The organism is Aeromonas sp. 603079 (assembly GCF_049172135.1).
GTDB classification, from domain to species: Bacteria; Pseudomonadota; Gammaproteobacteria; order Enterobacterales; family Aeromonadaceae; genus Aeromonas; species Aeromonas veronii.
Genome location: NZ_JAAKPX010000016.1, coordinates 57672 through 115209 on the forward strand (window position 1 = coordinate 57672; position 57538 = coordinate 115209).

56 protein-coding genes and 1 pseudogene (2 of these 57 only partly in view) are annotated in these 57538 nt (G+C 57.4%); 40 read left to right on the top strand and 17 right to left on the bottom strand.

What is annotated here, in order from left to right:
- Positions 1-276: the 5' portion of a multidrug effflux MFS transporter gene (locus tag G5287_RS13315; protein ID WP_421231418.1), read on the bottom strand. The gene continues 852 nt to the left of window position 1, outside the view; 276 of the gene's 1128 nt are visible here — the first part of the coding sequence; its start codon is at positions 274-276; its stop codon lies beyond the left edge, outside the window.
- Positions 277-368: 92 nt separating this feature from the next.
- Between G5287_RS13315 and G5287_RS13320 the strand changes: the two genes are divergently transcribed.
- A complete protein-coding gene (locus tag G5287_RS13320; protein WP_421231419.1) occupies positions 369-1193 on the top strand; it encodes an AraC family transcriptional regulator in 825 nt (274 codons plus the stop codon).
- Here G5287_RS13320 and G5287_RS13325 read toward each other — a convergent pair.
- Positions 1123-1356, bottom strand: a complete 234-nt coding sequence (locus tag G5287_RS13325; protein ID WP_421231420.1) for a hypothetical protein — start codon at positions 1354-1356, stop codon at positions 1123-1125. The genes G5287_RS13320 and G5287_RS13325 overlap by 71 nt on opposite strands.
- A 292-nt stretch (positions 1357-1648) precedes the next feature.
- Here G5287_RS13325 and G5287_RS13330 point away from each other — a divergent pair, with 292 nt between their 5' ends.
- On the top strand, positions 1649-2899 hold the full coding sequence (locus tag G5287_RS13330) for a valine--pyruvate transaminase (RefSeq protein ID WP_421231421.1): 1251 nt from the start codon (positions 1649-1651) through the stop codon (positions 2897-2899).
- Between the two features lie 72 nt (positions 2900-2971).
- On the opposite strand, the gene G5287_RS13335 is transcribed toward G5287_RS13330, so the two are convergent.
- Positions 2972-3412: an Hsp20 family protein gene (locus tag G5287_RS13335; protein ID WP_201931604.1), complete on the bottom strand. Its 441-nt coding sequence runs from the start codon at positions 3410-3412 to the stop codon at positions 2972-2974.
- A 92-nt stretch (positions 3413-3504) separates the two neighbouring features.
- Positions 3505-3918: an Hsp20 family protein gene (locus tag G5287_RS13340; RefSeq protein WP_005339298.1), complete on the bottom strand. Its 414-nt coding sequence runs from the start codon at positions 3916-3918 to the stop codon at positions 3505-3507.
- Between the two features lie 281 nt (positions 3919-4199).
- Here G5287_RS13340 and G5287_RS13345 point away from each other — a divergent pair, with 281 nt between their 5' ends.
- The 4 genes from G5287_RS13345 to G5287_RS13360 all read left to right on the top strand — a co-directional run bounded on the left by G5287_RS13345 (position 4200) and on the right by G5287_RS13360 (position 7235).
- Positions 4200-4970, top strand: a complete 771-nt coding sequence (locus G5287_RS13345) for an MBL fold metallo-hydrolase (RefSeq protein WP_421231422.1) — start codon at positions 4200-4202, stop codon at positions 4968-4970.
- A 91-nt stretch (positions 4971-5061) separates the two neighbouring features.
- Positions 5062-6021 carry a helix-turn-helix domain-containing protein gene (locus G5287_RS13350; RefSeq protein WP_421231423.1) on the top strand — a complete coding sequence of 320 codons (960 nt, stop codon included), beginning with the start codon at positions 5062-5064 and terminating at the stop codon, positions 6019-6021.
- A 65-nt stretch (positions 6022-6086) separates the two neighbouring features.
- Positions 6087-6791: a helix-turn-helix transcriptional regulator gene (locus G5287_RS13355; protein WP_421231424.1), complete on the top strand. Its 705-nt coding sequence runs from the start codon at positions 6087-6089 to the stop codon at positions 6789-6791.
- Positions 6792-6857: 66 nt separating this feature from the next.
- The gene (locus G5287_RS13360) at positions 6858-7235 is read left to right on the top strand and encodes a VOC family protein (RefSeq protein ID WP_421231425.1); all 378 of its coding nucleotides are present in this window, start codon (positions 6858-6860) and stop codon (positions 7233-7235) included.
- Positions 7236-7345: 110 nt separating this feature from the next.
- Here the strand turns inward: G5287_RS13360 and gyrB are convergent, their stop codons facing one another.
- Genes gyrB through dnaA form a run of 4 tightly spaced genes read right to left on the bottom strand, consistent with a single transcriptional unit; the run spans position 7346 to position 13355 of the window.
- Entirely contained in the window at positions 7346-9757 is a 2412-nt protein-coding gene (gene gyrB / locus G5287_RS13365) for a DNA topoisomerase (ATP-hydrolyzing) subunit B (RefSeq protein ID WP_076494165.1), read from the bottom strand.
- Entirely contained in the window at positions 9754-10857 is a 1104-nt protein-coding gene (recF, locus tag G5287_RS13370) for a DNA replication/repair protein RecF (RefSeq protein ID WP_033115255.1), read from the bottom strand. Before recF ends, gyrB begins: the two co-directional genes overlap by 4 nt.
- Before the next feature lie 2 nt (positions 10858-10859).
- Positions 10860-11963 (bottom strand): DNA polymerase III subunit beta, encoded by a 1104-nt coding sequence (dnaN, locus tag G5287_RS13375; protein ID WP_421231426.1) that lies wholly within the window; start codon positions 11961-11963, stop codon positions 10860-10862.
- 15 nt (positions 11964-11978) lie between these two features.
- The gene (dnaA, locus tag G5287_RS13380; protein ID WP_421231427.1) at positions 11979-13355 is read right to left on the bottom strand and encodes a chromosomal replication initiator protein DnaA; all 1377 of its coding nucleotides are present in this window, start codon (positions 13353-13355) and stop codon (positions 11979-11981) included.
- 311 nt (positions 13356-13666) lie between these two features.
- Here dnaA and G5287_RS13385 point away from each other — a divergent pair, with 311 nt between their 5' ends.
- From G5287_RS13385 to G5287_RS13425, 9 genes are all read left to right on the top strand, one after another.
- A complete protein-coding gene (locus tag G5287_RS13385) occupies positions 13667-14425 on the top strand; it encodes an amino acid ABC transporter substrate-binding protein (protein WP_005339308.1) in 759 nt (252 codons plus the stop codon).
- Positions 14426-15094 carry an amino acid ABC transporter permease gene (locus G5287_RS13390; protein ID WP_013724235.1) on the top strand — a complete coding sequence of 223 codons (669 nt, stop codon included), beginning with the start codon at positions 14426-14428 and terminating at the stop codon, positions 15092-15094.
- A 12-nt stretch (positions 15095-15106) separates the two neighbouring features.
- Positions 15107-15841 carry an amino acid ABC transporter ATP-binding protein gene (locus G5287_RS13395; protein ID WP_005339311.1) on the top strand — a complete coding sequence of 245 codons (735 nt, stop codon included), beginning with the start codon at positions 15107-15109 and terminating at the stop codon, positions 15839-15841.
- A 270-nt stretch (positions 15842-16111) separates the two neighbouring features.
- Positions 16112-16246, top strand: a complete 135-nt coding sequence (rpmH, locus tag G5287_RS13400) for a 50S ribosomal protein L34 (protein WP_005307156.1) — start codon at positions 16112-16114, stop codon at positions 16244-16246.
- Positions 16246-16605, top strand: a complete 360-nt coding sequence (gene rnpA, locus G5287_RS13405; protein WP_005342318.1) for a ribonuclease P protein component — start codon at positions 16246-16248, stop codon at positions 16603-16605. The genes rpmH and rnpA overlap by 1 nt, the downstream gene beginning before the upstream one ends.
- Positions 16572-16820 (top strand): membrane protein insertion efficiency factor YidD, encoded by a 249-nt coding sequence (gene yidD, locus G5287_RS13410; RefSeq protein WP_075116235.1) that lies wholly within the window; start codon positions 16572-16574, stop codon positions 16818-16820. The genes rnpA and yidD overlap by 34 nt, the downstream gene beginning before the upstream one ends.
- A 5-nt stretch (positions 16821-16825) precedes the next feature.
- Positions 16826-18472, top strand: coding sequence for a membrane protein insertase YidC (yidC, locus tag G5287_RS13415; protein WP_005342319.1), 1647 nt, complete (start codon positions 16826-16828; stop codon positions 18470-18472).
- A 99-nt stretch (positions 18473-18571) separates the two neighbouring features.
- On the top strand, positions 18572-19933 hold the full coding sequence (mnmE, locus tag G5287_RS13420) for a tRNA uridine-5-carboxymethylaminomethyl(34) synthesis GTPase MnmE (RefSeq protein WP_139459600.1): 1362 nt from the start codon (positions 18572-18574) through the stop codon (positions 19931-19933).
- Between the two features lie 162 nt (positions 19934-20095).
- Positions 20096-20287: a hypothetical protein gene (locus G5287_RS13425; protein WP_227341694.1), complete on the top strand. Its 192-nt coding sequence runs from the start codon at positions 20096-20098 to the stop codon at positions 20285-20287.
- On the opposite strand, the gene G5287_RS13430 is transcribed toward G5287_RS13425, so the two are convergent.
- The 9 genes and pseudogenes from G5287_RS13430 to G5287_RS13470 form a co-directional block, all read right to left on the bottom strand.
- Positions 20240-21220: a hypothetical protein gene (locus G5287_RS13430; RefSeq protein ID WP_216952506.1), complete on the bottom strand. Its 981-nt coding sequence runs from the start codon at positions 21218-21220 to the stop codon at positions 20240-20242. The genes G5287_RS13425 and G5287_RS13430 overlap by 48 nt on opposite strands.
- 16 nt (positions 21221-21236) lie before the next feature.
- Positions 21237-22511 (bottom strand): hypothetical protein, encoded by a 1275-nt coding sequence (locus tag G5287_RS13435; protein WP_227341693.1) that lies wholly within the window; start codon positions 22509-22511, stop codon positions 21237-21239.
- Positions 22512-22551: 40 nt separating this feature from the next.
- Positions 22552-24426, bottom strand: coding sequence for an HAD-IB family phosphatase (locus G5287_RS13440; protein ID WP_227341692.1), 1875 nt, complete (start codon positions 24424-24426; stop codon positions 22552-22554).
- Positions 24427-24615: 189 nt separating this feature from the next.
- Positions 24616-24849 (bottom strand): annotated as a pseudogene (locus G5287_RS13445) (IS3 family transposase); the annotation flags it as partial.
- Between the two features lie 24 nt (positions 24850-24873).
- Positions 24874-26856 carry a Fe(3+)-hydroxamate ABC transporter permease FhuB gene (fhuB, locus tag G5287_RS13450; RefSeq protein ID WP_421231428.1) on the bottom strand — a complete coding sequence of 661 codons (1983 nt, stop codon included), beginning with the start codon at positions 26854-26856 and terminating at the stop codon, positions 24874-24876.
- On the bottom strand, positions 26853-27779 hold the full coding sequence (locus tag G5287_RS13455; protein WP_421231429.1) for an ABC transporter substrate-binding protein: 927 nt from the start codon (positions 27777-27779) through the stop codon (positions 26853-26855). The genes fhuB and G5287_RS13455 overlap by 4 nt, the downstream gene beginning before the upstream one ends.
- Before the next feature lie 18 nt (positions 27780-27797).
- On the bottom strand, positions 27798-28562 hold the full coding sequence (locus G5287_RS13460) for an ATP-binding cassette domain-containing protein (RefSeq protein WP_421231430.1): 765 nt from the start codon (positions 28560-28562) through the stop codon (positions 27798-27800).
- On the bottom strand, positions 28550-30244 hold the full coding sequence (locus G5287_RS13465) for a multidrug ABC transporter permease/ATP-binding protein (RefSeq protein WP_421231431.1): 1695 nt from the start codon (positions 30242-30244) through the stop codon (positions 28550-28552). Before G5287_RS13465 ends, G5287_RS13460 begins: the two co-directional genes overlap by 13 nt.
- A gap of 79 nt (positions 30245-30323) precedes the next feature.
- On the bottom strand, positions 30324-32420 hold the full coding sequence (locus tag G5287_RS13470; RefSeq protein WP_227341687.1) for a TonB-dependent siderophore receptor: 2097 nt from the start codon (positions 32418-32420) through the stop codon (positions 30324-30326).
- 396 nt (positions 32421-32816) lie between these two features.
- Between G5287_RS13470 and mioC the strand changes: the two genes are divergently transcribed.
- The 25 genes from mioC to G5287_RS13595 all read left to right on the top strand — a co-directional run.
- A complete protein-coding gene (gene mioC / locus G5287_RS13475) occupies positions 32817-33266 on the top strand; it encodes an FMN-binding protein MioC (RefSeq protein WP_227341686.1) in 450 nt (149 codons plus the stop codon).
- Positions 33267-33774: 508 nt separating this feature from the next.
- A complete protein-coding gene (gene mnmG, locus G5287_RS13480) occupies positions 33775-35664 on the top strand; it encodes a tRNA uridine-5-carboxymethylaminomethyl(34) synthesis enzyme MnmG (RefSeq protein ID WP_227341685.1) in 1890 nt (629 codons plus the stop codon).
- 8 nt (positions 35665-35672) lie between these two features.
- The gene (gene rsmG / locus G5287_RS13485; protein WP_227341684.1) at positions 35673-36299 is read left to right on the top strand and encodes a 16S rRNA (guanine(527)-N(7))-methyltransferase RsmG; all 627 of its coding nucleotides are present in this window, start codon (positions 35673-35675) and stop codon (positions 36297-36299) included.
- Positions 36300-36325: 26 nt separating this feature from the next.
- Positions 36326-37129, top strand: a complete 804-nt coding sequence (locus G5287_RS13490; RefSeq protein ID WP_216952494.1) for a ParA family protein — start codon at positions 36326-36328, stop codon at positions 37127-37129.
- Positions 37126-38034, top strand: a complete 909-nt coding sequence (locus G5287_RS13495; RefSeq protein ID WP_227341683.1) for a ParB/RepB/Spo0J family partition protein — start codon at positions 37126-37128, stop codon at positions 38032-38034. Before G5287_RS13490 ends, G5287_RS13495 begins: the two co-directional genes overlap by 4 nt.
- A gap of 190 nt (positions 38035-38224) precedes the next feature.
- Complete coding sequence (locus G5287_RS13500; protein WP_216952492.1) at positions 38225-38635, top strand: ATP synthase subunit I; 411 nt, start codon at positions 38225-38227, stop codon at positions 38633-38635.
- Positions 38636-38643: 8 nt separating this feature from the next.
- Entirely contained in the window at positions 38644-39426 is a 783-nt protein-coding gene (gene atpB / locus G5287_RS13505; RefSeq protein ID WP_216952488.1) for a F0F1 ATP synthase subunit A, read from the top strand.
- 58 nt (positions 39427-39484) lie between these two features.
- A complete protein-coding gene (gene atpE / locus G5287_RS13510; RefSeq protein ID WP_005307205.1) occupies positions 39485-39727 on the top strand; it encodes a F0F1 ATP synthase subunit C in 243 nt (80 codons plus the stop codon).
- Between the two features lie 55 nt (positions 39728-39782).
- Entirely contained in the window at positions 39783-40253 is a 471-nt protein-coding gene (gene atpF, locus G5287_RS13515; protein WP_204480536.1) for a F0F1 ATP synthase subunit B, read from the top strand.
- A gap of 13 nt (positions 40254-40266) precedes the next feature.
- Positions 40267-40800: a F0F1 ATP synthase subunit delta gene (gene atpH, locus G5287_RS13520; protein WP_204480539.1), complete on the top strand. Its 534-nt coding sequence runs from the start codon at positions 40267-40269 to the stop codon at positions 40798-40800.
- A gap of 15 nt (positions 40801-40815) precedes the next feature.
- Positions 40816-42357 carry a F0F1 ATP synthase subunit alpha gene (atpA, locus tag G5287_RS13525; RefSeq protein WP_216952485.1) on the top strand — a complete coding sequence of 514 codons (1542 nt, stop codon included), beginning with the start codon at positions 40816-40818 and terminating at the stop codon, positions 42355-42357.
- Between the two features lie 42 nt (positions 42358-42399).
- Positions 42400-43266, top strand: a complete 867-nt coding sequence (gene atpG, locus G5287_RS13530) for a F0F1 ATP synthase subunit gamma (protein ID WP_041210471.1) — start codon at positions 42400-42402, stop codon at positions 43264-43266.
- A 33-nt stretch (positions 43267-43299) separates the two neighbouring features.
- Complete coding sequence (gene atpD, locus G5287_RS13535; RefSeq protein WP_026455856.1) at positions 43300-44688, top strand: F0F1 ATP synthase subunit beta; 1389 nt, start codon at positions 43300-43302, stop codon at positions 44686-44688.
- Between the two features lie 18 nt (positions 44689-44706).
- The gene (locus G5287_RS13540; protein ID WP_005339345.1) at positions 44707-45135 is read left to right on the top strand and encodes a F0F1 ATP synthase subunit epsilon; all 429 of its coding nucleotides are present in this window, start codon (positions 44707-44709) and stop codon (positions 45133-45135) included.
- A 94-nt stretch (positions 45136-45229) separates the two neighbouring features.
- Positions 45230-46597: a bifunctional UDP-N-acetylglucosamine diphosphorylase/glucosamine-1-phosphate N-acetyltransferase GlmU gene (glmU, locus tag G5287_RS13545; protein WP_100652126.1), complete on the top strand. Its 1368-nt coding sequence runs from the start codon at positions 45230-45232 to the stop codon at positions 46595-46597.
- A gap of 20 nt (positions 46598-46617) precedes the next feature.
- Positions 46618-48021 carry an undecaprenyl-phosphate glucose phosphotransferase gene (locus G5287_RS13550; protein ID WP_421172845.1) on the top strand — a complete coding sequence of 468 codons (1404 nt, stop codon included), beginning with the start codon at positions 46618-46620 and terminating at the stop codon, positions 48019-48021.
- Positions 48005-49324 carry an outer membrane beta-barrel protein gene (locus G5287_RS13555; RefSeq protein ID WP_421231432.1) on the top strand — a complete coding sequence of 440 codons (1320 nt, stop codon included), beginning with the start codon at positions 48005-48007 and terminating at the stop codon, positions 49322-49324. The genes G5287_RS13550 and G5287_RS13555 overlap by 17 nt, the downstream gene beginning before the upstream one ends.
- A 1-nt stretch (position 49325) precedes the next feature.
- On the top strand, positions 49326-49865 hold the full coding sequence (locus G5287_RS13560) for a polysaccharide biosynthesis/export family protein (RefSeq protein ID WP_421231433.1): 540 nt from the start codon (positions 49326-49328) through the stop codon (positions 49863-49865).
- A gap of 15 nt (positions 49866-49880) precedes the next feature.
- Complete coding sequence (locus G5287_RS13565; protein WP_421231434.1) at positions 49881-52022, top strand: GumC family protein; 2142 nt, start codon at positions 49881-49883, stop codon at positions 52020-52022.
- The gene (locus G5287_RS13570; protein ID WP_421231435.1) at positions 52019-53233 is read left to right on the top strand and encodes a lipopolysaccharide biosynthesis protein; all 1215 of its coding nucleotides are present in this window, start codon (positions 52019-52021) and stop codon (positions 53231-53233) included. Before G5287_RS13565 ends, G5287_RS13570 begins: the two co-directional genes overlap by 4 nt.
- Complete coding sequence (locus G5287_RS13575) at positions 53230-54609, top strand: capsular biosynthesis protein (RefSeq protein WP_421231436.1); 1380 nt, start codon at positions 53230-53232, stop codon at positions 54607-54609. Before G5287_RS13570 ends, G5287_RS13575 begins: the two co-directional genes overlap by 4 nt.
- Positions 54606-55616: a glycosyltransferase family 2 protein gene (locus tag G5287_RS13580; protein ID WP_421231437.1), complete on the top strand. Its 1011-nt coding sequence runs from the start codon at positions 54606-54608 to the stop codon at positions 55614-55616. The genes G5287_RS13575 and G5287_RS13580 overlap by 4 nt, the downstream gene beginning before the upstream one ends.
- Entirely contained in the window at positions 55613-56830 is a 1218-nt protein-coding gene (locus G5287_RS13585; protein ID WP_421231438.1) for a glycosyltransferase family 4 protein, read from the top strand. Before G5287_RS13580 ends, G5287_RS13585 begins: the two co-directional genes overlap by 4 nt.
- Positions 56827-57318: a serine acetyltransferase gene (locus tag G5287_RS13590; protein ID WP_421231439.1), complete on the top strand. Its 492-nt coding sequence runs from the start codon at positions 56827-56829 to the stop codon at positions 57316-57318. Before G5287_RS13585 ends, G5287_RS13590 begins: the two co-directional genes overlap by 4 nt.
- Positions 57305-57538, top strand: the start of a protein-coding gene (locus tag G5287_RS13595) for a glycosyltransferase family 4 protein (RefSeq protein WP_421231440.1). It continues 894 nt past the right edge of the window; the window shows 234 of its 1128 coding nt (coding positions 1-234); its start codon is at positions 57305-57307; the stop codon falls past the right edge of the window. The genes G5287_RS13590 and G5287_RS13595 overlap by 14 nt, the downstream gene beginning before the upstream one ends.

Below are 57538 nucleotides of genomic sequence, written 5' to 3' on the forward strand. Positions count from 1 at the left end.
GTTGGCCAGCAGCGCCAGCAGGGTGCCCGCACCGTAAGTCAGCAGACCGGCCAGCATGGCGGGGCGCCGTCCGATCAGATCGCAGAGCCGACCCCAGCAGACCACGCCCACCGCAAACGCCAGAAAATAGACCGACAGGGTCTGGGATGCCTGCCCTTCGCTCACCTGAAACTGGCTGGCGATGTGGGTCAGGACCGGGCTGTAGATGGTCTCCACAATTTGGGGAAACATCATCAACCCCACCACCAGCCAGAGCGGTGGCAACTTGTTGTTCATGACAAACCTCCTTCACAAGAGGTCGCCATTCTAGAGAGATGCCGATTGTCTGATTACAATAAGCAGGACTATAAACATCAAAAATCGGACATATGGCCTTTATTCTTCCCGATCACCCTTTTGACCCCGACCAGCTGACGGGCAGCGTGATCGGCATCGCCTCCGCCCTCGGTTGGCACGACTCGGGCCTGCATCAACATCAGCGCCATCAGCTGTTGTTCGCCCAATCCGGCTGCATGACCATGGAGCTGGAAGGTCGGGTCTGCCTGCTGCCGCCCACCCGCGCCGCCTGGCTGCCAGCGGGCACTGCCCACCGGGTACTGATGCGCGGTGTGGTAGCCTACCGCTCACTCTACTTCCAGCCGCACCCCGAGTTGCCCGGCACGGTGGAGGTGCTGGCTGTCAATCCGCTGCTGCACGAACTGATCGAGCGGATGGCGCTCTGGCCGTGGGACAAACCGCAAGAGCAGCAACAACGGACGGTGGCACTGTTTATGGAGGAGTTGGGGCAGGCGCCGCGGGAGTCGTGGCAGTTGCCGCTGCCAACCGATCCCAGACTGGGCGGCTGGCTACAGCAGTTGAAACGGGGGGATGCCCTGCCGGAGCGGCTCAATCAGTTAGCCGGACAGATTGGTGCCAGCGACAAGACCATTGGCCGTATCTTTATGCGGGAGACCGGCATGAGCTATCAGGCGTGGCGTCAGCAGTGGCGGCTGTTGCGCGCCATGGAGCTGCTGGCAGAAAGCGAGTCCATCAGCCGGGTTGCCGCTGCGCTGGAGTTCTCCAGCGACAGCGCCTTCATCAGCTTCTTCAAACAACATACGGGACAGACCCCCCTGCGCTATCTCAGCTCTCGGGGTGAGTCGCCACAGCCTGACTCGCCTCCACCACCAGGGTATCCAGCGCCAGCGGCTTGAGATTGTACAGCGCATCCTGCACCACGGCATGAGATGCCTGTTGCAACTCGCTCTGCACATCCTGCTCCAGCTGGGCACTCTCCAGCTCGGGCCGCGGGTTTTCGTTGGCCATCACGTTCAGGCTCAGGACACTCACAATCAGGGTAGCGATCAGGCTTTTCATCTGGTTTGCTCCGGTATGGTTGAGATGACCAGATAGCTATTCCAATAGTTGTGCCAATCCTCACACAATTCATAACATGATGATTTTGTTTAAATTAACTATATCTCGATACCAAATTGAGTCGCAAAATGCATCCCGCTCGGTCATTTTTAAACCAACAGTTGGTGCTTTTAACCACGCTTGATTTTTGCACCATGTTCCACGTGGAACGTCCCATCTTTTTGATCGACACCTGCTTTTAAACTGAGCTATGGTGCTACATCTTCGTAACTGACTCTGGATCTGTCACCGAATGGAATTTTCCTTGTTCGGCGAGAAGTTCACTCGCCACGCCGGTATTACCCAACTCATGGATGACCTCAATCAGGGGCTGACCAATCCGGACGCCATCATGCTGGGTGGCGGCAATCCGGCCCCGATCCCCGCCATGCTGGAACGCTTTCAAGCCGAGGCCAAGAGCCTACTCGACAACGGCGAGCTGGTCAAAGCGATGGCCAACTACGACGGCCCACAGGGCAAAGACAGGTTCACCAAAGCGCTGGCCGCCCTGCTCAGCAAGGAGCTGGGCTGGGATATCTCGGCCCGCAATATCGCCCTGACCAACGGCAGTCAGAATGCCTTCTTCTACCTGTTCAATCTGCTGGCTGGCGAATTTGCCGATGGCCTCAAGAAGAAGGTGCTGTTCCCGCTCGCCCCCGAATACATCGGCTATGCCGACTCGGCGCTGGCCGACGACTACTTTGTGGCCTACAAACCCACCATCGAGAAGCTGCCCGATGGCCAGTTCAAATACCACGTGGATTTCGAGAGCCTGCAGGTAGGTAACGACATCGGGGTGATCTGCGTCTCCCGCCCAACCAACCCCACCGGCAATGTGCTGACCGATGAAGAGATCGAACACCTCGATCAGATCGCCCGCGACAAGGGGATTCCGCTGCTGATCGACAACGCCTACGGCGTTCCCTTCCCGGGCATCATCTTCAGCGAAGCCAAGCCGTTCTGGAACGCCAACACCATCCTCTGCATGAGCCTCTCCAAACTCGGCTTGCCGGGCACCCGCTGCGGCATCGTCATCGCCGACGAGAAGATCATTCAGGCCATCACCAACCTGAGCGGCATCATCAATCTGGCGCCGGGCAGTCTGGGGCCCGCCATCACCATCCCGATGATCGAGAGCGGCGATATCATCGCCCTCAGCGAACAGGTGGTGAAGCCCTTCTATCAGCAGAAGGCGGAGCTGGCGGTGCAGCTGCTGCGCGAAGCGATCCCCGACCCGCGCTTCCACATTCATAAACCGGAAGGGGCCCTCTTCCTCTGGCTCTGGTTTGAAGGCTTGCCGATCCACTGTCAGGAGCTTTATGAGCGACTGAAGGCGAAGAATCTGCTGATCGTGCCGGGTCACTACTTCTTCCCCGGCATTGATGACCCCGAGTGGCGCCACAGCCAGGAGTGCATCCGCCTCAACTACTCCCAGAGCGAGGAGCTGGTGCGTCGCGGCATAGCCATTCTGGCCGACGAGATCAACGCCCTCTACGCTGGGTAATCCAATCCAGCGATACAAAAACAGAAAGGCCTGCAGATGCAGGCCTTTGTCGTTTATCGCGATCCGGTTTACTTAGCCGGGCAGCGCCAGCTGCTCGGGTTTACCGATGGGGATGGCGCGGGGCTTGAGCGCCTCCGGCAGTTCGCGCGCCAGATCGATGGTCAGCAGACCATGCTCCAGCTTGGCGCCCTGCACTTCCACGTGCTGGCTCAGCTTGAAGGCAAGCTCGAAGTCGCGCTCGGCAATCCCCTGATGGAGGAACTGACGCTCACCGGCCGCAGTCCCTTTGCGCCCCTTCACCTTGAGGGTGCCGTTTTCGGTCTCCAGCTCCAGCTCTTCGCGCTCGAAGCCAGCCACGGCGACCGTGATGCGATAGCCATCCTGATCGCGCTTTTCAATGTTGTACGGAGGGTAAGCTGCGGTCTTCTGCTCGAACAGACCTTCCAGCTCACGGGCCATCCGCTCGAAGCCAACGGCGTTGGAATAGAGATGAGAAAAATCGAGGTTACGCATAATCCTATCCTTCTAATAAGCAACAGGTTCAACTCTCCACAGGCCCGTCATCGGCACCCGGGAAATTTTAAAATTTCAGTGAATTCAGGCTATCAGCCGTTGATCTCGATCTTGCGCGGCTTCATCGCCTCGGGCACTTCACGCACCAGCTCGATGTGCAGCAAGCCGTTTTTCAGGTCGGCCCCTTTCACCCGCACATAATCGGCCAGCTGGAAGCGGCGCTCGAAACCACGTTCGGCGATCCCCTGATAGAGATAGTTGCGCCCGGTGTCGGCCTGCTTGTTGCCCTTCACTGTCAGCAGATTTTCCTGGAAGCTCAGCTCCAGCTCTTCCTGGGTAAAGCCCGCCACCGCCATGCTGATGCGGTAGTCATTGTCACCCAACTGCTCGATGTTGTAGGGGGGATAACCGGCATTGCCATTGCTGGCCGCAGATTCGATGAGATTGGCCAGACGATCGAAACCAATGGCAGAACGATAGAGCGGAGAAAAGTCGATAGAACGCATAGTATTACCCTCTTGTGAGCGATAACGGATTGTTTGCCCTCCTTATGGACGGGCGCCTGGTCGAAACCTCTGTCGAGCGTTCCAGCCTTGTTACCTATATAGGGGCTCACTTTTTCCTTTCAAGGGGATTTTTTCAAATTTTTTAAATGGCCGCGCCGATCTGTAGAACATCAACCTGTTGGCCCGATAGTGATGATAATCGACCCATGGGCCACTGATGGAAACTCGCTCCGTCTCCCATAATTGGTTGCATATCCCACCAGCCAACATGGAGCCATCCCATGAAGATTACCCAGGTTCGCAACGCCACCCTGCTGCTCAACTATGCCGGCACCCGCTTTCTGATCGACCCCATGCTCTCTGCCAAGGGGGCCTTCCCCGGCTTTGAGGGCACCGCCAACAGCCATCTGCGCAATCCGCTGGTCGAGCTGCCGCTACCGATCGATGAGCTGGTCGATGTGGATGCCGTTATCGTCACCCACGACCATCCCGACCACTGGGATGACGCCGCCAGAACACTAATCCCCAAACATCTGCCGCTCTTGGTACAACATCAGAAAGATGCCGATGCCATTCGTGCCAGTGGCTTTGAGGATGTGCGCCTGCTGAGCGACCAGCCCGAGTTTGCCGGCATTCGCCTGCAGCAGACCGGTGGCCAGCACGGCAGCGACCAGTTGATGGCGGTACTGGGCGAGCGCATGGGAGAAGTGTGCGGCGTGGTCTTCTCCCACCCCGATGAACAGTGCCTCTATCTGGTCGGTGATACCATCTGGCATCCCCGGGTCGAGCAAGCCCTGCAACAGCATCAACCCGAGGTCATCATCCTCAACTGTGGCGATGCACAGGTGCCCGGACTCGGTTCCATCATCATGGGCAAGGAGGATGTCGCCGCCGTTTATCAGGCCGCACCGCAAGCCACGCTGATCGCCAGCCATATGGAGGCGGTCAATCACGCCGTGCTGTCACGCCAGGAGCTGCGCGACTATCTGGCGGACCGGGGCATGACGGATCGGGTACGGGTGCCAGAAGATGGCGAGGCGATATCACTGTGACCCGCAGGAGGGCCATGCCAGAGATGGCCCTTCGGCTTTCACTGCCGAACGCTTATGATGAGGGGTCTGCGCGCAGAGAGGAGCCAACACCATGACCACCCCGATCGTTGCCGTGGTGACCTTCGATCACTTCAGCCCTTTTCACTGCGCCGTCCCCTGCCTCATCTTCGGCGATATTCTGCCGGGCCAACCGCTGTTCGAGCTCAAGATCTGCTGCGGCGATGGCAACCCTCATTCACACTCGGCGCAAGGCTTCACCATTCAGGCTCCCCATGGGCTGGAGGTGCTGGCCGAGGCGGAGATCATCGTTATTCCCTTCTGGCACGACCCGGCAGCACGGCCACCCGCAGCGCTGCTCGATGCCCTGATTGCCGCCAGAGCCAGAGGTGCCCGACTGGTCGGGCTCTGTCTCGGCACCTATGTGCTCGCCTACGCCGGGCTGCTCAATGGTCGCAAGGCATCGACCCACTGGGAGTACGAGCAGGATTTCTGCCACCGCTTTCCCTGCGTGCAGCTCGATACCAACGCCCTCTATGTGGATGACGAAGGGCTGGTCACCTCGGCAGGCACTGCCGCCGGGCTGGACTGCTGCCTCTATCTGGTGCGCCAGTACCACGGCTCGGCCATCGCCAACAAGGTGGCGCGGCGGTTGGTGATCCCGCCCCACCGGGAAGGGGGGCAGGCCCAGTTTATCGAGCAGCCGGTGCCCGCCTCCACCCGCGATGTCAGGATGAACCAGTTGCTCGATCACCTGCGTGCCCATCTGGCCGAGCCTCACACCCTGGACTCTCTGGCAGCCCATACCCTGATGAGTCGGCGCACCTTTACCCGCCGTTTTCATCAGGCAACCGGCCTTTCGGTGGGTGAATGGCTGCTGGCGGAGCGGCTCAGGCGCAGCCAGGAGCTGCTGGAGGTAAGCAGCCATTCCATCGATCGCATTGCCGAGCAGGTCGGCTTCAAGAGTGCTACCTCTCTGCGCAATCACTTTCGTGCCCGCTTTGCCATCTCCCCCAGCGAGTGGCGACGATCTTTTCGTGGCAACAATGTCTGATGACATCCTCTATACCCGCACACTCCGCTATGGCAGGCTAACCAGAGATCCCGAGGAGTCATTCCATGTCCCGTTCCGAACGCCTGCTGACCCTGCTCCAGCTGCTTCGCGGCCATCGCTACGCCATCACAGGCGCGGAGCTGGCCAGCCAGCTTGGCATCAGCCTGCGCACCCTCTACCGGGATATCGCCACCCTGCAGGCACAAGGTGCCCATATCGAGGGCGAACCCGGGATCGGCTATGTGTTGCGTCCCGGCTTCATGCTGCCACCATTGATGTTCAGTGAAGAAGAGCTGGATGCGCTGGTGCTGGGGTCGCGTTGGGTCGTCGCCCACGGTGATGAAACCTTGAGTGCATCGGCCAGCAGTGCGCTGGCCAAGATAGAAGCCGTGCTGCCCGCCGACTATCGCCAGCAGCTCCAGAGCAATGCCCTGCTGATCGGCACCTCCCGCAGCGACAGCCTCACCGATGAAGCCCCCCTGCGCAGTGCCATCCGCCAGCAACGCAAGGTGACCCTGATCTATCGGGATCTCAAGGATGAGGCCTCTGAGCGCACCGTCTGGCCCTTTGCCCTCGGCTACTTCGAACAGGTGCGAGTACTGATAGCCTGGTGCGAACTGCGTCAGGGCTTTCGCCACTTTCGGGTAGATCGCATCACCCGGATGCAGCCGCAAGATTGCCGCTATCCAAAAAGCAGAGAGAGCCTGCTGAAGGAGTGGCGCACCACCCAGCAGATCCCGCAGCCGAAATTCATTGCTGACAGAAACTGACAGCAGGTAGCACCATGCTGACGGGGTCGGCGCCAATGCGCCATCTCATCAGCAAGGAGCATCACCATGTTAGTCCCCCAGTTCACCATCCTCTACGTTCCCAACCCTGCCCGCAGCGCGCTCTTCTATCGCGAGTTGTTCGGGCGTGAACCGGTGGAGGAGTCACCTACCTTTGCCATGTTCGTGTTCGAATCGGGCGCCAGACTGGCACTCTGGTCCAGCGCCACTGTTGAACCTGCCGTGACCCAAACGGCCGGAGCGATGGAGCTGGCCTTCGCCCTCCCCGATGATGATGCCGTCGATCGCCTGTCTGCCGAATGGCTGGCACGCGGGCTCACCCTGATCCAGGCGCCGACCAATATGGAGTTTGGCTACACCTGCATGGCCCTCGATCCGGATGGCCATCGTCTGCGACTCTACTGCCTAGCACCAGAACTGGGCTGAGTTAGAACCATCAACACCAAGCGGTTTCATGTTTCACGTGGAACGTCAGCCCAAAAACAAAAAGCCGCTCACAGGGAGCGGCTATTTTTATATCGAGCTGACAGTGTCGATTAGACGTCGAGGTTGGCTACGCGCAGGGCGTTGGTCTCAATAAAGTCACGACGGGGCTCAACGGCATCACCCATCAGGGTGGAGAAGAGCTGGTCGGCACCGACGGCGTCGTCGATGGTGACGCGCAGCATGCGACGGGCTTCCGGATCCATGGTGGTTTCCCACAGCTGGTCCGGGTTCATCTCACCTAGCCCTTTATAGCGCTGGATGTAGATGCCGCGCTTGCCTTCGCCCATCAGCCACTCGACGGCTTCTACGAAGTTGGCAACCGGCTTGACCTTCTCGCCACGCTTGATGAAACCACCTTCCTCGATCAGGTTGGCGATCTCCTTGCCCAGCGAGACCAGTTGACGGTACTCACCGGACTGCAGGAAGTCGTAGCTGAGCGGATATTCGCGGTCGACCCCGTGCTGGCGTACCACGGCGTGCGGCACATACAGGCTGCGCTCTTCATCACGACGAACCTGGATCTGGTACTGGATACCGTGGTTGCTCTCGTTGAGCACGGCTTCCATACCCTGACACCAGGCCAGCAGATCGCTCTCGCTGTTCAGCAGCGCTTCGTTCAACTCCGGCTGATAGATCAGCTGGGTCAGCACCGCTTCCGGCGCACGACGAGACATGCGGGTGATCAGGTGAGTCACCGAGCGGTGCTGGTTGACCAGACGCTCCAGCGCCTCGCCACCGATGGCCGGAGCAGACTCGTTGACGTGCAGGGTAGCACCATCCAGCGCCATGGCGGTCTGGTACTGCAGCAGCGCGTCTTCGTCTTTCAGGTACTGCTCCTGCTTGCCCTTCTTCACTTTATAGAGCGGCGGCTGGGCGATGTAGACGTAGCCACGTTCGATGATTTCCGGCATCTGACGATAGAAGAAAGTCAGCAGCAGGGTTCGGATGTGCGCACCATCGACGTCCGCATCGGTCATGATGATGATGTTGTGATAACGCAGCTTGTCCGGGTTGTACTCGTCGCGACCGATACCGCAACCCAGTGCGGTGATCAGGGTACCCACCTCTTGCGAGGAGATCATCTTGTCGAAACGGGCCTTCTCTACGTTCAGGATCTTGCCCTTGAGCGGCAGTATGGCCTGGTTCTTACGGTTGCGACCCTGCTTGGCGGAACCGCCAGCAGAGTCCCCTTCCACTATGTAGAGTTCGGAGAGAGCAGGGTCTTTTTCCTGACAGTCAGCCAGCTTGCCGGGCAGACCGGCGATATCCAGCGCGCCTTTGCGGCGGGTCAGTTCGCGGGCTTTGCGGGCCGCTTCGCGGGCACGGGCCGCATCGATGATCTTGTTGACCACGATCTTGGCATCGCCCGGGTTTTCCAGCAGGAAGTCAGCCAGCTTCTCACCCATCGCCTGTTCAACGGCGGTCTTCACTTCGGAAGAGACCAGCTTGTCCTTGGTCTGGGAGGAGAACTTGGGATCCGGCACCTTGACGGAGATAACGGCAATCAGACCTTCACGCACGTCGTCGCCACTGGCGGCAGACTTGGCCTTCTTGCTGTAGTCCTCTTTGTCCATATAGGAGTTCAGAGTACGGGTCAGTGCGGTACGGAAGCCAACAAGGTGAGTACCACCATCCCGCTGCGGGATGTTGTTGGTGAAGCAGTAGACCCCTTCCTGATAGGCGTCGTTCCACTGCATCGCCACTTCAACGCCGATACCATCCTGCTCGGTGGTGAAATGGAACACCTTCGGGTGGATCGGGGTCTTGTTCTGGTTCAGGTACTCAACGAACGCTTTGATGCCGCCTTCGTAACAGAAGTGCGCCTCACGGCCGTCACGCTCATCCATCAGACGGATGGAAACACCGGAGTTGAGGAAGGAGAGCTCGCGCAGGCGCTTGGCCAGGATCTCGTAGTGGAACAGGGTGTCGCTGAAGATGGTCGGGCTCGGCCAGAAGCGAACTTCAGTACCGGTGCCGGTGCTGTCGCCAATCTGCTTGAGCGGCGCTTGCGGCTCACCCAGATGATAGGTCTGTTCGTAGACGTGGCCGTTACGACGAATGGTCAGCAGCAGCTTGTCAGAGAGTGCGTTAACAACAGAGACACCGACGCCGTGCAGACCACCGGAAACCTTGTAGGAGTTGTCATCGAACTTACCGCCAGCATGCAGCACGGTCATGATGACTTCGGCAGCGGAGCGGCCCTCTTCCGGGTGAATATCGACCGGAATACCACGGCCGTTATCGCGCACGGAGACGGAGCCATCGGAATGGATCTTGACCTGAATATCGGAGCAGTAGCCAGCGAGCGCCTCGTCAATGGAGTTATCGACGACTTCGAACACCATGTGGTGCAGACCCGAGCCATCATCCGTATCGCCGATATACATCCCCGGGCGCTTGCGGACCGCATCCAGGCCCTTCAGCACCTTGATATTCGAGGAGTCGTAAGTATTTTCACTCATAGCTTACTCTCTGCCTTCTCTAACGTTTCGGAGATCTTGCCTTGTTCCACGTGGAACAACTTGCAGTCATTCGCATCCATCATGTCTGCGAGCTGACCGGTATCGATGGCGGTGATAAACACCTGGGACGCGCACTGCTTCAGCCTTGCGGCCAGGAGGCGACGCTTCTCGACATCCAGTTCAGAGGCAAAATCGTCAATTAAAAAAATACAGCCACGGCTGCTATGTTGATTCAAATAGAGCCCTTGGGCCAAGCGCATGGCACAAACCAGCAGCTTGAGCTGACCCCGGGACAAAATATCCTGCGCAGGCACCCCGTTCGCCTTGAGGCGAACATCGGCTTTCTGCGGACCGACACCGGTGTAGCCCAGCGCCCGATCCCGCTCAAACCCCGCCTCCAGCAGTTCGTTGAGGGGGGTATCTTTCTCCCAGCCCCGGTAAAAACCAAGACTGATATCGAATTCCGGCAGAAAATCCGCCGTCATCTCCTTGATCAGGGGCGTAATGGCCTGACAATAACTGGCGCGAAAGCCTGCCAGTTCACCACCCAGCCGCACCAGCTCCTGATCCCAGAACGCCAGCTGGCGATATTGGGTGCTCTGGCGCAGCAGCGCATTACGCTGTTTCAGCAGCCGCCGCACCCGCCCCCACAGGGCGAAGAAGGTGGGTTCCTGATGAAACACCCCCCAATCGAGCCAGGCCCGACGAGCCTGCGGCCCCCCGGTCAGCAGATTGAAGCCATCCGGATGGATGAGTTGCACCGGCAGCAGTTCGGCCAGATCGGCCAATCGCTGCGCCTGTGCTCCGGCAATCTTGAGCTGGGTCTCGCCACTCTTGTCCTTGGCAAGACCGATAGGCACCTGACGCCCATCCAGTTCGCACTGGGCAAACAGGGTAAACGCCCTCTCCCCCTGGCGGATAACCCGCCCGGTCAGATGAGTGCGAAAGGAGCGCCCCAGACCAAGGTAGTGAATGGCTTCCAGCACGCTGGTCTTGCCGCTGCCATTGCACCCGACCAGAATATTGAGGCCGGGTGACAACGCGAGACTGGCTTGCTGGATATTGCGAAAGTCGCTGAGCTGGAGTTTGACCAGAGACACGACTAGATCCGCATCGGCATTACCACGTACTGAGCATCCTGATTTTCAAAATCCTCAATAATGGCGCTGCTGACGGAATCGCTCAGGCTAACCCGGATTTGCTCACATTTTAACGTATTCAGCACGTCCAGCACATAAGAGACGTTGAATCCGATCTCCATCTCGCCAGCAGAGTATTGTACGTCAAGCAGCTCTTCCGCTTCTTCCTGTTCCGGGTTGTTGGCGGTGATGCGCAGCAGGTTTTCCTGCAGATTGAGACGCACCCCACGGAATTTTTCGTTGGAGAGGATCGCCGCGCGGGCAAACGCCTGACGCAGATCCTCACGGCCGGCAATCAGGGCCTTGTCGCTGTTGCGGGGAATGACCCGACGCCAGTCCGGAAAACGGCCATCCACCAGCTTGGAGGTGAAGATGAAGCCGTCGAGGGCGGCGCGCAGGTTGCTACGACCGATCTGCAGCCGTACCGGCTTGTCTTCCGCTTCCAGCAGACGCACCAGCTCCAGCACCCCTTTGCGCGGCAGGATAACCTGATGATCGGGCAGCGATTCCCCCACAACCTCGCGGCGGCAGGTCGCCAGACGGTGACCGTCGGTCGCCACGGTACGCAGACCGTGACCTTCGCTCTCGAACAGCATGCCGTTCAGGTAGTAACGCACATCCTGGCTGGCCATGGAGAACTGGGTCGCGTCGATCAGCTTCTTCAGCTCCAGCTGGCTGATATCAAACTCGAGCACGGACTCCCAATCCTCGATGTTCGGATACTCGGTCGCCGGCAGGGTCGACAGATTGAAACGGGAACGGCCGGAACGGATGATCAGGCGATCACCTTCGGTGTTGAGACGGATCTCGGCGCCTTCCGGCAGACCACGGCAGATGTCCAGCAACTTGCGCGCCGGCACAGTGGTGCGGCCATCTTCACTGGCACCATTCAGATAGACCTGACCGATCATCTCTACTTCGAGATCGGTACCGGTCAGCGACAGCAGACCGTTGCTGACATCAAGCAGCACGTTGCCGAGGATCGGCAGGGTCGGCCGGCCACCCAGGGCACCGGACACCAGTTGCAGAGGACGTAACAGGGCCTCACGGCTAATTTCGAGCTGCATCTGTGCTCTCCGTTATCAGGAAGAAAGGGTACGGATCAGGTTGGAGTAGTCCTCCTTGATGTCGTGACTCTCCTCCTTCAGCTGCTCGATCTTGCGGCAGGCATGAAGAACGGTGGTATGGTCACGGCCACCAAAGGCATCACCTATCTCCGGCAAACTGTGGTTGGTCAGCTCCTTGGCCAGTGCCATCGCCAGCTGGCGCGGGCGGGCCACGGAGCGGGAACGGCGCTTGGAGAGCAGATCCGCAAGCTTGATCTTGTAGTACTCCGCCACCGTCTTCTGGATATTGTCGATGGTGACCAGCTTCTCCTGCAACGCCAGCAGATCGCGCAGCGCTTCGCGTACGAAGTCGATGTTGATGGCGCGACCGGTAAAGTTGGCGTTGGCGATCACCCGGTTGAGGGCCCCTTCCAGTTCACGGACGTTGGAACGCAGCCGTTTGGCGATGAAGAAGGCCACTTCGTCCGGCAGGTGGATCTGGTTCTCGCCCGCCTTGCGCATCAGGATGGCGACGCGGGTCTCCAGCTCAGGCGGCTCGATCGCCACGGTCAGGCCCCAGCCGAAACGGGACTTGAGGCGATCCTCGACACCGTTGATCTCTTTCGGATAGCGATCCGAGGTGAGGATGATCTGCTGGTTGCCTTCGAGCAAGGCGTTGAAGGTATGGAAGAACTCCTCCTGGGAGCGCTCCTTGTTGGCGAAGAACTGGATGTCATCGATGAGCAGGGCATCGACGCTGCGGTAGTAACGCTTGAACTCTTCAATGGCGTTGTTTTGCAGCGCTTTCACCATATCCTGCACGAACCGCTCGGAGTGCATATAGATGACTTTCGCATCTTTTTTGCTCTCCTTGATGGCATTGCCAACGGCGTGCAGCAGGTGGGTTTTACCCAAACCGGTACCGCCATAGAGGAACAGCGGGTTGTAAGCGCCACCCGGATTGTCCGCCACCTGACGGGCCGCCGCACGAGCCAACTGGTTGGACTTACCCTCGACGAAATTCTCGAAGGTATAGTTCACGTTGGTGTTGCTCTTGTGGTTCGGCTCGGGCTTGGTTTCGGGCTTGCTTTCCCAGCTCTTCTGCAAGTTATTCACAGGCGCAGCACCCTGCGCCGGCGCTCTGCTTGCAGCGACGGTGACGGGGTGGGGACGATTGCCAATATCAAAACGCAGGGCGGGGCCATCGACCCCGCAAAGTTCGTTAATGATGCCGTTCACCCGGATGAGGTACTTGTCTCGTACCCAGTCCAGAACGAAGCGATTCGGTGCATACAGGGTCAGAGTATTGTCACTCAACTCCGCTTGAAGCGGCCGGATCCACATGCTGAATTCTGCCGAGGGCAACTCATCTTGCAGCCGGTTAAGGCACTGCTGCCATAGCGAAGCAGTCACTCTAAACTCCTGTCGATTGATTAACTAAAGACCGGCTATTCTACGTTTTTAGCCGCCGGATCTCCAGCCGTGACCCCGCGGATCCAGCAAATAAGATCCTTGACTTTCAAGGATCCAGCGCCTCCGGATCATCTTTCATCCCCAAAGTTACCCACAGCTTGATCCACTGCTGCAGCTGGCGGATCTCGTGCTGCACTCCTGTTATTTCATATAACCAAATGTCATTTATTTTTTAAATTTTATTCCAATAACATCAGCGCCAAAGCAGTTATTACAACTACAAATACAAGACATTTAGAGAGAGAAACCCCATGAAAACTTCCATCAAGCTTATTTCCGGCGCAGCCATCCTGTTGGCAACCCTGTCTGGTCAGGCCATCGCCCAGGAGACCATCAAGGTCGGCATGTCTGGCAAATATTTCCCGTTCACCTTCGTCAAGCAGGACAAGCTGCAAGGCTTTGAAGTGGATATGTGGAACCAGATCGGCGAGCGCACCGGCTACAAGGTCGAATTCGTGACCGCCAGCTTCTCCGGCCTGTTCGGCATGCTGGAAACCGGCCGCATCGACACCATCTCCAACCAGATCACCATCACCGACGAGCGCAAGGCGAAGTACGACTTCTCCCAGCCTTACGTCTATGACGGCGCCCAGATCGTGGTACGCAAGGGCAACAGCACCATTCATGGCATCAAGGATCTGGAAGGCAAGAAGGTGGCCGTGAACCTGGGTTCCAACTTTGAAGAGCTGCTGCGCAAGAATGACCCGAACAAGAAGATCGATATCCGCACCTATGACTCCGCCTTCGAGCAGGATGTCGCCCTGGGTCGCATCGATGCCTTCGTGATGGACCGCGTCTCCACCGCCCAGCTGATCAAGGAGTCCAAGCTGCCGCTGCAACAGGCTGGCGCACCGTTCGAGACAATCGAGAACGCACTGCCCTTCCTGAAGACCCCGGAGAAACAGGCGCTGCTGAAGAAGGTCGACGAGGCCCTGACCGCCATGCGCAAGGATGGCTCCCTGCGTCAGATCTCCGAGAAATGGTTCGCTTCCGACATCACCGACAAATAAATGATGGAATTTGACCTCGAATACACGCTGGGGCTGTTTCCCATCCTGCTCAAATACCTGGGCACCACGATGGAAATGGCCCTGTGGGGATTCGTGCTGGCACTCGTACTCTCGCTGGCCCTGGCGATAGTACGGGTGTTTCGCGTCCCCGCGATTCACTGGCTGGCGATGCTCTATATCTCGTTCTTTCGGGGTACACCGCTACTCGTTCAGCTGTTCCTGCTCTACTACGGACTGCCGCAACTGTTCCCGATCTTCGTGGGGATGGATGCCTTTACTGCCGCCATCGTCGGTCTGACCCTGCACTTCGCCGCCTACATGGCCGAGTCGATCCGCGCAGCCATCCTCGGCATTCACAAAAGCCAGATGGAAGCGGCGCTCAGTATCGGTATGAGCCGTTATCAGGCGATGCAGCGGATCATCCTGCCGCAGGCGGCCCGTATCGCCACCCCGTCGCTGATGAACTACTTCATCGATATGATCAAGAGCACCTCGCTGGCCTTCACGCTGGGGGTGGCCGAGATAATGGGCAAGGCGCAAATGGAAGCCTCCTCCTCCTTCAAGTTCTTCGAGAGCTTTATGGCGGTGGCGCTGATCTACTGGGTAGTGGTGATCTTCTTTACCCGCTTGCAGCATCTGCTGGAAATTCGTCTCAACCGTGCCTATTAAAGGAGGGCGTTCATGATCAAGCTAACCGGCCTCTCCAAGGCATATCACGGCAATCAGGTGCTCAACGGCATCGATCTGGAGGTCAAAAAGGGGGAAATTGTCGTCATCATCGGCCCCTCCGGCACCGGCAAGTCGACCCTGTTGCGCTGCCTGAACCTGCTGGAGACCCCGGATGCGGGCACCCTTGCCATCGACGATCTCGAGCTGAATCTGGCCAAGGCCAGCGAACAGCAGGCGATCGAGCTGCGCAAACGGGCCTCCTTCGTGTTCCAGAACTACGCCCTTTTTGCCAACAAAACAGCGCTCGACAACATCGCCGAAGGGCTGATCACCGTCTGGAAGCAGCCAAAAGCCGAGGCCCGCGCCACAGCGCTCGGCATCCTCAAGGACATTGGTCTTGCCGACAAGCAGGATGCCTATCCGGCGTCGCTCTCAGGCGGGCAACAGCAGCGGGTCGGCATTGGTCGCGCCATGGCGGCCCACTCCAAGGTGATCCTGTTTGACGAGCCCACCTCGGCCCTCGATCCCGAGTGGGTCGACGAGGTTTTGGGACTGATGAAAGAGTTGGCCCGCCAGCACCAGACCATGGTGGTGGTGACTCATGAGATTGAATTTGCTCGTGATGTTGCCGATCGGGTGATCTTCATGGAAGGAGGGCGGATCGTCGAGCAGGGCCCGCCGGATCAGATATTGGTCGATCCCAAGGATCCCCGTACCCGGGAGTTCTTGCGGAAAGTCCTTAAATAGCTCTCTCTTTGGCGGCCTGGCCGCCTTTTTTATTGAGGGATCCCTTGTTTAACCCCGGGTTGCCAGTATAATCCGGAGCCCTTGATCCTCTGGATCCTCACGCTCGGCAGTGGCCTTTTCAAGACCACGGCAGGATGAGAGGGAACGGCGGATTGACTAAAAGCCGAACTCTGTTTAGAATTCGGCCTCTTTTGCTAGTCGTCACACGCTATAGCTGGCGCGTCGGCTAAGTGTGACAATCAAAACTGTACAGAAATACGGAATCGAATCATGAAACGTACTTTTCAACCGTCCAACCTGAAGCGCAAGCGCTCTCACGGTTTCCGCGCCCGCATGGCAACTGCCAACGGTCGTAAAGTTCTGGCCGCTCGTCGTGCCAAGGGTCGTGCCCGCCTGGTAGTCTAATGCCTACCCAGCACACCTTCTCTCGGGAGTTACGTCTGTTAACTCCCGAACACTTCAAACGCGTTTTCGCCGAGCCTGTCCGGGCCGCCTCTCCGCAGATTACCCTTCTCGCTTCTCCCAATTCGCTCGAACACCCTCGTCTTGGTCTCGCTGTGCCCAAAAAAGCACTCAAGCGTGCCGTTTGGCGTAATCGTGTCAAACGGGTGGTTCGGGAAAGTTTCCGCCTCAAACAACATCAGCTGCCCGCTATCGACATCGTGGTGATCGCCAAGGCCGGTGTGAAAGAGATGGATAACGAGGAACTGTTCAAGTTACTGGAAAAGCTATGGCGCACCCTGTCACGCCGTTGCAATGGGTAGCTATCAAACTGATACGCCTGTATCAGCTAATCATTAGCCCTCTGCTCGGGCCGCGCTGCCGTTTTACTCCAACTTGTTCCCAATTTGCGATAGAAGCCATCCGACTTCACGGTTTCATAAAAGGCGTTTGGTTAGCCAGCAAACGTCTATTAAAATGCCATCCCTTATCCGAGGGTGGTTATGACCCGGTTCCGCAACCAAAGCGAAGAAACTGAAAACTATGGAATCACAACGCAATCTACTCCTGATCGGTTTGCTGTTCGTGAGCTTTCTGCTCTGGCAACAGTGGGAGTCCGACAAGGCTCCGAAGCCGGCCCCGACTACCGTGGCCCAAACCGAACATTTCGTACCTGAAGCCGGTCAGACCGGTGATATTCCTCAGGTTTCCGAGCAAGCCAACGCGACTGCCGCACGCAAGCTGATCACCGTCTCCTCTGACGTGCTCAAGCTGACCCTGGACACCCAGGGTGGCGACATCGTGTCTGCCGAACTGCTGTCTCACAAACTGGAAGAGGGCAAGGACCAACCGTTCGTGCTGCTGACCAGCAAGCCTGAGCACCTCTATATCGCCCAGAGCGGTCTGGTGGGTCGCAACGGTCCGGACAGTCAGGCCGAAGGTCGTCCTACCTATGAAGCCGCCCAGACCAGCTATCAGCTGGCCGATGGTCAGGATCAAGTCGTCGTTCCGATGACCTGGACCGACAGCAAGGGCGTTGTCTTCACCAAGGAGTTCATCCTCAAGCGTGGCGACTATGCCGTTGGCGTTGATTACAAGATCGACAACAAATCTGCCGAGCCGGTTCAGGTGCAGTTCTATGGTCAGCTGAAGCAGACCGTAGCCACACCGAAGGATCAGGAAGGTCATGCCATGGTAGCCAGCGCTTACCGTGGTGGTGCCTTCTCCACTGAAGATACCCGCTACAAGAAGTACACTTTCGACGAGATGAAGGATGCCGACCTGAACAAGACCACCAAGGGTGGTTGGGTCGCCATGCTGCAACACTACTTCGTCTCTGCCTGGGCTCCGAATGCCGACGATACCAACAGCTTCTACAGCCGTGTGATCCCGGGCAAAGGCCAGGCCATCATCGGTTACAAGGCGCCGCTGGTTGACGTGGCTGCCGGCCAACAGGCCGAAGTGACCAGCAAGCTGTGGGTTGGTCCCAAGCTGCAAGACCAGATGGCCAAGGTGGCTAACCACCTCGACCTGACCGTCGACTACGGCTGGCTGTGGTTCATCGCCCAACCGCTGCACTGGCTGCTGACCGTGTTCCACGGTTTCGTCCAGAACTGGGGTCTGGCCATCATCATGCTGACCCTGCTGGTACGCGGCATCATGTTCCCGCTGACCAAGGCCCAGTACACCTCCATGGCCAAGATGCGCATGCTGCAACCCAAGATTGCGGCCCTGCGCGAGCGCTTCGGCGATGACCGCCAGAAGATGTCTCAGGGCATGATGGAGCTGTACAAGAAGGAGAAGGTCAACCCGCTGGGTGGCTGCCTGCCGATCCTGGTTCAGATGCCGATCTTCATCGCCCTTTACTGGGCACTGATGGAGTCCGTTGAACTGCGTCACGCGCCGTTTGCCCTGTGGATCACTGACCTGTCAGTGAAGGACCCCTTCTTCGTGCTGCCAATCCTCATGGGTGCCTCCATGTGGTATCTGCAGAAGATGAGCCCGACCACCGTAACCGACCCGATGCAGCAGAAAGTGATGCAGTTCATGCCGATCATCTTCACTTTCATGTTCCTCTGGTTCCCGGCTGGCCTGACTCTCTACTGGCTGGTGAGCAACGTCATCTCCATCATCCAGCAGACCATCATCTATCGTCAGCTGGAGAAGAAAGGACTGCATTCACGCAGCTAATCTTCCCGTGATGACAAAAGAGGCGGCCTTCGGGCCGCCTTTTTTATTACAATGTCCCCCACTACGTTTTCCTATCAGCGAACAAACGAGCCAAGCAAGATGACAACAGATACGATCGTGGCCCAGGCCACCGCGCCAGGCCGTGGTGGCGTCGGCATAGTCCGGGTCTCCGGCCCCGCCGCCGAACAGGTCGCCGGGATAGTGCTCGGCAAGCTCCCTCGGGTGCGCTACGCCGAATATCTGCCGTTCAAGGATGAGCAAGGCCAGGTACTGGATCAGGGCATCGCCCTGCTGTTCAAAGCCCCCAACAGCTTCACCGGCGAGGATGTGCTGGAGCTGCAGGGCCACGGCGGCCCCGTCATCATGGACATGCTGATCCGCCGCATTCTGAAAATCGATGGCATCCGCCCTGCCCGCCCCGGCGAGTTCAGCGAGCGCGCCTTCATCAACGACAAGCTGGATCTGGCCCAGGCCGAAGCCATCGCTGACCTTATCGAAGCCTCCAGCGAACAGGCCGCTCGCAGCGCCATGCACTCCCTGCAGGGGCAGTTCTCCAGCAAAATCCAGCAACTGGTGGAGAGCCTGATCCGGCTGCGCATCTATGTGGAAGCGGCCATCGACTTCCCGGACGAGGAGATCGATTTCCTCTCTGACGGCAAGGTGGCGGGCGACCTCTACAGCATCATGTCCGAGCTGGACGACGTGCGCAGTGAAGCCAAACAGGGCGCTCTGCTGCGGGAAGGGATGAAGGTGGTGATCGCAGGTCGTCCCAACGCCGGCAAATCGAGCCTGCTCAACGCTTTGGCAGGGCGCGAGTCAGCCATCGTCACCGAGATTGCCGGTACCACCCGCGACGTGCTGCGCGAACACATCCATCTCGATGGCATGCCGCTGCACATCATCGACACCGCCGGTCTGCGCGACACTCAGGACAAGGTGGAGCAGATCGGTATCGAACGCGCCTGGGCCGAGATTGAACAGGCCGATCGGGTGCTGTTTATGGTGGATGGCACCACCACAGATGCGGTTGACCCGCGGGAGATCTGGCCGGAATTTGTTGATCGGTTGCCAAAAAACATCGGCCTCACCGTCATTCGCAACAAGGCAGACCTGACCGGCGAGGATCTGGCACCGAGCCAGGAGCTGGGCCACGCCGTCTACCGCATCTCCGCCAAAACCGAACTGGGGCTGCCCGCCCTGCGCGAACACCTGAAAGCCTGCATGGGCTTCCAGGGCAACACCGAGGGGGGCTTTATGGCCCGCCGCCGCCATCTGGATGCACTGGAGCGCGCCGCCGAGCGCCTGCTGGTGGCCAAGGAGCAGCTGGAAGTGTTCGTGGCCGGCGAGCTGGTGGCCGAAGAGTTGCGCCTGGCGCAGGAGTCCCTCTCCGAGATCACCGGCGAATTCAGCTCCGACGATCTGCTGGGCCGCATCTTCTCCAGCTTCTGCATCGGCAAGTAATGTGGTGAAAAATCAGCAATAAAAAGCAGCCAGCGAGAATATAAGACATTGTAAATATTGAACTTTGTTTTTTACTGACTATTCTTGCCTGATCTTGTTTCGTGAGAATTTACCCCGAGAGTACCCCGAAGTAACCTCTCGGGGTACTTTCGGGGGACAATTATGAAGATCAGCATCGAATTCCGCGAACCTGACGCCGAAGGCAAGCGCGCTCTGCGCTTAACCTATTACGCCGGCTCCTACCTTGAACCAACCACGGGCATCCGCAAGCACAAACGCCACTGCGCCATCACAATGACCACAGCATCACTTGCTGATGATGTTTTCCACTACACCATAATCAAAGTGGGCTGACGGGAAGTTGCTGTGATATTTCATCGCCTGCTCGACAAACTCATCTGCCAATGGTGCTCGTTGCCGATAGTCATGAAACAGAATGGCCTGGAGATGTCCCAGCTTGCTGCGCTGCTCATCGGAGGGCAAGCCCTCATCATCCAACAGGCAGACTGTGGGCCGCCCCATTAGAATGGACTCGGCGTGTATGGAGGAAGCACCGTTGCACAACACAACATCAGCCTCCTGAATCGCTCGGATCGAGCACTCCTCAGCGGGAATGATGCAATCGGGAAAACGATTATTGAATAATTTCTCTACCTGCGCCACGTCCCGCCAAGCAGGTAACTTGACTCTGACATTTTCCGTTATAAGCGGAGCAAAGTAATCGACTATTCCTGAATCACCAAATCTCAGACGCAAGTGTTCAAACATACTGATGAACAGTACAATCCTCGGTTTATTTTTTTGGGCTGGCTGGCTAGGACGAGCACTTTTTGTATGCTTTATCCATCCACTTTCTATGACTTTCGTATGACGACCCAAGGTCGCCTGGAGTGCAGAGGATGAAAAAGGCGTAAGTATGTAGTCAAAAAGATCCAAAAACCTTAGTTCATTGAGATTTTTATCTCCAAAAGGAGTAAGAAGATCATGTGGAATATATATGGATTTCTTAGGTTTTAATTTTTGAATTATTTCTAATGGCGATAAATAATTTGGGTAGTGTTCATTAAATTTTGGCGCCAAAAACTTTGCAACATCTCTAGTTAAATTAGTATGTGCTGATGTAATGTAGACAACATCCTCACCAATAAAGGGGGCAAGTAAATCTTCATCCTGCGCTGTGAGTTGGCCAAAATCCAACTCTGTGACATCATAACCAACCGCCCTAAGGTATTTGCATAAATCAGCCAACACATACTCAGAATCTACGCCTGAGGTAACAATTTTCATGAGGTCTGGCCTTTTATTATGTGGTAATTTGAGAAACAGCAAACTGATTATCGCTTGCTCTTATCCCCACTCGCGGTGTACGCGTCAACTTGGTGTCAATGACATCAATAATGAGAGTGCTGCCAACCTCAACCATTACCTTGGTAGACATGACAGAGAGTGCAATAATAGTAGAGTACTGCCCAGCGGTAACATTCACCTCTTCACATGGTATAAATTTAGGCTCACTTATTATCCTCCAACTACCATCATTAACCCATAATGTGATAACAGGCATATCTGCCGTGGATGCCTGAAGCATACAGGCATACATATGACTATCTTGCGGGCCTGAATAGCAAGCGACCAGAGAAGCATGTCCACTCCCAGCCCCCAACCACGAAAATTTAGCCTTTATACTAATCACATCATCTACAGCAGTTTTTGCCTGAGCAATGGCCAGAGAAAAACCATCAGCTGGCGCCATAAAACCAATCTTGGTCGAATCAAATGGTGTTATCATCAAATTCTCCCAATAGAAATTTTCGGTATTGCAAATTGGGAGTCTAGCCGCCCTAAGTGTTACACAGCTGGGCGACTCAGTATAAATCGCCGGTGCAGAACCAAATACAGAATAAGAACCATCAGGCAAACATCCAATAGAGACAAAATCACATTTTTGATTTTCCGAAAGCTGTGCTATCTCATAGAAACCAACCTTATGAAGACGTTTTCTAGTGTTCTTGCTATGTACCACAAAATGGCAATTATCGATATATAAAATATGACTTTGACAAGCCCTCAGAAGTAGATTTAGGATATGTCGCTCACCAATAAAATCCTGCATCAGCCAAGGTGATGTGATACCAATACTTGTTACATGACGATCTTTCAAATGCAATACAAAATCGTCAACATTGCGAACATAAATAACTTCCTGATCTTGCAACAGTAACGAGACACCATCATGTAGCACTGGACATGCAAAAACTATATTGCACTGCTGCCAACTCTTGATATTTTTAGAAATACCAACAAAAACATCTTCAAGCTCAGCCGCTGTAACTATCACATCGTGGACATTGGCTGATGACATCACCGGTAATGAACTGACTTTCTCGCACAGAAGTTCTGTTATAGCCTGAAGTCTGGAGATATCATCACGCAGAGTTAGCTGCACCTCTGACAGTTGCTGGTTACCTTGCTCAATCCCCTGACTCAGATTAACCAGCTGTTCTGAAAAAATGAGATCAGCATCGCACTTTCCTGAACGCCTCAGGAATGATTGGAGAAAACGCGTAAATCGACTCATGGTATCGTCATCCAATAATTATTATTCAGTACAGTTTTGCCTAACTGCTCTCTTCAGGTATACAGACAAGGGCATAGAAATGGGTGTTATCCCATCGGTTGTACTCTTTTGGATAAATATCAACAACTTCCTTAATGCTGAAACCGGCTTGACGTATAAGATCTATCTCATGCTGTAGCCATCTATATTCAGAGTAGTAATCTGTTCCTAGCTCTTTGGAGTAACCATCAACAATGACATCTTCAGTACACCCCATCTGATGCTTGACTATCAAAGTACCAGCAGGTCGTATCCATGAGCGAGCCTTCTGATAAATCCGTTCCGCCTCTGTTCTATTAAAGAAATTCATCACACCAAAAATGGTAACAAGATCAAATTTCTCTGCCACATCAAATATATTGAGATCTTCATTAATAACTTTCAGGTTGTCCGTTCTTTTTATAAAATCGCTAAAGTTAGAATATTTTTCTACAGCGACTATTTTAGAGAAATCTTCTGTAAGGTGATTAACAAGCAGCCCAGTACCAGCACCAAGATCAAGCAGGGTTTTACTTTTATCTGAGAAACGTTTGACTAACTCAATATCAAAAATAGAAAAATCGGGGGCTTTATTTCTAGTCTCTATTGGTGATTTTATTTTGCTGGCTAGTTTTTCATAATAACTATTTATTTTATGATTACCACTACTCCACGAGTCCACAAAATCAACAGCTTTCTTATAGTCTTCATAAGTGTCAATATCTTGCGCTCGTATTATCTTCGCAGACATTGGCAATAATGGTTCTAAAAGATTGTAAAGATGGCCCGAGGTAAATCTTATATTTTCCCTGCGGATGGCAGCAGGTCCAGACCACTCGTAATCACCATCATCTCTGGAAAATGAAACAACTTGTTCTTGTTCATTAAGCTTCACAAAAACTGCGTCTTCGCTCACTTTTTGACTCACCCCAATAAATTCTTGCTCTGCTTCAATGCACTGAGCAATATCATCTGGGTGAACTAATAGATCCCCATCCCAAGCAATAATCATTTCATTAGCATGTTTACCACCAAGATAGAGACTAGCGCCAGTTTTAGAGTGAAAATAATCGTGATTGAAAACAAAAATAATATCTTTTCTGATCGAGCATACTTCATCAATAAGACTGCTAGCCTGAAAACCAACAACTATTCTAAGATCACTTACATGCCGGAATTGTTCTAGCTGTAGATGAATAAGTGGCACCCCTTGTAGCTTAATAAGCGACTTTGTTTGTCCCAGCCCAAGGCGCGAACCAACCCCCGCAGCACTAATTACCACTGACCTTCCATTTTGAGGTGATTTTATCTGTTGCAGTAACCTGAGCATAGCAACAGAATCATATACTGCATAATCTGCAACTTGCATGACCGTATTTGCCGGTTGGTGAATCAAGCCGCAAGCAATAGAAACATCAGCGATCCTCATGGCCTCAGCATCATTATTTCCATCACCGATGAAAACGACTTGCTCACCTTGCGCTTGATACTCTTTAACAATATCTTCTTTCTTTAGTATTTTGGTTAATCGAACCTTGCCATTGGCATCAACTTCCCCTTCTGATGAACGAATTACGCACTCTATTTTTTTGGCTAATTCTGCGATCCAGCCATTATAATTTCCAGTGGCAATAATACAGTCATCACGGTTACTATTGATAAAATCGAGCAGAGACTGGTTAAGGGGAATATCCGCTACGATGCGAGCAACTTGAGCCACATCTAGGTGGCCAAGTATGTCAACCCGCTTGATGAAACTTTCCATGAATGGGATCTGACCATTAATAGTCTGGGCAGTTAACTCTTCTATTTGCGTAGTGACATTGAAACTTTTAGCTATGATAGGCAATGTTTCACAGCAGCTAAGAGTTCCGTCGAGATCGAAAATAAATTTCATCCTTTGCCTCGCTAGATTGGCAATATCTAAACGTTTGTATTTATAAGACAATAAGCAAGTGAAGTCGAGACAATCTGGCGCAGGATCATACCCAGATCAGATGGACTTAGCCCACGATGGTAGACATATTCTGTTCTCACGACGAGACTTATTCGAAGACCTCTGGTGTGACGCGCATCCAAGGTGGCTCTAGCGTCGCACTCTGTAGTAGAACGCTTCAATGCAATCGAAGATTTCGGCGCGGACCAGATCGTGGGTTTTGTTGATCCTTTTTATGATGCGATCTTTTTTTCAGCGAACTGAAGAACGATTCAGAGACAGCATGATCCCAACAGTTGCCACGTCGGCTCATATTGGGGGCCAAGTTATTGGCCCCAAAAAACACTGCCTATCGTTACTGCCATATTGGCAACCCTGATCCGACTACACGATAGCCAATCCACAAACCTAAAGGCGGCGCAGGCACCACATGAAGTAAGCGCCCCCTAATAGGGTGGAGACCAGCCCGACCGGCACCTCCTGCGGGAAGAGGATCTGCTGGCCGACCCAGTCCGCCGATACCATCAACAGGGCGCCGGAAGCGGCGGCCCCAAGCAGGTGCCAGCGTGCCCGCACCAACCCCATCAGCTTGGCCATATGTGGTGCCAGCAGACCAACGAAGGAGAGCGGCCCCACCACCAGTGTGGCGCTGGCAGTGAGCACGGCCACCAGCAGCAGGATGGCGAGCTGGGCACTGTTGAGGCGAATGCCCAGCGCGGTCGCCACCGCACTCCCCATTGGCAGCAGATCGAGCCAGCGGCTGACAAGCAGGCAGGCGGCCAGCATCAACAGCGCCAGCCCCACCAGCCCATAGGCCACCGGCAGGGTGACGTAGTAGGTGGAACCGGACATCCATGAGAGCAGTTGCTGCACCCGCAGGTCACCGTTGGCCAACGCGATGGCCTGCAGCGGCTCAAACAACGCCGTGATGGCGATACCTGAGAGCAGGATCCGCTCCGGCTGGAAGCCGTGCTTGCGATTGACCACTACCAGCAGCAAGAGACAAGCGAAGGCCCCGATCAGGCCGCCCAGCAGCATTATGGGCAACGGCAAAGCTGGCAGCAGTAAGGCCGTCGCTATCCCCCCCATAAAGGTGCCGCCGCTCACCCCCAGCAACTCCGGGCTCGCCATCGGGTTGTTGCTGACCCGCTGCAACAGGGTGCCCGCCAGCGCCAGCAGCACGCCAGCAGCCCCCGCCGCCAGAGTGCGCGGCAGCCGCCACTCCAGCTGGGCCTGCCAGCGCAGCCAGCTTGGCCAACTCCAGCCCATCATCCCCTGTCCAACCAGCAGGGAGGCGACCACGGCCAGCATCAGCCCGACCAGCAACAGGCCAATAAGGCGAGCCGGTGCCGGATGGCGGGCCACCAGCAGGCCGGCGTTTGCCTTTGGCGTACCCGACTTGATGCCAAGGCGCGGGATCAGCCAGAGCAGCAGCGGCGCGCCCAGCATGGCGGTCATGGCGCCAGTGGGGATCAAGACTGGCCAGAAGCGGCTCAGACTCTGCAGCAGCAGATCGGTCGCCGCCAGCAGCAGGGCGCCGAGGATCGGTGTCCACAATAGCCGTTGGCCAAGCTGACGGATCCCGAGCAGCCGCACCATGGCGGGCGCTGCCAATCCGATAAAGCCGATTAGCCCAACCACGCTCACCACGCAAGCGGTGACAAATACCGCCAAGCCAAGCCCCGCCAGTCGCAAGTGTTGGAGGGAGACCCCCAGACTGCGGGCGCTGGCATCATCCAGCTCCAGCACCGCCAGCGGGCGCACCAGTACTGCGGCCAGCAAAGCGGCTGCCAGCAGGCGGGGCAACAGATAACTCACCCCGCTCCAGCTGTTCTGCACTAGCGAGCCACTGCCCCACACCAGCAAGCCTTTCAGCTCCTCCTGAAAGAACAGCAAGAGCCCCATGCTGATGGCCGCCAGATAGAGGTTGATCACCAGCCCGGCAAAGACGATGACCACCGGATTGAGCTGGCGACGCCAGGCCAGGGCAAACACCAGTGCCATCGCAAGGCTGCCGCCGGCCATGGCGATCCACTCCCGCCCCAGCAGCAACCAGGAGGGGGCAAATAGGGTCACCATCATCAACGCCAGTTGAGCGCCGGAGGCTACCCCCAAGGTGGTCGGAGACGCGAGCGGGTTGCGCAGCACCTGCTGCATCAGGGAGCCCGCCAGCCCGAGCGCCGCTCCGGCCAGCAGGGTGACCACCAAACGGGGCAGCCAACTGAAATGCACCACCGCCTGGCTGACGTCATCCAGATTGGGGGCGAACAGGCTCTGCCACCAGAGCGCACCGGGCAGCTGGCGAGCCAGCTCCCAACATCCGAGCGAGAGGGTCAACCCCAGCAGGATCGAGACCGGCCGCAGCAGCGGCGATGTGAGCAGTCGCTTCATCGGTTAGCCTCCATACGCTCGGCATCTTGCAGCAATGCATCGCTGAGCAGACCGGCGAAACGGCGGGCGGCAAGTACGCCGCCAAAACTCCAGACCGCAGGCAGATGCAGCACGGGCGCCTGCCGTACCAGCGGCAGATGCTGCCACAACCCCGGCTCCTGAAGCCGTTCACTCACCCCGACCGGAATGGGATCGACCACCACCAGCCGCGCGGTTGGCAAGGTCATGAACTGCTCGATGCTGACCACCGAGAAACCCCAGTCATTGGTCTGCTCCTGCCAGCCATTTTGCAGCCTGAGCCGCGTTATCACCGCATCGAACAGGCTGTGGCGACCAAACACCCGCACATGGCGCTCATCGATAAACTGCACCACCAGCAGGGGCGGCAGATCCGCAGGCAATCTGACCTGCATGCTGGCGAGATCCCGATCCAGCCCCGCCAGCAGCCGTTCGCCCTCGGCGGTTTTACCCACCATACGAGCGAGGGTCAGGGTCACCTCGTGCAGCCGCTGCCACAGATCGGTTTGCCCATCATAGAGGGCGATGGTGCTCACCGGCGCGATGCGGGAAAGAGTTGGCGCCAGCGGGGCCGCCAGCGGCGAGATGAGGATGCGATCGGGTTTGAGCTCCGCCAGCAGCTCGCGGTTGGGCTGGGTGCGCAGGCCGATATCCACCACCCCGGCGGGTAGCCGTGGCTCGCCGACCCATGCCTGATAGGGACCTGCATCCCCAACGGCCAGCGGAGTCACCCCGAGCGCCAGCAGGGTCTCGGCTATGGTCCAGTCAACGGTGGCGATACGGGGTAGCGACTTCACAGCATCGGTTTGAGGGAGCTCTGCAGCGGCAGGCATCGTTGGCTCGGCCTGCAACATAAACGGAGCCAAGAGGCAGCAGAACCAGCCAACTTTCTTGAATAAAAGCATCGAGGTAACAAGCCTTATCTAAACGATGGCGATGGGATGGGCATGAGCCGGGTGGCGAATGACCTCCATCGGAATGCCATAGATGGCGTGCAGGGTCTCGCTGGTCATGATCCCCTCAGGTTCGCCGTGGGTGAGCAGGCGGCCGGAGTGAAGTGCCACCAGCCGATCGCAGAAGCGGGAGGCCATATTGATGTCGTGAATGACGATGATGACCCCGAGGTTAAGCTGACGACTCAACTGCTTGACGAGCGTCAGCACCTCCACCTGATGGGCCACATCCAGCGCGGCCAGCGGCTCGTCCAGCAGGATAAAGCGGCTCTCCTGCGCCAGCAGCATCGCCAGCCAGACCCGCCCTCGCTCGCCGCCGGAGAGGGTATCCACCAGCCGATCGGCAAAGCGTTCGGTATGGGTAAGGGCGATAGCCCGATCGACCTGACGGTGATCCTCCGCCCCCATCCGGCCCAGCAGACCGCGCCAGGGGTAGCGGCCCATCTCCACCAGCTCCCGCCCGAGCAGATTCTCGGCGCTCGGCAGATGCTGGGGCAGATAGGCCACCTGACGGGCGAACTCCCGGTTGCCCCAGTCGTGCAGCGGCTTGCCATCGAACAGGATTTCGCCATCGCTGAGCGGTTGCTGGCGAGCCAACAGCTTGAGCAGGGTCGATTTGCCCGAACCATTGTGGCCGATGAGGCCATAGACCTGTCCCTGCTCGAAACGCAGGTTAGTGGGGTGCAGCAGCGTGCGGTCATTGACCGTAAAGCTGGCTGATTTCATCTCGAACATAAGCAATTCCTGTGCTGGCTTGTCGCCAGTCTCATCGGTGCCGGCACCTCGCAATCCAGGTGGGCGATCGCATCGCGGCTCACTGCGGCGCGGCGCGCGCCGGTCAGTTCGGTGAGCTGGCCCTGACGCATCTCCAGCAGGCGATCGGCCAGCGCGAAGTAGTGATCATCGTGACTGATAGCAATCACCGTCTTGCCCATCTCCTTGAGGCGCGGCAACAGCAGCTGATAGAAGATGCGGCGGAACTGGGGATCCTGATCCGCGGCCCACTCGTCAAACAGCATCACCTCGCGCTGCTCGGCCAGCGCCAGCAGCAGGGCGACTCGCTTGCGCTGCCCCTGGGAGAGCTCGATATCGGTGATAAAGCCATCCTCGATGGTGAGCTTGCTGCCCATCTGCAACCGCTCCAGCCACTCGGCGACCAGCTCATCTTTGGGGTCTGGCCCCAGCAGATGCTGGAACAGGTGATAGTCGGTGAAGATGGCGGAGAAGAGCGCCAGATAGCTGTTGCGATCGGTGACGGGTTCATCATCCAGCAGGATCCGGCCCGATACCGGCTGGTAAAGGCCGGTCAGCAGCATGGCCAGCGTCGACTTGCCGGAGCCATTGCCGCCGATAATGAAGATCTGCTCCCCCTTTTCGATGACCAGATCGATGGGGCCAACGGCAAAGCCGCCCTCTCCCTGATAGTGAAAGCTCACCTGCTCCAGCTCGATACGCTGCCAGGGGCGGATGGCGGGCGGCAGTGGGAAGTCCGCATCCGGCTCGGCCAGATTGAGGGCGGCGATCTTGTCGAACGCCACCTGAGCGGCAAGCAGGGTCGGCAGGGCGCCAATCCCCTGCAACAGCGGGGTGCGCAGGAACAGCAGGGTCAGCGCGAAGGTGGCGGCCACATTGGTGTTGGCCCAGCCAAGGCCGTTGGCCAGAAAGAAGACCAGACCGATCGCCCCCAGCATCATGATATTCGACCAGTTCACCGCGCTCAGGTGATAGGTGTCGGCGCGAATGATCTGCTGGCGGTAGTCACGGGCATCTTGCTCATAGAGCTGGTGGTAAACGAAGTGAGCCCGCTCGCGGTTGAGCGCCAGCTCCTTGCTGCCCGCGATGATGGCCTGATAGTTCTGATAGAGCCGATCTTCGGCCTGACGCATGTGGGAGAGATGGCGATAAACACGGTTCACCAGCAACCAGCCCACCACCATGGTGACGGTGACCCAGAGCGCAGTCACCCCGAGCAATGCAGGAGAGAGCCAGCCAAGGTAAAGGGCAGAACCCAGCGTGAGCACCAGCCCCTGCACCAGCTCAGGCAGGCGCACGAAGGCGATGGTGATCTGGCCGATATCGCTGGAGAGGGAGGCCAGCAGTGGCCCCTGACCAATCTGGCGGATGCGGGCGACATCGGTATCCAACAGTTGCTTGAGCAGACGGCCACGCAACCGGTAGACAAAATGGTGACCGAGAGTGGTCAGGGCCAGCTGAGATCCGAGAGTGATCACCAGCAGCAACACAATCAGGCCGACCAGCTGACCGAGGATCGGCAGCGGATCACCTATAGATTCGATAAGAGACTGATTGATAAAAGCAATGACGCCAATCCCGCTGACGGCACTGAGCAGACTGAGCAGGGTGATGGCGATAAAGGGCCAACGATATTGGCGATAAACCAGAGACAAGAGTTCCATAACGGACCGGTATTCCAGAGAGATCAGAACAACTGCGGGTGAAAAGAAGGGCGGGAATCCGGTTCCCGCCCGACTTCGATTACCAGCGGTAGTTGATGCTGCCCACTACGCTGCGCGGCTCGCCGTAGTAGCAGTAGTAGTCACAACTGGCCACGTAGGTTTCACCCAGCAGGTTGTTGACGTTGAGCTGGGCACGCCAGTTCTTGGCAAAGTCATACCCGATCATCGCATCCCAGACGGTATGGGCCGGCACCTCGGCAGAGCCGTAGATGGGGGTGTAGTCCGCATTCACGGCGCCAATACCCACGCTGGAACCGATATAACGCACACCGGTACCCAGCTCCAGACCCGAAGCCACCCCTTGCTGCACCTTGTAGTTACCCCAGAAGGAGGCCTGGTGGCGCGGGATCAGGCTGGCACGGCGATCGCTACTGCCTGTGTCGTTGGTTTTGGCATCGGTGTAGGTATAAGCAGCGGTCAGACGCAGCGCATCGGTCACCTGCACGCTCCCTTCCAGCTCAACCCCCTGAGAGGTCACTTCACCCGCCTGGGTCTGCTGGCCGGAACCGGTAGAGACCAGCGAGTTGGTCTGGGCCAGATCGAACAGCGCCAGATTGATGTAACCGTCGAGGAAGGCAGGCGCATACTTCACGCCGGTCTCGTAGAGCTTGCCCTTGAGCGGCTTGTAGGAACTCTTGGTGTTGGGATCGATCCCCGGCAGCACCTCGAACGACTCGGCATAGGCAAAGTAGGGAGAGAGGCCGTTGTCAGCCAGATACATCAGGCTGCCCGAGAGGGAGAGCTCGTGATCGTACTGGCGCTCGTCCTTGCTGGTATTGGTGTTGTGGGTCTCCACATAGTCAAAACGGCCACCGGCAGTCAGCAACCAGCGATCGTCCCAGCGGATCTGGTGCTGGGCATAGAGACCGCTCTGGCCCTTGCTGCTCTTCTGGTGAGTAGCAGTCGACTCATCAAAACCGGGGAAGCCGCTGTAATCCGGGTTCATGGTATTGATGGAGCCCATGGCGTAGTTGTCGGCCTCGACCCCTTCATTGACGTGACGCTGCAGATCCACCCCCAGCAGCAAGGTCTGCTCGGTGCTGTCGGTGTTCCAGTAGCCCACCATCTGGTTGTCCATAGTGGCACTCTTGGTATTGCCATCGCGGTAAACCAGGCCACGACTGGCGGTTGTGCCTTCATAGGTCGGGAAGATATAGGTCTGGCGCAGCAGCAGATCGTTGTAGTTGAAGCGGACGTTCTGCTTGAACTCCCAGGTCTGGTTGAGCTGGTGGGCCAGCTCGTAACCGGTGGAGATCTGGGTATTGCGGTTGCGATCGTAATCCGGCTGGCTCAGGTTGGTGGAGGGATCAATCTGGCCACCTGACGTATTCAGGGTGCCATAGACCGGGAAGAAGCCGTTGGTCGGGACCCCTTCGTCGTGCAGAAAACTGGCCAGCAGGGTCAGGCTGGTACGATCCGAAAGATCGAAGGTGACGCTGGGCGCCAGATAAACCCGATCGTTGTAAGTACCAGTAAGCACCCCATCACGCTCTTTATAAAGAGCAACCATGCGGTAGCGGCTGTTGTCGGAGAGCGCGTCAGAGACGTCCACCCCGACTTGACGATGATCCCGGCTGCCAAGCTGCAGATCCACCTGCCCTTGCGGCGTGGCGGTCGGCCGCTTGCTGATGGCATTGATCACCCCGCCCGGAGGCGCCTCACCGTAAAGGATCGAGGCTGGCCCTTTCAGCACTTCCACACTCTCCAGACCGAACGGTTCCGGCGTCCAGACGTAGTAGCCGGTGCCAAACAAGCGGTTGCCATCCAGATAAGAGGCGGCATCGAAGCCACGCACCTTGAACCAGTCGGTGTTGTTGTCGGAACCATAGAGACCGGTCAATACGCCGGAACGGTAGCGAATCGCTTCATCCAGCTGCAACACGGCGTGCTGATCCAGTTCCTCGCGATTAACCACGGAGACGGCGCGAGGGGTCTCGGCCATCGGCACTTCCACCTTCATGGCCGTACCGGTCACCACCATGGTTTCGCTGGCTTTGGGCAGCTCAGCGGTGGTTTGTTCGGCCATCAGCGGCAGGGAGACGAGCAAACCGGAGAGCGAAAGCACGCCGAAGGCGCCCTTCTTGCCGGGTCCTGTAGTGTATTTTTGCGCAATCATATTAAAGTCTCGTTTATCAATGAGTTATGTTGTTTTAATTGTTATTTGTGGTCGTTTGTCACGACATCACCCTGTTCCATGGGCGAATAAAGCAGCGCAATCCTACTACAGGAGCCGTGATCGAATCGATTCAATAATTGCTAATCATTTGCATCTACATTGTTATCTAGCTGCATCATTGGCAGGATCTCGCAGGGGATGGGAGTCATCAGGAGAGCCATGAGCGGAGAAGACAATGGAGAGGAATATAAAGAAGCAGAAAAAAGATCGGCAGGATGGATCCGGTGGCATTATCTGACTGGATCCATTATCCCCAAGCTTTATCCATATTTATCCACACCCTTTGGCGGTAGAATCCGGCTTTCCGTTTCTTTGTCTGAAATCAGGATCCATTCCATGGCCAAACTCAATCTCGTCGTCGGCTCCATGCTGGGCGCCGCCGAATATGTCGCAGACCACGTCGCCAACCTGCTGGAACAGGCTGGCCACCAGACTCGGATCCACAACCCGGCCAAGCTGGCAGAGGTGCTGGATGATGCGGGATCCATCCTGCTGGTGGTCACTTCCACCCATGGTGCCGGGGATGTGCCCGACAACCTGCAACCCTTCGCCAAGGATCTTGCCGAGCAGCATCCGGATCTTAATTCATTGAAATATGGAGTGATTGCCCTTGGTGACAGCAGTTATGACACCTTTTGCCAGGGTGGCAAGACGCTGGATCGGCTGCTGGCCGAATGCGGTGCCAGCCGGATCGGCGAGCGGCTCGACATAGATGTGACCCAACACGAGATCCCCGAAGATGCCGCAGAAGTGTGGATCCGCGACTGGATGACGATGATCGTCTGATCAGCGTGCGGGAGATCCTGAAAAAAAGCTTGATCTCCCCACTTATCCCCAGATCGACTATCCACCGTGTTATTAACAGATTGATCCGGGGGAGTTGTTCTACAAGGTTACCCACAACGCCCAGGGGTAATGTGCATAACTACGGTGTAAAGCTCTGCAAAACCTATAGTTATCCATGTATTAGATCCAGACCGACAGACCTCTGTGTATAAAAGTCCTGGTTATCCCCTCGTTCACCGAGCCAGGATCCAAGCTTTTCCACAAGCTAGGATCGTCCTTAAATTAATGATCTTTATGATCAAAAAGTGCTTATCAACAGAAAGGGCGGATCCTAATAAGAGATCCAGTAAAAGATCGATCTAAAGATCCTTAAGATCTAATTAGTGGATCCTCCCTTCATACTGAACGTTAAGTAGACGTTCCCCTCAGGACGCGAAACAGATAGAATGTTCCGCCCTTTAGCCCAGGCAAATAAAGATCTTCAGGCGTGCAGATCAAGGTGATCCCAATGCAATACCATGAACAATTTGATGTGATCGTCGTCGGTGGCGGTCATGCCGGAACCGAAGCAGCAACAGCGGCAGCCCGTATGGGCATGAACACCCTGTTGCTGACCCACAATATTGATACGCTGGGACACATGTCCTGTAATCCGGCGATCGGCGGGATCGGCAAGGGACACCTGGTCAGGGAAGTTGACGCACTCGGCGGGATCATGGCGCGTGCCATCGATCTTGGCGGGATCCAGTTCCGCACCCTCAACTCCTCCAAGGGCCCGGCAGTACGAGCCACTCGTGCCCAGGCGGATCGCCTGCTCTACAAGGCTGTCGTTCGCCAGATGCTGGAGAACTACCCGAACCTGAAGATCTTCCAGCAGGCTTGTGACGATCTGATCATGGATGGGGATCGTGTTGCCGGTGTGGTCACCCAAAGCGGGATCCGCATCAGCGGCAAGACTGTGGTGCTGACGGTCGGTACCTTCCTGAATGGTTTGATCCACATCGGGATGGAAAACTACAAGGGCGGTCGTGCCGGGGATCCTCCCTCGATCGCTCTGGCCCAGCGCCTGCGTGAACTGCCGCTGCGCATCGATCGTCTCAAGACGGGTACGCCGCCGCGCATCGATGCTCGCAGCGTCGATTTCTCTGTGATGCAGGCCCAGCACGGCGACGATCCGCGCCCCGTCTTCTCGTTTATCGGCGATGCCAGCCAGCATCCCCGTCAGGTGCCCTGCTACGTCACCCACACCAACGAGCGTACCCACGAAGTGATCCGCAATAACCTGGATCGCAGCCCCATGTACGCCGGGGTGATCGAGGGGATCGGCCCGCGCTACTGCCCGTCGATCGAAGACAAGATCACCCGTTTTGCCGACAAGACGGCGCACCAGATCTTCGTCGAGCCGGAAGGCCTGACCACCCACGAGCTCTACCCGAACGGGATCTCTACCAGCCTGCCGTTTGACGTGCAGGTGCAGATCGTTCGCTCCGTGCGTGGCTTCGAGAACGCCCACATCACTCGCCCCGGCTATGCCATCGAATATGATTTCTTCGATCCGCGGGATCTCAAGGCCAACATGGAGAGCAAGTGCATTCCAAACCTGTTCTTCGCCGGCCAGATCAACGGGACGACCGGTTACGAAGAGGCGGCGGCACAAGGCCTGATGGCCGGTCTGAACGCGGCCTTGCGTGCCCAGGACAAGGATCCCTGGAACCCGCGTCGGGATCAGGCCTACATGGGTGTGATGATGGATGATCTCTCCACCCTGGGGACCCGCGAGCCTTACCGCATGTTCACCAGCCGCGCCGAATATCGCCTGCTGCTGCGGGAAGACAACGCCGATATCCGCCTGACTGCCATCGGTCGCGAACTGGGTCTGGTGGATGACGAGCGCTGGAGCAAATTCAACGCCAAGATGGAACAGGTCGAGCTGGAGCGTCAGCGCATGCGTTCAACCTGGATCCACCCGCAACATCCGTCACTGGAGGCAGTCAACGCTCTGGTCAATACCCCGCTGACCCGCGAGCAGAGTCTGGAAGAGCTGTTGCGTCGTCCCGAAGTAACCTACGATGCCCTGATGGCCATCGACGGGGTCGGTCCGGCCATCGCCGATCCGGCCGCCGCCGAGCAGGTGGAGATCCAGATCAAGTACGCCGGTTACATCGAGCGCCAGCACGACGAGGTGGAGAAGCAGCTGCGCAACGAGAACACCCTGCTGCCGCTGGATCTCGACTACCGCGATGTGAACGGCCTCTCCAACGAGGTGAAAACCAAGCTGAACGATGCCAAGCCGCAGACCATTGGTCAGGCTTCCCGCATCTCCGGCATCACCCCGGCGGCCATCTCCATCCTGCTGGTTCACCTGAAAAAACACGGCCTGCTGCGTAAAACCGCCTGAGGAATCCCATGTTGGAAAGATTGAACGGCCTGCTCAAGCAGGCCGAAATTGTTATCACCGATACCCAAAAGAGCCAACTGGTGCAGTTGGTCGAGTTGCTGCACAAGTGGAACAAGGCTTACAATCTCACCTCGGTGCGAGATCCGGACGCCATGCTGGTCAAGCATATCCTCGATAGCCTGGTGGTAAGCCCCCACTTGCACGGTGAGCGCTTCATCGACGTGGGGACCGGTCCCGGCCTGCCGGGATTGCCGCTGGCGATCATCAATCCGGACAAGCAGTTCGTTCTGCTAGACAGTCTGGGCAAACGGATCAACTTCATCCGCCAGGTCATTCTGGAGCTGGGGTTGACCAATGTGACGCCGATCAAATCCCGGGTGGAAGAGTATCAACCCGAAGTCGGGTTTGATGGTGTACTCAGCAGAGCGTTCGCTTCGCTAGAGGACATGCTGAGCTGGTGTCACCACCTGCCGTCAGAACAGGGCTGCTTCCTCGCGCTCAAGGGACAATATCCCGCAGAGGAGCTGGCCCAGTTGCCTGCCAATATCCGTCTGGTAGCCTGTCATGAGCTGCGGGTGCCGGAGCTGGAAGGCGAACGTCATCTGCTGGAATTCAAACATATCCAGCCCGAATAGGGTCGCAGTTTCATTTAGGGGATAGTGTGGGAAAAGTCATTGCCATAGCCAACCAGAAGGGTGGAGTGGGTAAAACCACCACCTGTGTGAACCTGGCCGCCTCCATGGCCGCCACCCGGCGCAAGGTGCTGGTGATCGATCTGGATCCGCAGGGCAATGCCACCATGGGCAGCGGCGTCGACAAGTACGAAGTCGAGCGCACCGCCTATGAGCTGCTGATCGAAGATGCTCCCATCAGCGAGGTGATCATACCCGAAACTTCCGGTGGTTATCACCTGATCGCCGCCAACGCCGACGTGACCGCAGCCGAAATCCGCCTGATGGAGTTTTTCGCCCGCGAGATCCGTCTGCGCAATGCGCTGGCCTCGGTGCGGGACAAGTACGACTACGTCTTCATCGACTGCCCACCTTCCCTCAACATGCTGACCGTGAATGCCATGGCCGCCGCCGACTCCGTGCTGGTGCCCATGCAGTGCGAATACTATGCGCTGGAAGGGCTCACCGCCCTGGTCGACACCATCAGCAAGCTGGCCGCCGTGGTCAATCCCGATCTCAAGATCGAAGGTGTGCTGCGTACCATGTACGATCACCGCAACCGGCTGGCCAATGATGTGTCCGATCAGCTAAAACAGCACTTTGGCGACAAGGTCTACCGCACCATCATTCCCCGCAATGTTAGACTGGCTGAGGCCCCGAGTTTCGGTGCCCCGGCCATGCACTATGACAAATCATCGGTGGGCGCCAAGGCCTACCTGGCACTGGCTGGCGAGATCCTGCGCCGCCAGGAGCAGGAACGTCAGGCGACCATCGCAGACCGAGAGAGCATATGACTCCGAAAAAACGTGGACTGGGCAAGGGGCTGGATGCCCTGCTCAGTACCAGCACGGCTGCCCGCCAGAAACAGGTGATGAGCGATCAGCGCACCGAGCAGGCCATGGCCCCCGCCAACCAGGGGGAGCTGCGCAAGCTGCCGGTGGAGTGGTTGCAGTCCGGCAAGTACCAGCCCCGCAAGGACATGTCCCAGGATGCACTGGAAGAGCTTGCCAACTCCATCCGCGCCCAGGGGGTGATCCAGCCCATCGTGGTACGCCCTCTCGGCGAACAATCCTTCGAAATCATCGCCGGTGAGCGGCGCTGGCGCGCGTCCCAGCTGGCGCGGCTCGAGGTGGTGCCCTGCATCGTCAAGGATGTACCCGACGAGGCTGCCGTTGCCATCGCGCTGATTGAGAACATCCAGCGGGAAGACCTCAATGCCATCGAAGAGGCGGTCGCTTTACAAAGACTACTGACCGAATTCGAACTCACCCACCAGCAGGTGGCCGAGGCGGTGGGCAAGTCCCGCACCACGGTGACCAACCTGCTGCGTCTCAACCAGCTCAACGACGACGTGAAGCGTTTCGTCGAGCATGGCGACCTCGACATGGGTCATGCCCGAGCCCTGCTGGCCCTGAGCGGTCAGGCTCAGTCCGAACTGGCCAAGCTGGTTGCCCAGAAAGGGCTGACTGTACGCGATACCGAGAAGCTGGTGCAAAAAGCGCTTGAACCGGCAAAAGCCAGGGTCGAACCGGCCCGTGATCCGCAGATCGGCTACCTGGAGCGCCAACTGGCAGAAAAAATTGGCAATCAGGTGCAACTTCAGCCTGGCAAGCGGGATAGCGGAAAGTTAGTAATAAGTTACGAGAATTTATCCGATTTGGACCGTATATTGGGCTATTTTGGCGTGTCAGAATCGTGATTCTTACGCTTTTTGTAGTAATAAAACATCCATTCCTTTTGATATGGCCATAACCTTGATTTGCCGCGGAAAGCCGCAAAAATTAAGGATTTTTGTCATATTGCAATAGCGGCCCTCAAGGGTATAATTTGACCGGCTTTAAGAGCTGTTAACATGGGGTCTTCGGATCCCGATTTTTTACAGTTCTGTAATGTTCAGGGGTAGGTTGGTGAAGCAGAAAATAGCCTTGGAAGGTTTTACGCTAGCCTGGGTTATGCTCGTTTGTCAGCTCATCCTGATCCTGGCGATGAGTGCTGTCTGGTTTTATCAGATTAGTGCCAGCGCCGGTTATTCCGCCCTTTACGGAGGGGGGATGTACTGGGTTCCTCAAGCCTTGTTTACTGTCTGGGTGCTGCGCCGCAAGGTGACAACCGAGAGTGTGGGCCTGGTTTTGCGGGACTTTTATGGTGGGGCTGGGATTAAGCTCGTTTCGACAGCAGGTCTGTTTGCTCTGTTGTTTGGTGCGAAAGTCGAGGTCGTTACCGTCTCGTTTTTCGCCACTTATATCCTCGCCCTCGTTGTACAGTGGATAGTCTCATTCACGCTTAACAACCACTATTAGGAAAACTCATGTCTGCAACCGGAGAAGTCCTGACTCCTCAGGGATATATCTCCCACCACCTGACCCACCTTCAAGTCGGGTCCGGGTTCTGGACGGTGAATATCGACTCAATGGTATTCTCCGTCGTGCTAGGCGCCCTGTTTATCCTGCTGTTCCGCAAAGTAGCCGTTAACGCTACCAGCGGGGTGCCGGGTAAGCTGCAGTGCTTTGTGGAGATGCTGGTCGAGTTTGTGAATGGTAACGTCAAAGACATCTTTCATGGTCGCAACAAGGTCATCGCACCTTTGGGGTTGACTGTGTTTGTCTGGATCTTCCTGATGAACCTGATGGATCTGATCCCCGTTGACTTTATCCCTCACGCTGCACAATTGATGGGTATTCCCTATCTGCGTGTGGTTCCCTCTGCTGACGTTAACATCACCATGTCCATGGCTTTGGGCGTGTTCTTCTTGATCCTGTATTACAGCATCAAGGTCAAGGGTATCGGCGGGTTTGTGAAGGAGCTGACGCTTCAGCCTTTCAACCACCCGGCGGCCATCCCGGTTAACCTCATCCTGGAAACTGTTACGCTGGTATCCAAACCGGTCTCTCTGGGTCTTCGACTGTTCGGCAACATGTATGCTGGCGAACTGATCTTTATCCTGATTGCGGGTTTGCTACCCTGGTGGTCACAGTGGATCCTGTCCGTGCCTTGGGCAATTTTCCACATCTTGATCATCACTTTGCAGGCATTCATCTTCATGGTTCTGACCATCGTCTATCTGTCGATGGCACAGGAAGACCATGGTTGATGCGACTCAAATAATCCTTTTTATACAATCAATTACATCTAAATAAATGGAGATCCTCATGGAAAACTTGAACATGGACCTGCTGTACATCGCTGCTGCAATGATGATGGGTCTGGCTGCTATCGGCGCTTCCATCGGTATCGGTATTCTGGGTGGCAAGTTCCTGGAAGGTGCTGCTCGTCAACCTGATCTGATCCCTGTTCTGCGTACCCAGTTCTTCATCGTAATGGGTCTGGTGGATGCGATCCCGATGATCGCCGTTGGTCTGGGTCTGTATGTGATGTTTGCGGTTGCTGGCTAAGTCGTTACGACATCTCCAGGCATAACCCATTAACTAACTAAAGAGGACATCGGCTGTGAATATCAACGCCACCCTCCTCGGCCAAGCAATTGCTTTTTTCTTCTTCGTTGTGTTTTGCATGAAGTATGTATGGCCGCCGCTGATGGCTGCCATCGAAGCCCGTCAGAAAGCTATTGCTGACGGTCTCTCTTCTGCCGAACGAGCCAAGAAAGATCTGGATTTGGCCAAGGCCAACGCCGTCGATCAGCTGAAAGAAGCCAAGCTGCAGGCTGCTGAAATCATTGAACAGGCCAACAAACGCAAGGCCCAGATCATTGATGAGGCAACTGTCGGTGCTCAGGCTGAGCGGGAAAAAATCCTGGCTCAAGGCCGTGCCGAGATTGAAGCTGAACGTCATCGTGCCAAAGAGGAACTGCGCAAGCAGGTTGCTGCTCTTGCCATTGCGGGTGCAGAGAAGATCCTGGCGCGCCAAATCGACCAGGCTGCCAACAGCGACATCGTCGACAAACTGGTAGCTGAACTGTAACGGGAACGGGGCTATGTCTGAACTGACTACAATCGCTCGCCCCTACGCCAAGGCTGCTTTCGAGTTTGCCGTTGAGCACAAGGCGGTTGATCAGTGGCTGGGGATGCTCAGCTTCGCTGCGGAAGTAGTGAAGAACGAGACCATCCACTCCCTGGTTAACGGCTCTGTGGCTGCCGACGAGCTGGCAAAACTGTTTGTCAGCATCTGCGGGGAGCAACTCGACGAGCATGGCCAGAACCTGATCCGGGTAATGGCAGAGAATGGTCGCTTGGGTGTGCTGCCGGCGGTCGTTGCCGAATTTGTGGTGTTCAAGTCTGAACTGGACAAAGAAGTTCAGGCTGACGTGATTTCGGCGATTGCACTGACCGACCAGCAGAAAGCCAATATTCAGGCTTCTCTGGAACAACGTCTCGCGCGCAAAGTGAAGCTGAATTGCAGCATCGACGCGTCCTTGATGGCCGGGGTGCTCATCAAGGCCGGTGATCTGGTTATCGACGGAACTGTCCGCGGCAAGCTGGATCGCATGGCTGACGCGCTGCAATCTTGATTGGGGTATTAGAGCATGCAACTGAATTCCACTGAAATCGCCGAGCTGATCAAGCAGCGCATTGCGCAGTTTGATGTAAAGAGCGAAGCGCGTAACGAAGGTACCATCGTCTCCGTGAGTGACGGTATCATTCGTATCCACGGCCTGGCCGATGCCATGCAGGGTGAGATGATCGAGCTGCCGGGCAACCGCTACGCTCTGGCATTGAACCTGGAGCGTGACTCCGTTGGTGCCGTAGTGATGGGTCCCTATGCCGATCTGGCCGAAGGGATGAAAGTAAAAGGTACTGGCCGCATTCTGGAAGTGCCGGTCGGTCGTGGTCTGCTGGGCCGGGTGGTCAACACCCTGGGTCAGCCTATCGACGGTAAAGGTCCGGTCGAGCACGATGGCTTCTCTCCGGTAGAAGTGATTGCCCCGGGCGTTATCGAGCGTAAGTCTGTTGACCAGCCTGTCCAGACCGGTCTGAAAGCCATCGACTCCATGATCCCTATCGGTCGTGGCCAGCGTGAGCTGATCATCGGTGACCGCCAGGTAGGTAAAACTGCCATTGCGATCGACACCATCATCAACCAGAAAGACTCCGGTATTAAGTGTGTCTACGTTGCGATTGGCCAGAAGGCCTCCACCATCGCCAACGTGGTGCGCAAGCTGGAAGAGCACGGCGCCCTGGCCAACACCATAGTAGTGGTTGCCTCTGCTTCCGAAGCGGCTGCCCTGCAATACCTGGCTCCGTATTCAGGTTGCTCCATGGGTGAGTACTTCCGTGACCGCGGTGAAGATGCCCTGATCATTTATGATGACCTGTCCAAGCAGGCCGTTGCATATCGTCAGATTTCCCTGCTGCTGCGCCGTCCGCCAGGACGTGAAGCATTCCCGGGCGACGTATTCTATCTGCACTCCCGTCTGCTGGAGCGTGCAGCTCGCGTCAACGACGAGTACGTAGAGAAGTTCACCAAGGGTGAAGTGAAGGGCAAAACCGGTTCTCTGACCGCGCTGCCGATCATCGAAACCCAGGCGGGCGACGTATCCGCGTTCGTTCCGACCAACGTGATCTCCATCACCGATGGTCAGATCTTCCTGACTTCCCAGTCTTTCAACGCCGGTATTCGTCCTGCGGTTGATCCGGGTATCTCCGTATCCCGTGTGGGTGGTGCCGCCCAGACCAAGATCGTCAAGAAGCTGTCCGGTGGTATCCGTACCGCGCTGGCCCAGTATCGCGAACTTGCTGCCTTTGCCCAGTTCTCTTCCGACCTGGACGATGCAACTCGCAAGCAGCTGGACCACGGTCAGAAAGTGACCGAGCTGATGAAACAGAAGCAGTACTCTCCGATGAGCGTGGCTCACCAGTCTCTGGTGCTGTTCGCCGCGGAAAAAGGCTATCTCTCTGATGTCGAGTTGAGCAAGATCCTCGACTTCGAAGCCGCTCTGCTCTCTTTCGCCGATACCCAGCATGCTGAGCTGATGGCTGAAATCAATGCCAAGGCTGACTACAACGACGCGATCGTTGGCAAGCTGACTGCGTTGCTGGATGACTTCAAGGCAACCCAGACCTGGTAAGCGAGTGTGGCAGCGCAAGCTGCCACCTGATGGAGAGAAGAGATGGCCGGCGCAAAAGAGATACGTAACAAGATCGGGAGTGTTAAAAACACTCAAAAGATCACCAGCGCTATGGAAATGGTGGCAGCAAGCAAGATGCGCCGTGCGCAGGATCGCATGTCTGCCAGCCGTCCGTACGCTGAAACCATGCGCAAGGTGATCGGCCATATCGCTCAGGGGAACCTGGAATACAAACACCCCTACCTCATCGAACGTGAGGTCAAGCGAGTGGGTTACATCGTCGTCTCCACCGACCGTGGCCTGTGTGGTGGTCTGAACATCAACCTGTTCAAGGCTGCCCTCAATGATATGAAGCAATGGAGCGCGAAAGGTGCCAAGGTTGACCTGGCTCTGATCGGCAACAAAGCCTCCAACTTCTTTGAACGGCACGGCGCCAAGGTGAAAGCTCACGTCGCAGGACTGGGCGATAACCCGAGCGTCAATGACCTGATTGGTTCAGTCAAGGTCATGCTGAAGGCTTACGACAACGGTGAGATTGACAAGCTGTATCTGGTGTACAACAAGTTCGTCAACACCATGGTGCAGCAACCACGGGTCGATCAACTGCTGCCTTTGCCCGTAACTGAAGACAGCAAGCTGGCCAAGAAACACCACTGGGATTACCTCTATGAGCCGGATCCCAAGAAGCTGCTGGATACCCTGCTGGTTCGCTATGTCGAATCTCAGGTCTACCAGGGTGTAGTGGAAAACTTGGCCAGTGAACAGGCAGCCCGAATGGTTGCCATGCAAGCCGCGACTGACAACGCCGGTAACCTGATTAACGATCTGCAACTGGTATACAACAAGGCCCGTCAGGCCAGTATTACCCAGGAGCTGACAGAGATCGTATCCGGTGCTGCTGCGGTGTAAGGCAAGGGTTATCAAAGGTTTAGAGGATTTGACATGAGTAACGGTTTCATCGTCCAAATCATCGGCGCTGTAGTGGACATCGAGTTCCCGCAGAATGCCGTGCCCCAGGTGTACGATGCACTGAAGGTCGTTAGCGAAGGTCAAGGCCAGGGTCTGGTGCTGGAAGTTCAGCAACAGATCGGTGGCGGCGTCGTTCGTTGCATCACCATGGGTTCCTCCGACGGTCTGCGTCGTGGGTTGGAAGTAATGAATAGCGGTAAATCCATCCAGGTTCCGGTCGGTACTGCGACACTGGGTCGGATCATGAACGTACTGGGCGAGCCAATCGACGAGAAAGGCCCGATCGGTGAAGAAGAGAGCTGGTCAATCCACCGTGAAGCCCCCAGCTACGAAGATCAGTCCAACAGCACCGAGCTGCTGGAGACCGGCATCAAGGTTATCGACCTGGTATGTCCGTTCGCCAAGGGTGGTAAGGTTGGTCTGTTCGGTGGTGCCGGTGTAGGCAAAACCGTAAACATGATGGAGCTGATCCGTAACATCGCGATCGAACACAGTGGTTACTCTGTATTCGCCGGTGTAGGTGAGCGTACCCGTGAGGGTAACGACTTCTACCACGAGATGATGGAGTCCAACGTACTGGACAAAGTATCTCTGGTTTACGGTCAGATGAACGAGCCGCCCGGAAACCGTCTGCGCGTTGCGCTGACCGGCCTGACCATGGCCGAGAAGTTCCGTGACGAAGGTCGTGACGTGCTGTTCTTCGTGGACAACATCTACCGTTACACCCTTGCCGGTACTGAAGTATCCGCACTGCTGGGCCGTATGCCTTCCGCAGTAGGTTACCAGCCGACCCTGGCCGAGGAGATGGGTGTTCTGCAAGAACGTATCACCTCCACCAAGACCGGTTCCATCACCTCCGTACAGGCCGTTTACGTGCCTGCGGATGACTTGACTGACCCGTCTCCGGCGACCACCTTCGCCCACCTGGATGCGACCGTCGTACTGTCCCGTCAAATCGCGGCACTGGGTATCTACCCGGCCGTTGACCCGCTGGACTCTACCTCTCGTCAGCTGGATCCGCTGGTGGTTGGCAAAGAGCACTACGAGACCGCTCGTGGCGTTCAGACCGTACTGCAGCGCTACAAAGAGCTGAAGGACATCATCGCCATCCTGGGTATGGATGAACTGTCAGAAGAAGACAAACTGACCGTAGCCCGTGCCCGTAAGATCGAGCGTTTCCTGTCCCAGCCGTTCTTCGTAGCAGAAGTGTTTACCGGTTCTCCGGGTAAATACGTGCCGCTGAAAGAGACCATCCGTGGTTTCCAGGGCATCCTGAAAGGCGAGTATGACGATCTGCCCGAGCAGGCGTTCTACATGGTTGGCGGTATCGACGAAGTCGTCGAGAAATCCAAGAAACTGTAAGCCTCGACAGGAGGGCCCATGGCAGAGATGATCTCCTTTCACCTGGACGTGGTGAGCGCCGAAGGAAAACTGTTTTCCGGTCGCGTGCAATCCGCTCAGGTATCAGGCTCCGAAGGTGAGTTGGGTCTCCGCCACGGTCATGCTCCGTTGCTGACTGCCATCAAGCCGGGCCTGGTCCGCTTGGTGAAGCAGAACGGAACTGAAGAGGTGCTGTACATCTCCGGCGGTATGCTGGAAGTACAACCTGAATCCGTGACCGTGCTGGCGGACACCGCGATTCGTGCTGACGACTTGGATGAGGCGAAAGCCCAGGAAGCCAAGCGCGCAGCCGAAGAGCGGATCCACAGCTCCCATGGTGATATCGACTACGCCCAGGCCGCCACCGAGCTGGCCAAGGCGATGGCTCAACTGCGAGTCATCGATATCGTCAAAAAGAATTACCGCTAATAACGGTGATGTAAAAAGCGACCTTCGGGTCGCTTTTTTTTTACCCGTTGGATAGACTCCGCCGAGTATTTCCTCATGTTCCAAAGGTCAATTTATGTCCCTCAACGTCGTGATCCTGGCGGCGGGTAAAGGTACCCGCATGCGTTCTTCCCTGCCCAAGGTACTCCACCCGGTAGCCAACAAACCCATGGTTTCCCATGTGATCGATACTGCCCGTCAGGTCGGTGCCGAGCAGCTGCATCTGGTCTATGGCCACGGTGCCGAACTGCTGAAAGAGCGGATCGTGGCGGCCGATGTGAACTGGGTGCTGCAGGCGCAACAGCTGGGGACTGGTCACGCCGTCGCCCAAGCCATCCCGTTTTGGAAGGATGAAGACGACGTGCTGGTGCTCTACGGCGATACCCCGCTGATCCAGCCAGAGACCCTGCAGCGACTGCTTGCTGCCAAGGCTGAAAACGGGATGGCACTGCTGACCGTGGTACTGGACAACCCTACCGGCTATGGCCGTATCGTCCGTGAAAATGGTCAGGTAGTCGGCATCGTCGAGCAGAAGGATGCCAATGCCGAACAGCTGGCCATTCGTGAGGTGAACACCGGCGTGCTGGTGGCCAATGGGGGCCAGTTGCGTCAATGGTTGTCTCGTCTCGACAACAAAAACGCCCAGGGCGAGTTCTATCTGACCGATGTGATCGCCATGGCTCACAGCGATAATTGCCCGATTGCCGCTGTGCATCCAGAGCGTGCCGCTGAAGTTGAAGGGGCCAACAATCGGGTGCAATTGGCCCAACTTGAGCGCAGCTATCAGCAGATGCAGGCCGAGAAACTGATGATTGCAGGTGCAACCATGATCGACCCCGCACGCTTTGATTTGCGTGGGGTTTTGGAAATTGGTGAAGAGGTTGTTATTGATGCAAACGTCATCATTGAGGGCAAGGTGACTCTCGGCAATCACGTTCGTATCGGAGCCGGTTGCGTACTGAAAGATTGTGTCATTGGCGATCACACCGAGGTGAAACCCTACTCGGTTATCGAGGGTGCACAGGTGGCAGATCAGTGCTCAGTGGGTCCGTTTACCCGCTTGCGTCCGGGGGCGGTTCTGGAGCAGGATGCGCACGTTGGCAACTTCGTCGAGATGAAGAAGGCCCGTCTGGGGGTTGGTTCCAAGTGCGGTCATCTGACCTATCTGGGTGATGCCGAGATCGGAGCCGGGGTGAATATCGGTGCCGGTACCATCACCTGCAACTACGACGGGGTCAACAAATTCCAGACCATCATCGAGGACGATGTGTTCGTCGGTTCTGATACCCAACTGGTAGCGCCTGTTCGCATCGGCAAGGGGGCCACCCTGGGTGCCGGCTCTACTATTACCAAGGACGTGGGTGAAAATGAACTCGTGATTACCCGGGTACCCCAGCGTCACATCAAGAACTGGGCTCGTCCGGTCAAGAAAACTGATAAGTGATATCAGTATGAAGGCGACCCATGAACAAGCGAATCATCAAGCTCGCAGACGCGAGCCACAGTCTGTTTTCCCGCTTTGTCGATCTGGTGGGAATTTCAGTCTCAATGGTGCTGCTCGCACGGCACTTTGGCTTGTTTCATGGGTTGGACGAGATGTCCCTGGTCACGCTGGGCATGGTGGTCTTCTTTCTGGTCTCCCAGAATACCGGGCTCTATTGCAGCCGGGTTCGTAAACATCTGGCGCAGTCTCTGCTGCGCCTCATCTTCTCCTGGTTGGTAACTGCTACCCTGCTCTACCTGCTGGTCTATCTGGTTCCCATCTTTAAACCCTACCACCCCTTCCCGCTGGAGCTGGCGGTGCTCTGGCTTGCCATGGCCTGCCTCATTTCCACCGGCTATCGGGTGTTGTACCGACTGGTGACCCTCTGGTTCAGCGATGCCTCCTGCTGTCGGCGTGTGGCCATCATTGGCGTGACTCCGGCCGGACTGGCGCTGGAAAAATCCCTGTGGGAGAGCCCGCGTCACGATATTCAGATGCTCGGATTTTTCGATGCCCGTAGCGAAGAGCGCTTCGGTTACCCGACTCGCAGTCCTCTGTTGGGTGATGTCGATGAGCTGCTTGAGCTGGCACGCAAAGGGCTGGTCGACGAAATCTATCTGGCGCTGCCCCTGACCGCCCGGGAGCGTATCAATCACTACCTCTACGAACTCTCCGACACCACGGTCAATACCTATCTGGTTCCCGATTTCTACGAGTACGGCCTGACCGTGTCCCACATCGATCGGGTAGGCGATATCTATACCTTCAGCTTTTTCGATTCCCCGTTTGAAGGGGGGGCCGCCCTGCTCAAACGCATTGAAGATCTGGTGCTGGGTTCACTCATTCTGCTGCTCATCTCCCCGATCATGGTGCTGGTGGCACTCGGAGTGCGTCTCTCTTCCCCTGGACCCGTACTCTTCAAACAGGATCGCTACGGCTTGGGGGGGAAACGGATCCAGGTCTGGAAATTCCGCTCCATGCGCGTCATGGAGAATGATGCCGTGGTGACTCAGGCAACTAAAGGCGATCCTAGAGTGACGCCATTCGGTGCGTTTTTGCGTCGCACCTCGCTGGATGAGTTGCCGCAGTTTTTTAATGTGATTCAGGGCTCCATGTCGATCGTGGGGCCACGTCCTCATGCCGTGGCGCACAACGAGCAGTACCGCTCACTGGTGGAGCGGTACATGCTGCGCCACAAGGTCAAACCGGGGATTACCGGGCTGGCCCAGATAAATGGATTTCGTGGTGAAACCGACACCCTCGACAAGATGGAGATGCGGGTCAAGTTCGATCTCAAGTACATCCAGTACTGGTCGCTCGGACTGGATTTCAAAGTCATTTTCCTGACTGTATTCAAGGGGTTTGTCGGTGCATCTGCTTACTAGCCTCGTTTGCGCCGGACTGCTGCTCTCCCCCTCTCTTTCAGTCCGCGCCGAGGTCACCCCCGTATCCCATCAGGGGCCGCTTGGTCTGGAGATCCAGACCGAGGTGGAGAGCCGTTACGGCCACGACAGCAACCTGTTGTGGCAGCGTGACAGTGGTCAGGCGATTGGCTCCGATTTCGTCGGGATCACCCCGGAATTTCGCATGGTGGGCGAACGCGGCCTGGATCGCTATCAGTTCAGCTATCTGGGTGATTATCGTCGCTATGGCAGCAGCCATGGGGATGGCTATGCCGATCACCAGTTTCAGTTTGACGGCAGCTGGCGCTTCTCCCTGCGCAACGCCTTCCAGCTGATGTACCAGTATCGGCTGGGCCATGAGGCGCGTGGCGAGGGGCTGACCGAAGGCTTTATGTTGCAGGGGGATGAGAAGGCTGGCGGTGATGCCACTTTCGGCTGGTTCAACATTGCCGAGCCGTTGCGCTTCAAACGCAGCGAAGTGGGTGGCCGTTACAGTTACGGCGCTCCCGATGCCAGAGGCAAGCTGGAGCTGGCGCTCTCCCACAAGGATCTGGGCTATCTCGACAAGCACCTCTACCAGCATGACTTTGAACGCTATGTGGCCGAGCAGGAGTGGCAGGAGAACACCGCCATTGTCGAGCTGTTCGATCAGGTGAGCCATGTCAGCCGTTTTCGTTACACCCTGCAGACCAATCTGCGACGCTATCCGGCCAATCCGCGCAAGGATTCCGACGAATTTTTCCTCATCACCGGGGTGATGAGCCAGCTGACCGGCAAGACCCGGATCGATGCCAATATCGGCGGGATCTACAAGCGTTTCGTCAACGATCCGCAGGCAGAGAGTTTCAAAGGGCTGAACTGGGATCTACGTCTGGAGTGGCAACCGCTCGATTACAGCAAGCTCGCGCTGCTCTCCAGCCGGACCATTCGTGATCCGGGTGGTGACGGCGGCTATGTCAGCAGCCAGCTATATGGCGCCGAGTGGCAGCACCACTGGTCACCCGGAGTGGCGACCACGCTCTCTTATCACGATATCCGGGATGATTATCACCAGTCGGTGGTCTGTGGTAACGACAACCGCCACCGTCAGGACGATATCCATCGCTGGGGCATGGGCATCAGCTACGACATTCGTCCCTCCGTCAATCTGGGGCTCCACTACCAGCAGGCCGACTCAGGTTCCAGCTTTGCCGGGCAGCCCATCGACATCGGCGGCAATTGCTATGGCCGTGCCCTCGGTTACGACAAACAACAGCTTTCTCTTTCACTCAAGGTAGCCATTTAACATGAACAAAAGCGTGATGGTGCTTCTGCTTGGCTGGTTGTTCAGCCTGTCGGTCTGGGCTGGCCAGAGCCCTCAAGGCAACGATTCCGCCTACCGGCTGGCGCCGGGGGACGAGGTCGAAATCCGGGTGTATGGCGAGCCGGATCTGTCGATGAAGTTCAAGGTCGATACCAGTGGCCACGTCAATTACCCCTATCTGGGTCAGGTGTTGCTGATGGGCCACACCACCGCTGAGGTGGCCGAGCTGCTGACCAGAGGGCTCAAGCACGGCGTGCTGCTCGATCCCATGGTGACGGTCAACGTGACCACTTTCCGCCAGGTGTTTGTTGCTGGCGAGGTGGCTCACCCGGGGGGCTACGAATACCAGCCCGGCCTGACGGTGGAGAAGGCCGTCGCGTTGGCGGGTGGTTTCACCGATCGCGCCGCCAGACGGGATATCAGCCTGCGCCTCAATGGCAGCGATCAGTTGCTGGAAGAGGTGAGCCTGCAACGGCAGCTCAATCCCGGCGACATCATCACCATCGAACAAAGTTTCTTCTGATCCAGGACGCTCTTCATGACTTCATTGTTGGTTGAAAATGGCCGTGCGCTAGAGAGTCGCCTCGATTTCAGCGGCCCCTGGCGGGTGCTCAAGGCAAACTGGTGGAAGGTGGTATTGTTTGCCGCCGTGGTGACCCTGGCGGCAGCCCCCTTTATCCTCAGCATGCCGCCCTATTATCAATCCAGTGCGACCCTGCTGCTGAAGGCAGATGCCAACAGCGCTTCCCCTATCGAGCCCGTCTACCGGGTCGATACCAGCCGCCGCGAGTACTACAACACCCAGTTCGAGCTGCTCAAGTCACGCCGGGTAGCCGAGAAGGTGGTTACTCATCTGGGTTTGGCCGAGTTGCCGGAATTCAACGGGCAGCCCAATCCCGACAGCTGGCTGAGCCGCATCAAGGGGCTCTGGAGTGCCGCACATCAGGAGGATGCCTCCTCACGCCACCAGCATGCGCTGGAGTATCTGGCCAGACACCTGACCGTCTCGCCGGTGCGCGATACCCAGCTGGTCAGCATAGGGTTCGAATCCCGCTCTCCCGAGCTGGCCGCCAGCGTCGCCAATGAGGTGGCCCAGACTTACATCGATCTCAATGTGGAGGAGCGGGTCGATGCCAACACCACGGCATCGCACTGGAACCAGAGCCGGCTGGTGGAGATAAAGGCCAGTCTGGAGAAGCAGGAGAAGCAGCTCGGCGATTTTCTTGCCCGCAATGATCTGCTGACGTTTCGCGGCGTAGATGGTCTGCAAACCGAAGAGCTCGGTATCATCACCAACAAGTACGCGGATGCACGCGAGCGGCGGCTGGCGGCGCAGGCCGAATTCCAGTCCATTCAGGAGTACGGCCGCAATCCGGCGGCGCTGGCTTCCCTGCCCGAGGTCTCCAACCACCCCCAGATGCAGGATCTGCGCATCGCCCTCATCAAGGCCCAGCAGGAGCTCTCCGAGCTGGCCAAGCGTTATGGCCCCAAGCATGACCGTATTCTGCAGGCCGAAGCGCGCATCAAGGCGCTCAATACCCAGTCAAACCAGCTGATGCGGGAGATTGCCGACGGTATCGAGGATCGCTACCAGAGCAGCCAGCGCAAGGAGCAGGAGTACCTCGCCCAGCTTGACGAGAAGAAGCGGGAGTTCTCCTCGCTGGCAGTCAAGAAGGATGAGTACAACAACCTGAAGAACAATATCGACAAGACCCGTCAGCTCTATAACGAGCTGTTTCGCCGTCAGGAAGAGACCCGCCTGAACGCTCAGCTGCACGAGTCGAATGCCATTCTCTACGATGCGGCATCGGTGCCCTTGTTGCCAGCCAAGCCAAACAAGATGCTGTTTCTGCTGATGGTGGTGATCATGGCGGGCATGGTTGCCGTGCTGGCCGTCATCACTGCCGGAGCGCTGCGCAATACCCTGGATCGTCTGAGCCAGCTGGTCTCCCAGCTCGGTGGTCGGGTGCTTGGTGAAATCCCGCGGCTGGCGGCCCTGCAGGATCAGAGTGCTCTGCTGCGGGTGGGGGCGGTCAATCCCAGAGTAGGTGCCAGTGCCGATGACCTCTACGCCATCATGCGGCTGGAGCCGGGTCAGCTGCAGCGCATCATGATCACCTCGACCCGTGCTGGTGAGGGCAAGTCGACGCTGGCGGCTCTCTGTGCCGCCAGCTTTGCCCGCCATGAGCGAGTGCTGCTGGTGGATGGGGATCTGCGCCGGGGCTCCCTTGGTCGCCAGTTGCTGGGGCAGGCAGCCAGACCGGGGTTGGCCGAGCTGCTCGCAGGCGAAGCCGATTTGGCTGCCTGTCTGGTGCCAAAAGAGGGATTGACCCTGCTGCCGGCTGGCCAGCCGGTCTCCTCCCCGCTGGCACTGCTTGGCTCGCCACGCTGGAGCGAACTGCTGGCAACTCTGGCCGGGCAGTTTGACCGCATCATAGTGGACACCCCTGCGCTGGAAGTCGGCAAGGATGCCCTGCTGCTGGGGCAGCCGCTGGATGGTGCCATTCATGTGATCCAGTCCGGCCAGCTGCCGGCCAGTCGGGTGCTGAGCGTGCTGGCACAGCTGCGGGATGCCAGAGTGGCGGTTCTGGGGACTGTGCTGACCCAGGTCGCCGAACGGGATCTGGAAGGGGCGGAGAACCTGAGATTCTGTGGTGCACCCACCCGGGGCGCACTATGAAACTGCTGCGCAGCATCACCACCATAGGGGGTGCTTCTGTGCTATCCCAGCTGATCGGGGCGCTCTCGGTCTGGTCACTGTCGCACAAGTTCGACATGGCTGCGGTCGGGCTCTATGCCCTCAGCTACAGTCTGGTGCTGATCGGTGCCCAGCTTGCCACCTTTGCCTCGCAACTGCTGTTGCCCAAGCTGGAGGAGGCCGAGCTGCCCGGCAACCTGATCTTTTCCCTGTTGCAGGTCTTGCTACTCCCCATCCCCTATGTGCTGGTGGTGGTCTGCTTTTTCTCGCTGCCGCTCTGGCCGCTCTACCTGCTGACCGTGACCCACGGGCTGATCCTCATCGCCGAGAATCTGGCTCTGCGGGCCGGCCACTACCAGCGGCTCGGTCTGCAGCGTATCTCGGCCTCTGCCGTGGTGCTGCTCTGCCTGCTGCTGGCCCCAGACATGACGCACTTCTATCAGTTATGGGCCTGTCTGTTGCTGCTGGTGATCGGGGGCTGGTTGTGGTCTGCCTTTGCCTGGCACAGTTCCATGCTGAGAGAGGCTGCCCCGCGCCACCTGCTGCACTTCTTCTCCCGCCATAAAGCGCATCTGGCTGGTGTCGGCAGTGCCGAGGTGCTGGCGATGGTGACGGCCAATCTGCCGACCGTGCTGATCAACTTCTGGTTTTCCCCTCTGGTGGCTGGCTACTTTGCCGTGGTCAACCGCTTCTGTCTGGCGCCCGTGGTGATTGTCGGCAACGCCATCCGCCACTCCATCTTCTCGCGATGGTCGGAGGATTTTCGCCTGCGCCGTTTCAACGGGGAGGAGTTTCGCAAGGTGAAGCGGCTGCTGCTGGCGATGGGCAGTGCGGCCACCCTCGGGATCCTCATCTGCTATCCGCTGGTGATGAAGTGGTTCTTCAATGCGGAGTGGATCGCCTCCATCGATACCTCCCGCTACATGTTGCCCTATGTCTTTACTGCGGTAGCCATCTGCCCGTTGACCGTGATCGAGCTGGTGTTCGGCTCGCCCGGCTACTTTTTGCGGATCCAGCTTGAGCAACTGCTGGTCGTAGTGATTGCCTTCGTGCTGCTGCCCTGGCTGCAGCAGGAGTACGAGCTCTGCGTGCTGGCTTTCTCTCTGCTGACTGCGGTGCGCTACGGCTTCGTCTTTTTGCGGGTCAACCGCCGGGCTGCCGAGTTGCAGGGGCGGATGGAGCTGCCCTCGTGAACAGTGCCCTCATCATGCAGGCCAATCTGCTGCTGTCGCTGGTGATCTGCGGCCTGGCCCAGTACGTCACCGGTATTACGGCCTTCCTCTGGCTGCCCTTCCTGCTGGCCATTGCCACCTTGATGTTGCTGCCGCTGCAGACGCGTTACAGCCCGTTGCGGCTCGACTATCAGGAGAAGGTGCTGCTGCTGCTCTACTGTGGCTTGCTGGTGCTGGCGCTGCTGGGCACCCTGCTTCAGCAGGGGGGCATGGTGACTATCATCGGTTTCAAGAACGAGCTGGCGCTCTCTCTGCTGCTTCCCTGCCTGTTGCTCGGCTTTTGCCGCGAGTCACAGATTTACCGCATCATGAAGCTGGTGGAGTGGGTCTTCTACCTGCAGATCCCGGTGGTGCTGTTTCAGGTGCTGGTGGTGGTGCCGAAGCGGGTGGCAATGCGCGGCGAGTTTGAGAAGTGGGACTCGGTGGTCGGTACTTTCGGGGGGGATCCCATGGGGGGCGGCAATACCGGTGCACTCGGCTTCTTCTGCCTGCTGGTGATGCTGATCAAGCTCTCCGAGTTTCGCCACGGCCTCATTTCGCGTCGTTCGGTCGCTTTTCACATTCTTGCCGCCTTTGCCATTTGCGTGCTGGCCGAGGTGAAGTTCGTCATCCTGTTGTCCCCCTTGCTGCTGGCCTGGGTCTGGCTCTCGCCAAGCTATGTCAGGGGGATGAAGAGCTATGACCTCAAGCGTCTGTTGCTGATTGCGCTGGCGATGACTGCACTGGTGGCCGTGGCCGTTCTGGTGCTGGCTGCCTCCTACTCATCCGCGTTCGAGGGGGCCGGGCAACAGGGGGCCATTGAGCTGTTTATCGACTCCCTCGGCTATATCTTCGATCCCAACCACATCAACCCGGAAACCGGCGAGCTGGGGCGGGTGACGACGCTCTTTTTCTGGGCCAGCAACGGTGATCACCACGGTCTCAGCAATCTGCTGTTTGGTTATGGCCTCAACACCACCAACCATGGCAGCACCCTGCCCGGTTTTCTCAACCCCCTGTTCAACGTGCTGCTCGACTCCACCTCCCTCAGCGTGTTGCTGTGGGAGGTGGGGCTGATGGGCACCCTGATCTTCATCGCGCTGATCGTTCTGCTGCTCTGGTGCTGCCGTCCCCGCCCGTTGCTGGATCGCCAACTGCTAAGCACGGCAGATGTGCGTCTGCTTAGCTATCAACCCGCTTTCATCGCGTTCGGGATTGCCTGTCTGCTGAGCTTGCCTTACAGCCAGCTGCTGATGCTGATCCCGGTACAGCAGTTCCTCTTCTATTTCGTGTTGGGTGCCGCCCTGGTGATCCGTTCTTCGGTTCGGCAGGCCACCAGCTCTTGTGAGGTGTCATGACTCCATCCCCCCTTATCTCCGTCATCATCAAGACCTACAACGAGGAGGCAGGGATTGCCGACACCATAGCCAGCATCAGGAGCGCTCTGGCCGACTACTCCCACCAGATTATCGTGGCGGACAGTCTCTCGACCGACCGTACCCAGGCGATCGCCTGCCAGTTGGGGGTGACTGTGGTGAGCCTGACCGACCCGGCCGATCGCTGTTGCGGCGTGGGGCCACAGCTTGGCTACCTCTTCAGCGAAGGGGAGTTCCTGCTGCTGCTTGATGGTGACATGAAGCTGGAGCCGGAGTTTGTACCGGCCGCCCTTGCGCACATGCACTCCCACCCCGAATGCGGTGGCGTGGCCGGGCGGGCCGAGATGGATGATGCCCACAGCTATGAGTTCAAGTCGCGCAAGCAGCGCATCAACCAGATCTATCCGATGGGCGAGTCGCGCTGGCTGTGTGGTGGCGGCCTGTTTCGACGCAGCGCCATCGAGCAGATCGGCTATCTCACCAATCGCAACCTGCACGGTTACGAAGAGGCGGAGCTGGGTATCCGGCTGCGTCAGGCGGGCTATCGGCTGGAGCGGCTCGATGTCCCCTTCTTCTTTCACACCTCCCACACCATGGACTCCCTTGCCCTGATCCGTTACCGCTGGCGCATGGGGTATCTGTTTGCCAGCGGCGAGCTGGTGCGCTCGGCGTGGGGGCAGCCCTATTTTCGCGAGGTGCTGTCGGTGATCCGCTCCGAGCTGCTGTTCGGGCTCTACCTGCTGACACTCCTGTTCTGCGTACTGCTTTTCGTAGCCGGGCTGCCGTTCTGGTTGCCGTTGCTGACGTTGGCACCGCTGGGTGGCTTCATCGCTCTCAAGTGGTTGAAGAACCGCTCCCTGCAAGATGCCCTGCGCAGTGTCATGAACCTCTCCATCTATGCAGCCGGGCTGGTGCGCGGCCTGCTGTTGCCCCAGCGCTCCCCGCGCGAGGCGCCCGCCCATCGTCTGATCCAGGAGTCATTGCCGTGAAGGTGCTCTTTGCCAACAAGTTCTTTTTCATGAAGGGGGGGGCCGAGACAGTCCTCTTTCAGGAGCGGGAGATGGTGCGTCAGGCTGGTCATCAGGTGATCGACTTTGCCATGCAGCATCCGGATAACCTCCCCTCGCCCCAGAGTGGCTACTTTCCGGCCAACGTCGATTATCACCAGCGGCACGGGCTCTTCGATCGGCTGAAGATCGCCGCTCGCTTCATCCACAATCAGGGGGCCTGTGATCGGCTGGCGGAGCTTATCCGTGCAGAGCGGCCCGATATCGTTCACTTTCATAACATCTACCACCAGCTCACCCCGGCGATCATCCGGGTGGCCAAATCCCTGGGCTGCAAGACGGTGCTGACAGCCCACGACTACAAGGTGGCCTGTCCCAACTACAGCATGCTGGTCGATGGCGAGCCGTTCGAGCTGACCCGGATCGAGGGTTCTTGGCTCAAGCTGTTTCGCCATCAGTGGCAGGAGGGTTCGTGGGGCAAGAGCCTGCTGCTCTCTGCTGAGGCGGCCTGGCAACAGTGGCGCCGCAACTATGAGCAGGTCGATGCATTGGTGGCGCCGAGCGCCTTCATGGCCGGGATGCTTCGCACCCGGCTGCCCGCTTCCCGCATCGAGGTGATCCTCAATGGTATCGATGTCGAGTCGAGCCGTGAAAGCGGAGAGGATCGGGGGTACTTTCTGTTCCTCGGCCGCCTGATGGCCGAGAAAGGGGTCGAGACGCTTGCCCGTGCCCATCAGCGCATGACGCGGCCGGCGGGCCTCAAAATTGTGGGCGGTGGCCCGCTGCTGGCGCACCTCGGGCAGCATTATCCCAATGCCGAACTGCTGGGGTTCAAGCAGGGGGAAGAGTTGCTCGATCTGCTGCGTCACGCCAAGGCCGTGGTGGTGCCGTCCGAGTGGTACGAGAACTGCTCCATGTCGGTGCTGGAGGCGATGGCCTATGGCAAACCGGTGATCGGGGCTCGAATTGGCGGGATTCCGGAGCAGATCCGCGACGGTCTCGATGGCTTGCTGTTCGAGGCGGGTAATGCCGACGAGCTGGCCCGCTGCATGGACAGGCTGGTGGCCGAGCCGGAGCAGACGGCGGCCATGGGGCGTTCGGCCCGTCAGCGGCTGATCGACAGTTACTCCCTCGCCAGCCACCAGCAAGCCCTGCTGGCGCTCTACCAGTCGTTGCTGGAGGAGAAACAGAGATGAGTTTCTGGCGCGAGTTGAAAGCCGAACTGGCGCTCAATCCGAGCAAGACGGCGCGCCTGTTCCTGCTCTGCTACCGGCTGGCACAGGGAGGCCGCTTTATGAGGCTGCCCTGCTTGTTGCTGCTCAAGGGATTCAAGCTGCTGTGCGGCCTCGATATCTCGCCAAGAGCCCGGCTGGGTTGGGGCCTACGCCTCTATCACCCGCAGAATATCGTCATCGGTGACGGCGTGCAGATGGGGCGTGACTGCACTCTGCGCCACAACTGCACCCTGGGCAACAAGCCAGATCGTCAGAGCGGCCAGCTTCTCTCGCCCACCGTGGGGGACGGGGTCGAGTTCGGCACCGGCGCCATCGTTATCGGGGCCATCGCCATTGGTGATCATGCCTGTGTCGGTGCCAGCGCCGTCGTTACTCGTTCCGTCCCGGCTCGCGCCGTTGTTGCGGGCAATCCCGCCAGAATCATTCGAGAAGATCATGAAGCAGATTAGTGTGACCGTGCTCGGTACCCGGGGGATCCCCCATGTACTGGGCGGTGTCGAAACCCATTGTCAGTTCCTCTACCCGGAGCTGCACCGCCAGTTCGAAGTGGCGGCGACCGTGCTGGCTCGCGCCCCCTATGTGGATTACCGACGCGGCGAGTTTGAAGGGGTGGCACTCAAGGCGTTGCCTGCCCCCAAAAAGAAGTCGCTGGAGGCAATTCTCCACTCT

Coding starts and splice junctions, on each gene's coding strand:
- G5287_RS13320 (WP_421231419.1), top strand. CDS start 369: ATGGCCTTTATTCTTCCCGATCACCCTTTTGACCCCGACCAGCTGACG.
- G5287_RS13325 (WP_421231420.1), bottom strand. CDS start 1,356: ATGAAAAGCCTGATCGCTACCCTGATTGTGAGTGTCCTGAGCCTGAAC.
- G5287_RS13330 (WP_421231421.1), top strand. CDS start 1,649: ATGGAATTTTCCTTGTTCGGCGAGAAGTTCACTCGCCACGCCGGTATT.
- G5287_RS13335 (WP_201931604.1), bottom strand. CDS start 3,412: ATGCGTAACCTCGATTTTTCTCATCTCTATTCCAACGCCGTTGGCTTC.
- G5287_RS13340 (WP_005339298.1), bottom strand. CDS start 3,918: ATGCGTTCTATCGACTTTTCTCCGCTCTATCGTTCTGCCATTGGTTTC.
- G5287_RS13345 (WP_421231422.1), top strand. CDS start 4,200: ATGAAGATTACCCAGGTTCGCAACGCCACCCTGCTGCTCAACTATGCC.
- G5287_RS13350 (WP_421231423.1), top strand. CDS start 5,062: ATGACCACCCCGATCGTTGCCGTGGTGACCTTCGATCACTTCAGCCCT.
- G5287_RS13355 (WP_421231424.1), top strand. CDS start 6,087: ATGTCCCGTTCCGAACGCCTGCTGACCCTGCTCCAGCTGCTTCGCGGC.
- G5287_RS13360 (WP_421231425.1), top strand. CDS start 6,858: ATGTTAGTCCCCCAGTTCACCATCCTCTACGTTCCCAACCCTGCCCGC.
- gyrB (WP_076494165.1), bottom strand. CDS start 9,757: ATGAGTGAAAATACTTACGACTCCTCGAATATCAAGGTGCTGAAGGGC.
- dnaN (WP_421231426.1), bottom strand. CDS start 11,963: ATGCAGCTCGAAATTAGCCGTGAGGCCCTGTTACGTCCTCTGCAACTG.
- G5287_RS13385 (WP_005339308.1), top strand. CDS start 13,667: ATGAAAACTTCCATCAAGCTTATTTCCGGCGCAGCCATCCTGTTGGCA.
- G5287_RS13390 (WP_013724235.1), top strand. CDS start 14,426: ATGATGGAATTTGACCTCGAATACACGCTGGGGCTGTTTCCCATCCTG.
- G5287_RS13395 (WP_005339311.1), top strand. CDS start 15,107: ATGATCAAGCTAACCGGCCTCTCCAAGGCATATCACGGCAATCAGGTG.
- rpmH (WP_005307156.1), top strand. CDS start 16,112: ATGAAACGTACTTTTCAACCGTCCAACCTGAAGCGCAAGCGCTCTCAC.
- rnpA (WP_005342318.1), top strand. CDS start 16,246: ATGCCTACCCAGCACACCTTCTCTCGGGAGTTACGTCTGTTAACTCCC.
- yidD (WP_075116235.1), top strand. CDS start 16,572: ATGGCGCACCCTGTCACGCCGTTGCAATGGGTAGCTATCAAACTGATA.
- yidC (WP_005342319.1), top strand. CDS start 16,826: ATGGAATCACAACGCAATCTACTCCTGATCGGTTTGCTGTTCGTGAGC.
- mnmE (WP_139459600.1), top strand. CDS start 18,572: ATGACAACAGATACGATCGTGGCCCAGGCCACCGCGCCAGGCCGTGGT.
- G5287_RS13425 (WP_227341694.1), top strand. CDS start 20,096: ATGAAGATCAGCATCGAATTCCGCGAACCTGACGCCGAAGGCAAGCGC.
- G5287_RS13430 (WP_216952506.1), bottom strand. CDS start 21,220: ATGAAAATTGTTACCTCAGGCGTAGATTCTGAGTATGTGTTGGCTGAT.
- G5287_RS13435 (WP_227341693.1), bottom strand. CDS start 22,511: ATGAGTCGATTTACGCGTTTTCTCCAATCATTCCTGAGGCGTTCAGGA.
- G5287_RS13440 (WP_227341692.1), bottom strand. CDS start 24,426: ATGAAATTTATTTTCGATCTCGACGGAACTCTTAGCTGCTGTGAAACA.
- fhuB (WP_421231428.1), bottom strand. CDS start 26,856: ATGAAGCGACTGCTCACATCGCCGCTGCTGCGGCCGGTCTCGATCCTG.
- G5287_RS13455 (WP_421231429.1), bottom strand. CDS start 27,779: ATGCTTTTATTCAAGAAAGTTGGCTGGTTCTGCTGCCTCTTGGCTCCG.
- G5287_RS13460 (WP_421231430.1), bottom strand. CDS start 28,562: ATGTTCGAGATGAAATCAGCCAGCTTTACGGTCAATGACCGCACGCTG.
- G5287_RS13465 (WP_421231431.1), bottom strand. CDS start 30,244: ATGGAACTCTTGTCTCTGGTTTATCGCCAATATCGTTGGCCCTTTATC.
- G5287_RS13470 (WP_227341687.1), bottom strand. CDS start 32,420: ATGATTGCGCAAAAATACACTACAGGACCCGGCAAGAAGGGCGCCTTC.
- mioC (WP_227341686.1), top strand. CDS start 32,817: ATGGCCAAACTCAATCTCGTCGTCGGCTCCATGCTGGGCGCCGCCGAA.
- mnmG (WP_227341685.1), top strand. CDS start 33,775: ATGCAATACCATGAACAATTTGATGTGATCGTCGTCGGTGGCGGTCAT.
- rsmG (WP_227341684.1), top strand. CDS start 35,673: ATGTTGGAAAGATTGAACGGCCTGCTCAAGCAGGCCGAAATTGTTATC.
- G5287_RS13495 (WP_227341683.1), top strand. CDS start 37,126: ATGACTCCGAAAAAACGTGGACTGGGCAAGGGGCTGGATGCCCTGCTC.
- G5287_RS13500 (WP_216952492.1), top strand. CDS start 38,225: ATGTTCAGGGGTAGGTTGGTGAAGCAGAAAATAGCCTTGGAAGGTTTT.
- atpB (WP_216952488.1), top strand. CDS start 38,644: ATGTCTGCAACCGGAGAAGTCCTGACTCCTCAGGGATATATCTCCCAC.
- atpE (WP_005307205.1), top strand. CDS start 39,485: ATGGAAAACTTGAACATGGACCTGCTGTACATCGCTGCTGCAATGATG.
- atpH (WP_204480539.1), top strand. CDS start 40,267: ATGTCTGAACTGACTACAATCGCTCGCCCCTACGCCAAGGCTGCTTTC.
- atpA (WP_216952485.1), top strand. CDS start 40,816: ATGCAACTGAATTCCACTGAAATCGCCGAGCTGATCAAGCAGCGCATT.
- atpG (WP_041210471.1), top strand. CDS start 42,400: ATGGCCGGCGCAAAAGAGATACGTAACAAGATCGGGAGTGTTAAAAAC.
- atpD (WP_026455856.1), top strand. CDS start 43,300: ATGAGTAACGGTTTCATCGTCCAAATCATCGGCGCTGTAGTGGACATC.
- G5287_RS13540 (WP_005339345.1), top strand. CDS start 44,707: ATGGCAGAGATGATCTCCTTTCACCTGGACGTGGTGAGCGCCGAAGGA.
- glmU (WP_100652126.1), top strand. CDS start 45,230: ATGTCCCTCAACGTCGTGATCCTGGCGGCGGGTAAAGGTACCCGCATG.
- G5287_RS13550 (WP_421172845.1), top strand. CDS start 46,618: ATGAACAAGCGAATCATCAAGCTCGCAGACGCGAGCCACAGTCTGTTT.
- G5287_RS13560 (WP_421231433.1), top strand. CDS start 49,326: ATGAACAAAAGCGTGATGGTGCTTCTGCTTGGCTGGTTGTTCAGCCTG.
- G5287_RS13565 (WP_421231434.1), top strand. CDS start 49,881: ATGACTTCATTGTTGGTTGAAAATGGCCGTGCGCTAGAGAGTCGCCTC.
- G5287_RS13570 (WP_421231435.1), top strand. CDS start 52,019: ATGAAACTGCTGCGCAGCATCACCACCATAGGGGGTGCTTCTGTGCTA.
- G5287_RS13580 (WP_421231437.1), top strand. CDS start 54,606: ATGACTCCATCCCCCCTTATCTCCGTCATCATCAAGACCTACAACGAG.
- G5287_RS13590 (WP_421231439.1), top strand. CDS start 56,827: ATGAGTTTCTGGCGCGAGTTGAAAGCCGAACTGGCGCTCAATCCGAGC.